This window comes from Cereibacter changlensis JA139 (assembly GCF_003034985.1).
In the GTDB taxonomy this organism is placed as follows: Bacteria; Pseudomonadota; Alphaproteobacteria; order Rhodobacterales; family Rhodobacteraceae; genus Cereibacter; species Cereibacter changlensis.
The window spans coordinates 1-54,679 of record NZ_PZKG01000005.1 but is presented as its reverse complement, the minus strand read 5'-3'; the positions used below and the strand labels follow the sequence as shown (position 1 = coordinate 54,679).

At 68.8% G+C, this 54,679-nt stretch carries 56 protein-coding genes, 1 pseudogene and 2 riboswitches (1 of these 59 cut by a window edge); of the genes and pseudogenes, 21 read left to right on the top strand and 36 right to left on the bottom strand.

What is annotated here, in order from left to right:
• The 4 genes in view from phnC to phnE (C5F48_RS02220) are tightly spaced (at most 58 nt apart) and all read left to right on the top strand, a layout consistent with a single transcriptional unit that may run on beyond the window.
• A protein-coding gene (gene phnC / locus C5F48_RS02235; protein ID WP_373454321.1) for a phosphonate ABC transporter ATP-binding protein crosses the window boundary here: on the top strand, positions 1-106 show its final stretch. It extends 707 nt beyond the left edge of the window; 106 of the gene's 813 nt are visible here — the last part of the coding sequence; the start codon falls outside the window, past its left edge; its stop codon occupies positions 104-106.
• A 26-nt stretch (positions 107-132) separates the two neighbouring features.
• Positions 133-1,029: a phosphonate ABC transporter substrate-binding protein gene (phnD, locus tag C5F48_RS02230; RefSeq protein ID WP_107662277.1), complete on the top strand. Its 897-nt coding sequence runs from the start codon at positions 133-135 to the stop codon at positions 1,027-1,029.
• A gap of 58 nt (positions 1,030-1,087) precedes the next feature.
• Positions 1,088-1,969: a phosphonate ABC transporter, permease protein PhnE gene (phnE, locus tag C5F48_RS02225; RefSeq protein WP_107662276.1), complete on the top strand. Its 882-nt coding sequence runs from the start codon at positions 1,088-1,090 to the stop codon at positions 1,967-1,969.
• Positions 1,966-3,300: a phosphonate ABC transporter, permease protein PhnE gene (gene phnE, locus C5F48_RS02220; RefSeq protein WP_107662275.1), complete on the top strand. Its 1,335-nt coding sequence runs from the start codon at positions 1,966-1,968 to the stop codon at positions 3,298-3,300. Before phnE (C5F48_RS02225) ends, phnE (C5F48_RS02220) begins: the two co-directional genes overlap by 4 nt.
• Here phnE (C5F48_RS02220) and C5F48_RS02215 read toward each other — a convergent pair.
• The 9 genes from C5F48_RS02215 to C5F48_RS02175 all read right to left on the bottom strand — a co-directional run bounded on the left by C5F48_RS02215 (position 3,297) and on the right by C5F48_RS02175 (position 11,174).
• Positions 3,297-3,848, bottom strand: a complete 552-nt coding sequence (locus C5F48_RS02215) for a hypothetical protein (RefSeq protein WP_107662274.1) — start codon at positions 3,846-3,848, stop codon at positions 3,297-3,299. The two genes, phnE (C5F48_RS02220) and C5F48_RS02215, sit on opposite strands and share 4 nt — an antisense overlap.
• 85 nt (positions 3,849-3,933) lie before the next feature.
• Complete coding sequence (locus tag C5F48_RS02210) at positions 3,934-4,113, bottom strand: hypothetical protein (protein ID WP_107662273.1); 180 nt, start codon at positions 4,111-4,113, stop codon at positions 3,934-3,936.
• Positions 4,114-4,123: 10 nt separating this feature from the next.
• A complete protein-coding gene (locus C5F48_RS02205) occupies positions 4,124-4,339 on the bottom strand; it encodes a hypothetical protein (protein ID WP_107662272.1) in 216 nt (71 codons plus the stop codon).
• 144 nt (positions 4,340-4,483) lie between these two features.
• On the bottom strand, positions 4,484-6,106 hold the full coding sequence (locus tag C5F48_RS02200; protein WP_107662271.1) for an ABC transporter ATP-binding protein: 1,623 nt from the start codon (positions 6,104-6,106) through the stop codon (positions 4,484-4,486).
• Position 6,107: 1 nt separating this feature from the next.
• On the bottom strand, positions 6,108-7,229 hold the full coding sequence (locus C5F48_RS02195; RefSeq protein ID WP_107662270.1) for an ABC transporter permease subunit: 1,122 nt from the start codon (positions 7,227-7,229) through the stop codon (positions 6,108-6,110).
• Between the two features lie 9 nt (positions 7,230-7,238).
• Positions 7,239-8,162, bottom strand: a complete 924-nt coding sequence (oppB, locus tag C5F48_RS02190) for an oligopeptide ABC transporter permease OppB (RefSeq protein ID WP_107662269.1) — start codon at positions 8,160-8,162, stop codon at positions 7,239-7,241.
• A gap of 48 nt (positions 8,163-8,210) precedes the next feature.
• On the bottom strand, positions 8,211-9,800 hold the full coding sequence (locus C5F48_RS02185; RefSeq protein WP_107662268.1) for a peptide ABC transporter substrate-binding protein: 1,590 nt from the start codon (positions 9,798-9,800) through the stop codon (positions 8,211-8,213).
• Positions 9,801-9,945: 145 nt separating this feature from the next.
• On the bottom strand, positions 9,946-10,926 hold the full coding sequence (locus tag C5F48_RS02180) for a GGDEF domain-containing protein (RefSeq protein WP_107662267.1): 981 nt from the start codon (positions 10,924-10,926) through the stop codon (positions 9,946-9,948).
• On the bottom strand, positions 10,923-11,174 hold the full coding sequence (locus tag C5F48_RS02175; RefSeq protein ID WP_111467505.1) for a hypothetical protein: 252 nt from the start codon (positions 11,172-11,174) through the stop codon (positions 10,923-10,925). Before C5F48_RS02175 ends, C5F48_RS02180 begins: the two co-directional genes overlap by 4 nt.
• A gap of 124 nt (positions 11,175-11,298) precedes the next feature.
• On the opposite strand from C5F48_RS02175, the gene C5F48_RS02170 reads away from it, so the two are divergent.
• Positions 11,299-11,496 carry a hypothetical protein gene (locus C5F48_RS02170; RefSeq protein ID WP_107662265.1) on the top strand — a complete coding sequence of 66 codons (198 nt, stop codon included), beginning with the start codon at positions 11,299-11,301 and terminating at the stop codon, positions 11,494-11,496.
• Positions 11,497-11,506: 10 nt separating this feature from the next.
• On the opposite strand, the gene C5F48_RS02165 is transcribed toward C5F48_RS02170, so the two are convergent.
• Genes C5F48_RS02165 through C5F48_RS02135 form a run of 7 tightly spaced genes read right to left on the bottom strand, consistent with a single transcriptional unit; the run spans position 11,507 to position 19,602 of the window.
• A complete protein-coding gene (locus tag C5F48_RS02165) occupies positions 11,507-12,265 on the bottom strand; it encodes an SDR family NAD(P)-dependent oxidoreductase (protein ID WP_107662264.1) in 759 nt (252 codons plus the stop codon).
• Positions 12,262-13,080, bottom strand: a complete 819-nt coding sequence (locus C5F48_RS02160) for a PCC domain-containing protein (RefSeq protein ID WP_107662263.1) — start codon at positions 13,078-13,080, stop codon at positions 12,262-12,264. The genes C5F48_RS02165 and C5F48_RS02160 overlap by 4 nt, the downstream gene beginning before the upstream one ends.
• On the bottom strand, positions 13,077-14,684 hold the full coding sequence (locus tag C5F48_RS02155) for an acyl-CoA synthetase (RefSeq protein WP_107662262.1): 1,608 nt from the start codon (positions 14,682-14,684) through the stop codon (positions 13,077-13,079). The genes C5F48_RS02160 and C5F48_RS02155 overlap by 4 nt, the downstream gene beginning before the upstream one ends.
• Entirely contained in the window at positions 14,681-15,850 is a 1,170-nt protein-coding gene (locus C5F48_RS02150) for an acetyl-CoA acetyltransferase (protein ID WP_107662261.1), read from the bottom strand. Before C5F48_RS02150 ends, C5F48_RS02155 begins: the two co-directional genes overlap by 4 nt.
• A 12-nt stretch (positions 15,851-15,862) precedes the next feature.
• Positions 15,863-16,675, bottom strand: a complete 813-nt coding sequence (locus tag C5F48_RS02145) for an IclR family transcriptional regulator (protein WP_308812739.1) — start codon at positions 16,673-16,675, stop codon at positions 15,863-15,865.
• A gap of 10 nt (positions 16,676-16,685) precedes the next feature.
• Positions 16,686-17,702, bottom strand: coding sequence for a TRAP transporter substrate-binding protein (locus tag C5F48_RS02140; RefSeq protein WP_107662260.1), 1,017 nt, complete (start codon positions 17,700-17,702; stop codon positions 16,686-16,688).
• 22 nt (positions 17,703-17,724) lie between these two features.
• The gene (locus tag C5F48_RS02135; RefSeq protein ID WP_107662259.1) at positions 17,725-19,602 is read right to left on the bottom strand and encodes a TRAP transporter large permease; all 1,878 of its coding nucleotides are present in this window, start codon (positions 19,600-19,602) and stop codon (positions 17,725-17,727) included.
• Positions 19,603-19,865: 263 nt separating this feature from the next.
• Positions 19,866-20,068, top strand: a riboswitch (cobalamin riboswitch).
• Between the two features lie 85 nt (positions 20,069-20,153).
• Between C5F48_RS02135 and C5F48_RS02130 the strand changes: the two genes are divergently transcribed.
• From C5F48_RS02130 to C5F48_RS02105, 6 genes and pseudogenes are all read left to right on the top strand, one after another.
• Positions 20,154-20,534, top strand: coding sequence for a hypothetical protein (locus C5F48_RS02130; RefSeq protein WP_107662258.1), 381 nt, complete (start codon positions 20,154-20,156; stop codon positions 20,532-20,534).
• Between the two features lie 37 nt (positions 20,535-20,571).
• Positions 20,572-20,765: riboswitch (cobalamin riboswitch) on the top strand.
• A 148-nt stretch (positions 20,766-20,913) separates the two neighbouring features.
• Positions 20,914-21,927, top strand: coding sequence for an ABC transporter substrate-binding protein (locus tag C5F48_RS02125; protein WP_107662257.1), 1,014 nt, complete (start codon positions 20,914-20,916; stop codon positions 21,925-21,927).
• The gene (locus tag C5F48_RS02120; RefSeq protein WP_107662256.1) at positions 21,924-22,976 is read left to right on the top strand and encodes a FecCD family ABC transporter permease; all 1,053 of its coding nucleotides are present in this window, start codon (positions 21,924-21,926) and stop codon (positions 22,974-22,976) included. Before C5F48_RS02125 ends, C5F48_RS02120 begins: the two co-directional genes overlap by 4 nt.
• Positions 22,977-23,035: 59 nt before the next feature.
• Positions 23,036-23,737 (top strand): annotated as a pseudogene (locus C5F48_RS02115) (ABC transporter ATP-binding protein); the annotation flags it as partial.
• 10 nt (positions 23,738-23,747) lie between these two features.
• Entirely contained in the window at positions 23,748-24,527 is a 780-nt protein-coding gene (locus C5F48_RS02110) for a class I SAM-dependent methyltransferase (protein ID WP_107662254.1), read from the top strand.
• Positions 24,528-24,629: 102 nt separating this feature from the next.
• The gene (locus tag C5F48_RS02105) at positions 24,630-24,821 is read left to right on the top strand and encodes a hypothetical protein (RefSeq protein ID WP_107662253.1); all 192 of its coding nucleotides are present in this window, start codon (positions 24,630-24,632) and stop codon (positions 24,819-24,821) included.
• On the opposite strand, the gene C5F48_RS02100 is transcribed toward C5F48_RS02105, so the two are convergent.
• From C5F48_RS02100 to C5F48_RS02090, 3 genes are read right to left on the bottom strand one after another with little or no spacing between them, the layout of a single operon-like run.
• Positions 24,818-25,120, bottom strand: a complete 303-nt coding sequence (locus tag C5F48_RS02100) for a hypothetical protein (protein ID WP_107662252.1) — start codon at positions 25,118-25,120, stop codon at positions 24,818-24,820. The genes C5F48_RS02105 and C5F48_RS02100 overlap by 4 nt on opposite strands.
• Entirely contained in the window at positions 25,117-27,597 is a 2,481-nt protein-coding gene (gene ctaD, locus C5F48_RS02095; protein WP_107662251.1) for a cytochrome c oxidase subunit I, read from the bottom strand. The genes C5F48_RS02100 and ctaD overlap by 4 nt, the downstream gene beginning before the upstream one ends.
• Complete coding sequence (locus tag C5F48_RS02090; protein WP_107662250.1) at positions 27,594-28,340, bottom strand: cytochrome c oxidase subunit II; 747 nt, start codon at positions 28,338-28,340, stop codon at positions 27,594-27,596. Before C5F48_RS02090 ends, ctaD begins: the two co-directional genes overlap by 4 nt.
• Here C5F48_RS02090 and C5F48_RS02085 point away from each other — a divergent pair.
• Positions 28,275-28,790, top strand: a complete 516-nt coding sequence (locus tag C5F48_RS02085) for a DUF2231 domain-containing protein (protein WP_107662249.1) — start codon at positions 28,275-28,277, stop codon at positions 28,788-28,790. The two genes, C5F48_RS02090 and C5F48_RS02085, sit on opposite strands and share 66 nt — an antisense overlap.
• Here the strand turns inward: C5F48_RS02085 and C5F48_RS02080 are convergent.
• Positions 28,760-29,266 (bottom strand): CopD family protein, encoded by a 507-nt coding sequence (locus C5F48_RS02080; RefSeq protein ID WP_107662248.1) that lies wholly within the window; start codon positions 29,264-29,266, stop codon positions 28,760-28,762. The genes C5F48_RS02085 and C5F48_RS02080 overlap by 31 nt on opposite strands.
• The gene (locus C5F48_RS02075; protein ID WP_107662247.1) at positions 29,256-29,963 is read right to left on the bottom strand and encodes a cytochrome c oxidase assembly protein; all 708 of its coding nucleotides are present in this window, start codon (positions 29,961-29,963) and stop codon (positions 29,256-29,258) included. Before C5F48_RS02075 ends, C5F48_RS02080 begins: the two co-directional genes overlap by 11 nt.
• Before the next feature lie 215 nt (positions 29,964-30,178).
• On the opposite strand from C5F48_RS02075, the gene C5F48_RS02070 reads away from it, so the two are divergent.
• From C5F48_RS02070 to C5F48_RS02045, 6 genes are all read left to right on the top strand, one after another.
• A complete protein-coding gene (locus C5F48_RS02070; protein ID WP_107662246.1) occupies positions 30,179-31,069 on the top strand; it encodes a ChuX/HutX family heme-like substrate-binding protein in 891 nt (296 codons plus the stop codon).
• A 57-nt stretch (positions 31,070-31,126) separates the two neighbouring features.
• Complete coding sequence (ytfQ, locus tag C5F48_RS02065; protein WP_107662245.1) at positions 31,127-32,080, top strand: galactofuranose ABC transporter, galactofuranose-binding protein YtfQ; 954 nt, start codon at positions 31,127-31,129, stop codon at positions 32,078-32,080.
• Between the two features lie 104 nt (positions 32,081-32,184).
• On the top strand, positions 32,185-33,690 hold the full coding sequence (locus C5F48_RS02060) for a sugar ABC transporter ATP-binding protein (RefSeq protein ID WP_245941478.1): 1,506 nt from the start codon (positions 32,185-32,187) through the stop codon (positions 33,688-33,690).
• A complete protein-coding gene (locus C5F48_RS02055) occupies positions 33,687-34,682 on the top strand; it encodes an ABC transporter permease (RefSeq protein ID WP_107662243.1) in 996 nt (331 codons plus the stop codon). The genes C5F48_RS02060 and C5F48_RS02055 overlap by 4 nt, the downstream gene beginning before the upstream one ends.
• The gene (yjfF, locus tag C5F48_RS02050) at positions 34,679-35,632 is read left to right on the top strand and encodes a galactofuranose ABC transporter, permease protein YjfF (RefSeq protein ID WP_107662242.1); all 954 of its coding nucleotides are present in this window, start codon (positions 34,679-34,681) and stop codon (positions 35,630-35,632) included. The genes C5F48_RS02055 and yjfF overlap by 4 nt, the downstream gene beginning before the upstream one ends.
• Positions 35,629-36,366, top strand: coding sequence for a FadR/GntR family transcriptional regulator (locus C5F48_RS02045; protein ID WP_107662241.1), 738 nt, complete (start codon positions 35,629-35,631; stop codon positions 36,364-36,366). Before yjfF ends, C5F48_RS02045 begins: the two co-directional genes overlap by 4 nt.
• Here the strand turns inward: C5F48_RS02045 and C5F48_RS02040 are convergent, their stop codons facing one another.
• The 3 genes from C5F48_RS02040 to C5F48_RS02030 form a co-directional block, all read right to left on the bottom strand.
• The gene (locus C5F48_RS02040) at positions 36,367-37,425 is read right to left on the bottom strand and encodes a hypothetical protein (protein WP_107662240.1); all 1,059 of its coding nucleotides are present in this window, start codon (positions 37,423-37,425) and stop codon (positions 36,367-36,369) included.
• Positions 37,425-38,303: a hypothetical protein gene (locus tag C5F48_RS02035; protein WP_107662239.1), complete on the bottom strand. Its 879-nt coding sequence runs from the start codon at positions 38,301-38,303 to the stop codon at positions 37,425-37,427. The genes C5F48_RS02040 and C5F48_RS02035 overlap by 1 nt, the downstream gene beginning before the upstream one ends.
• Before the next feature lie 136 nt (positions 38,304-38,439).
• On the bottom strand, positions 38,440-38,934 hold the full coding sequence (locus C5F48_RS02030; RefSeq protein ID WP_107662238.1) for a DUF4405 domain-containing protein: 495 nt from the start codon (positions 38,932-38,934) through the stop codon (positions 38,440-38,442).
• Positions 38,935-39,385: 451 nt separating this feature from the next.
• Here C5F48_RS02030 and ilvD point away from each other — a divergent pair, with 451 nt between their 5' ends.
• Both ilvD and C5F48_RS02020 read left to right on the top strand, forming a co-directional pair.
• The gene (ilvD, locus tag C5F48_RS02025; RefSeq protein WP_107662237.1) at positions 39,386-41,245 is read left to right on the top strand and encodes a dihydroxy-acid dehydratase; all 1,860 of its coding nucleotides are present in this window, start codon (positions 39,386-39,388) and stop codon (positions 41,243-41,245) included.
• Positions 41,246-41,294: 49 nt separating this feature from the next.
• Positions 41,295-41,933 carry an exopolysaccharide biosynthesis protein gene (locus tag C5F48_RS02020; protein ID WP_245941479.1) on the top strand — a complete coding sequence of 213 codons (639 nt, stop codon included), beginning with the start codon at positions 41,295-41,297 and terminating at the stop codon, positions 41,931-41,933.
• A 4-nt stretch (positions 41,934-41,937) separates the two neighbouring features.
• Here C5F48_RS02020 and C5F48_RS02015 read toward each other — a convergent pair whose 3' ends face one another.
• The 10 genes from C5F48_RS02015 to C5F48_RS01970 all read right to left on the bottom strand — a co-directional run bounded on the left by C5F48_RS02015 (position 41,938) and on the right by C5F48_RS01970 (position 51,841).
• Entirely contained in the window at positions 41,938-43,563 is a 1,626-nt protein-coding gene (locus C5F48_RS02015) for an ABC transporter ATP-binding protein (RefSeq protein WP_107662236.1), read from the bottom strand.
• Positions 43,564-43,573: 10 nt separating this feature from the next.
• On the bottom strand, positions 43,574-43,921 hold the full coding sequence (locus tag C5F48_RS02010; RefSeq protein WP_107662235.1) for a cupin domain-containing protein: 348 nt from the start codon (positions 43,919-43,921) through the stop codon (positions 43,574-43,576).
• 10 nt (positions 43,922-43,931) lie between these two features.
• Positions 43,932-45,254: an NAD(P)/FAD-dependent oxidoreductase gene (locus C5F48_RS02005; protein ID WP_107662234.1), complete on the bottom strand. Its 1,323-nt coding sequence runs from the start codon at positions 45,252-45,254 to the stop codon at positions 43,932-43,934.
• A gap of 4 nt (positions 45,255-45,258) precedes the next feature.
• Positions 45,259-46,137, bottom strand: a complete 879-nt coding sequence (locus C5F48_RS02000; protein ID WP_107662233.1) for an ABC transporter permease — start codon at positions 46,135-46,137, stop codon at positions 45,259-45,261.
• Positions 46,138-46,150: 13 nt separating this feature from the next.
• Positions 46,151-47,101, bottom strand: coding sequence for an ABC transporter permease (locus tag C5F48_RS01995; protein WP_107662232.1), 951 nt, complete (start codon positions 47,099-47,101; stop codon positions 46,151-46,153).
• A 97-nt stretch (positions 47,102-47,198) separates the two neighbouring features.
• Positions 47,199-48,851: a peptide ABC transporter substrate-binding protein gene (locus tag C5F48_RS01990; protein WP_107662231.1), complete on the bottom strand. Its 1,653-nt coding sequence runs from the start codon at positions 48,849-48,851 to the stop codon at positions 47,199-47,201.
• Between the two features lie 94 nt (positions 48,852-48,945).
• Positions 48,946-50,277 carry an NAD(P)/FAD-dependent oxidoreductase gene (locus C5F48_RS01985; RefSeq protein WP_107662230.1) on the bottom strand — a complete coding sequence of 444 codons (1,332 nt, stop codon included), beginning with the start codon at positions 50,275-50,277 and terminating at the stop codon, positions 48,946-48,948.
• Positions 50,277-50,969, bottom strand: a complete 693-nt coding sequence (locus C5F48_RS01980; RefSeq protein ID WP_107662229.1) for an SDR family NAD(P)-dependent oxidoreductase — start codon at positions 50,967-50,969, stop codon at positions 50,277-50,279. The genes C5F48_RS01985 and C5F48_RS01980 overlap by 1 nt, the downstream gene beginning before the upstream one ends.
• Entirely contained in the window at positions 50,966-51,460 is a 495-nt protein-coding gene (locus tag C5F48_RS01975; RefSeq protein WP_107662228.1) for a MarR family winged helix-turn-helix transcriptional regulator, read from the bottom strand. Before C5F48_RS01975 ends, C5F48_RS01980 begins: the two co-directional genes overlap by 4 nt.
• A gap of 192 nt (positions 51,461-51,652) precedes the next feature.
• On the bottom strand, positions 51,653-51,841 hold the full coding sequence (locus tag C5F48_RS01970) for a hypothetical protein (protein ID WP_107662227.1): 189 nt from the start codon (positions 51,839-51,841) through the stop codon (positions 51,653-51,655).
• A gap of 125 nt (positions 51,842-51,966) precedes the next feature.
• On the opposite strand from C5F48_RS01970, the gene C5F48_RS01965 reads away from it, so the two are divergent.
• Entirely contained in the window at positions 51,967-52,824 is an 858-nt protein-coding gene (locus C5F48_RS01965) for an SDR family oxidoreductase (protein ID WP_107662226.1), read from the top strand.
• A gap of 59 nt (positions 52,825-52,883) precedes the next feature.
• On the opposite strand, the gene C5F48_RS01960 is transcribed toward C5F48_RS01965, so the two are convergent.
• Together C5F48_RS01960 and C5F48_RS01955 are read right to left on the bottom strand one after the other, a co-directional pair.
• Positions 52,884-53,453, bottom strand: coding sequence for a type 1 glutamine amidotransferase domain-containing protein (locus C5F48_RS01960; RefSeq protein WP_107662225.1), 570 nt, complete (start codon positions 53,451-53,453; stop codon positions 52,884-52,886).
• A gap of 23 nt (positions 53,454-53,476) precedes the next feature.
• Positions 53,477-54,559 carry a catalase family protein gene (locus C5F48_RS01955; RefSeq protein WP_245941480.1) on the bottom strand — a complete coding sequence of 361 codons (1,083 nt, stop codon included), beginning with the start codon at positions 54,557-54,559 and terminating at the stop codon, positions 53,477-53,479.
• Positions 54,560-54,679 lie beyond the last annotated feature (120 nt).

Genomic DNA, 54,679 nt, shown 5'->3' with positions numbered 1-54,679 from the left:
CGTGGCCCGCGACATCTACGGCGCGGACGCCTCCTTCTCCGAGGCCGCCACCTCCACCTCGATCGACAGGCTCGACGATGCCTATGCCGAGCAGATGCTGACATGAAAAACCCATCCAAACCGGAGACGACCATGAAATCCCTGATTGCCGCCCTCGCCGCCTCGACCGCCCTTTCCGGCGCCGTCTCGGCCCAGGAGCTGACCGCCTTCAACATCGGCATCCTCGGCGGCGAGAACGCCCAGGATCGCATGACCTCGAACGAGTGCTACCGCGCCGCCATCGAGGCCGAGCTCGGCGTGCCGGTCAAGGTCTTCACTCCCGCCGACTACGACGGCGTGATCCAGGGCCTGCTCGGCGGCACGCTCGACATGGCCTGGCTCGGTGCCTCGGCCTATGCCAAGATCTACCTGACCGATCCGGAAGCCGTCGAAGTGCGTCTGACCAAGCAGAACGGCGACGGCTCGACCGGCTACTACTCCATCGGCTTCGCCCGCACCGACAGCGGCATCACCACGCTCGAGGAAGCCAAGGGCAAGACCTTCGCCTTCGCCGAGCCGAACTCCACCTCGGGCTACCTGATCCCGGCGGTCGAGATGATGGAACAGGTCGGCATGCCGCTGGAAGAGTTCTTCAGCGAAGTGAAATTCTCGGGCGGCCATGAGCAGAGCATCGTCGCCGTCGCCAACGGCGACACCGGGGCCGGCGTGGCCTGGTCGGACGGTCTGGGCAACTGGGAAGACGGCTACAACTCCGGCGCCTTCCGCAAGGCCGCCGACGCGGGCCTCGTCGACATGAACGACATCGTCGAGATCTGGCGCTCGTCGCTGATCCCGGAAGGCCCGATGGTGGTGCGCAAGGCGCTCCCCGCCGACATCAAGGACAAGGTGACCCAGCTCACCGCCGACCTGCACGAGACCGACAAGGAATGCGCCTACGGCGTCGCCGCGGGCGAGGCCAAGGACTTCGTGCCGGTGACCCACGAGGCCTTCAACACCATCGTCGAAGCCCGCAAGCTCTCCGGTCAGTAATCCAACCCACCCCCCGCGCCGGGCTCCTTAGGGAGCCCGGCGTTCTTCTGGAGGCCGCATGGTCGACATCGCCTACGGACCGGACCCGGGCCCCCGCCTCGATCCCTCGCGCCGAGACACCGCCTATCTGCAGATGGTCCGCCGCAAGCGGATGTATGGCGGCATCCTTCTGGTGCTCTTCGTCGCCCTCATGGCCTCCGGCTTCGGCGTCGCCGAAAGCCGCAACGCCGGCGGTTTTCTCGACGGCCTGCGCCAGCTCGACGACTTCCCCGCCGAGGTGATCTCCGAGGCCTGGCGCAACCGCGCCGCGCTCCCGGGGCTCGCGCTGCAATTCCTGCCCTCACTTATCGAGACGGTGAACATCGCCGCCGTCTCCACCCTGATCGGCGCGCTCCTTGCCAGCGCGCTCGCGCTTCTCTCCACCCGCGATCTCGCCCGCTGGCCGCGCCTCACCCCGCTGTTCCGCCGGATGATGGACGGGATGCGCGCCATCCCCGAGATCGTCATCGCCCTCGTGCTGATCTACATCCTCGGCGGCGGCCCGGTTCCGGCGATGATCGCCATCGCCTTCCACACCTCCGGCGCACTGGGCAAGCTCTTCTCCGAAGTGGCCGAGAACGCCGATCTCAAGCCGGTCGAGGGCCTGTCCTCCGTGGGCGCCAGCTGGTTCCAGCGCATGTGGCTCGGCATCCTGCCGCAGGTCGCGCCGAACTGGACGAGCTACGCGCTGATGCGCTTCGAGATCAACATCCGCGCCTCGGCCATCCTCGGCTTCGTCGGCTCGGGCGGCATCGGCTATGACCTCAAGCTCGCGATGCAATGGGGACAGGGGCGTTACGATCAGGTCGTGGCGATCTTCCTCCTGCTCTTCGCCACCATCGTCCTGGTCGATCAGCTCTCCGACCGTTTCCGCAACCGTCTGGTGAAGGGCGCAAGATGACCGCCATCGACATGACCCTGCGCCACGACGTGAGCGCGCTCATCGCCCGTAAGCGTCGCATGGCTTTCCTCGTTCCGCTGCTGCTGGTGGTCTATCTGGCCTATATCTTCGTGGCCTTCGACCTGCCGGGCCTCGCCTCGCGCGCCCGGATCGACAATGTCGGCATCCTCCTGTCCGATTTCTGGTCGCACAAGACCCATGTCACCCGTGACAACCGCTCTGGCGACCTCACCGTCGCCGTCGAGGGCGAAAGCAAGGGTGAATATCCGCCCGGTCTCTCGCCCGACTGGGTCAGCCAGCAGGGCGATGCCACGCTGATCGACCTCGGCGCGGGCCACCTCGTGACCTACACGCCCGATGCCGCCGCCTACGAGATCCCGGGCTACGGCACCATCGCCGTGCGCCCCGAGGGCAACGCCCTCGCCGTCGACCTGCCGCCCGGCCCGGTGCCCGACTGGATCAACCAGAGTGCTACGCGCATCTCGGTCACCACCGATCAGGGCCGCTTCGCCTATACCCGCTCCAAGGTCGAGGTCTTCCGCTACGAGGCGGGGTGGGAGCTGTTCTTCTTCACCCTCGACAGCCCCTTCTACGGCAAGGGCCCGCTGGAGCTGGCCGGCATGGCGCTCTGGGGCGAGCGGGTGGACCCCGAACGCAGCAATCTCGGCTACATGCTGTCCGAGTTCTGGACCAACAAGATGTGGCACCACGGCGATGTCGCCTGGGCGCTGTTCGAGACCGTGCTGATGGCCTTCCTCGGCACGATGGGCGCGGGCATCGTGGCGCTGCCTCTGGCCTTCCTCGCCGCCTCCAACTTCACGCCGCTGCGCAGCATCCGCTTCGCCTTCCGCCGGGTCTTCGACTTCGTGCGCGGCGTCGACGCGCTGATCTGGACCATCATACTCAGTCGTGCCTTCGGCCCCGGCCCGATGACCGGCGCGCTGGCGATCCTGATCACCGACACCGGCTCCTTCGGCAAGATGTTCTCGGAAGCCTTGGAAAACATCGACGAGAAGCAGGTCGAGGGCATCCGCTCCACCGGCGCCAATTCCCTGCAGCGCGCCCGTTTCGGGGTGATCCCGCAGGTGACGCCGGTGCTGCTCAGCCAGCTGCTCTACTACCTCGAAAGCAACACGCGCAGCGCCACCGTGATCGGCGCCATCGTCGGCGGCGGGATCGGCCTTCTGCTGACGCAGGCGATCATCACCCAGAAGGACTGGGAGGAAGTCGCCTATTACATGGTGCTGATCGTGCTCATGGTCATGGCGATGGACACGCTCTCGGGCTGGCTGCGCCGCAAGCTGATCAAGGGCGAGCCGGTCCGGAGCTAGTCCAGCCGGCGCAGCTCCGACAGGCGCACCGGGCCGTTCTGGCTGGAGAAGGCCAGCGACGACCCGCCGCCCTGCTGCTGCGCCGCCCCGCCGATCCGGTGGTCGCCGGTGTCGTAGATCTCGATCCGCCCGTCGGTGTCGATGGCGAGCCGGCGGGTCTCCGGGAAGACGGCATAGCGCATGCCGTTCTGCGACCCGGTCGAGGACGGGCGCCCCAGGTCCTCGGGCCACGGCTTTTCCTTGGCGGAGGCGCCCTGCCCCGCAGCTTGCTCCGGCTCGTCCGGCAGATCGCCGTCGGACATCCGCTTGGCAAGGTCGGTGCAGAGCGCGTCGACCTTCTCCTTCATTGAGGCGTCGAACATGTCGCCCACCATCACCATGCCGCCCGCCGACCATTGCCCCATGCCGCCAAGCTCGGGATGGCTGAACTGGGCCTGCCGCCCGTTCCCGGCGCGGAGCGCCGCGAGCAGGGTCCGGACGGCGTCTTCCGACACCTCGTGCCGCTGCGCGAGATCTGAGACGGTCTTGTCAGTGGTCGGTGCGGTCATGGCGATGCTCCTCGCAATCGAAAGGGCGGCGCGGCGGCCGCCCGTTTGAGCGACCCGCCGCGGCGGGCCGCCCTGCCTCGCGGACCTACTGGTCCTGCTGATGGCCTTGGTTGGTGGTGTTGATCTTGGTGTTGGCCTGCTGGCCCTGCTTTTCGGGGTCGGTCACGCTGGGGGCCTTCGCCGCCGCCGGATCGGCCTTGGCGCTGCCGCCGGGCCCCTTGGAGCTGCGGTTGGCCTTCGGCACGGGGGGCATCCTGCTGGTCATGGCGATCTCCTCACTCTTCGCTGCGGCGGTTGGTTTGGTGATCCTGATACTGCTCGGTCTGGATCGACTTCCCGTCGCGGCCGCGCTCGGACGAGCCCTGCTTGTCGCGGTTCGACAGGACGGCGTTGGCGGGAATATCGGCGGTGTCGGCCACCGACATCGCGCCGGTCCCGTCGCTCTTGCCCTTGATCCCGGCGCCGAAGTGCTTCTTGTCCGCATTTGCCATGGTCTTCCTCCTGTGTTCAGGCGGCGCGGCGCGGGGCCACGCTGCCTGTCAGATCAACACCGAGGGGCAGGCGATGTTCCGGCCGCGCACGGCGGCGTGTCCGCCCTGGCTGGAAGGCATGACGCTCACCCGGATCAACCGGCCTCAGGGCAGTACCGGCGCGGGGTCTTCCTGCCGGAAGCGGGTGGTCTCCAGCGCGGCGGCCATCAGTGTGCGGGTGTAGTCCTGCGCCGGATGGTCGAAGATCGCCTCGGTCTGGCCCTGCTCCACCACCCGGCCCTGCTTCATCACGAGGATGTAGTCGGCCAGCGCCCGCACCACGGCGAGGTCGTGGCTGATGAAGAGATAGGACAGCCCGTGCTTCTGCTGCAGGTCGCGCAGCAGATCGACGATCTGCTTCTGCACCGAGCGGTCGAGCGCCGAGGTCGGTTCGTCGAGCACGATGACCTTGGGCTTGAGGATCATCGTGCGGGCGATGGCGATGCGCTGGCGCTGACCGCCGGAAAACTCGTGCGGGTAGCGGTTGCGCATGCCGGGCTCCAGCCCGACCTCGGCCAGCGCCTCGCCCGCGCGGACGTCGCGTTCCCTGGCCGAGAGCGCCGGCTCGTGGATCATCAGCCCCTCGGTGATGATCCGCCCCACGGTCATGCGCGGCGAGAGGCTGCCGAAGGGGTCCTGGAACACCAGCTGCAACTCGCGCCGCATCGGGCGCATCGCCGCCGGGTCGTTGGTCAGCTCGCGCCCCTTGTAGGAGATCACCCCCGCCGAAGGCAGCAGCCGCAAGAGCGCCCGGCCCAGGGTGGATTTGCCCGAGCCGGATTCGCCGACGATGCCGATGGTCTGGCCCTGATGCAGCGCGACCGAGATGCCGTCCACCGCGCGGAGCTCGTCCGCGGGCTGGAAGAGGCCGCCGCTGGAGCGGAACACCACCTCGACATTCTGGCCGTCCAGGAGCACCGGCGCGTTCTCGGGCGGCGGCAGCTTGCGGCCCGCCGGCTCGGCGTCGAGCAGCATCCTGGTGTAGGGATGCGCGGGGGCGGCGAAGAGATCGGCTGTGGCCCCGGTCTCCACCACCTCGCCGCGGCGCATGACATAGACCCGGTCGGCGAAGCGCTGGACGATGCCGAGGTCATGGGTGATGAACAGGATCGCCATGCCGAGCCGCTGCTGCAGCTCGGCCAGCAGCGTCAGGATCTGCGCCTGGATCGTCACGTCGAGCGCGGTGGTCGGCTCGTCGGCGATCAGGATGTCTGGGTCGCAGGCCAAAGCCATGGCGATCATCACCCGCTGGCGCTGCCCGCCCGAAAGCTCGTGCGGATAGCTGTCGATCCGCCGCTCCGGCTCGGGGATGCCGACGAGCTTCAGCAGTTCCACGATGCGCGGACGCGCCTTGGCGCGCGAGAGGCCGCGGTGGAAGCGCAGGGGTTCGGCCAGCTGCTCGCCGATGCGGTAGAGCGGGTCGAGCGAGGTCATCGGCTCCTGAAAGATCATGGTGATCTTGTCGCCGCGCACCTTGTTCAGGTTGCGCTCGCTCATGCCGATCAGCTCCTGCCCGCGGTAGAGCGCGGAGCCGGTTGCCTTGCCGTTGCGGGCCAGCAGCCCCATCAGCGCCATGGTGGCCTGGCTCTTGCCCGAGCCGCTCTCGCCGACGATGGCCACGGTCTCGCCCGGCTTCACGCTGAGGTCGATGCCGCGGACCGCCTCCACCGGGCCGTCATTGGTCTGGAAGGTGACCCGCAGGCCCTTGATGTCGAGGATCGGCTCCATCTCAGCGGTCCTTGGGGTCGAGGCTGTCGCGCAACCCGTCGCCGAGGAAGTTCAGCGCAAAGAGGATCGCGGTCAGCGTGAGGGCGGGGAAGAACAAGAGCCACGGCGCACCGCGCATGTTGTTCGCCCCTTCGGAGATCAGGAGCCCGAGCGAGGTCAGCGGCTCCTGCACGCCGAGGCCGAGGAAGGACAGCAGGCTTTCGAGCAGGATCGCCTTCGGCACCAGCAGCGTCACGAAGACCACCACCGGCCCCAGCGTGTTGGGGATGATGTGGCGGCGCAGGATGCCCGCCTTGGTGGCGCCCAGAGCCTCGGCGGCCTGCACGAACTCCTGCCGCTTCAGGCTCAGCGTCTGGCCGCGGACGATCCGCGCCATGTCGAGCCACTCGGTCGCGCCGATGGCGATGAAGATGATGACGAGGTTCCGCCCGAAGAACACCACCAGCAGGATCACGAAGAAGATGAAGGGCAGCGAGTAGAGGATGTCGACCACCCGCATCATCACGTTGTCCACCCGTCCGCCGAGATAGCCCGAGATCGCGCCATAGGAGACGCCGATCACCAGCGCCATGAAGGAGGCGAGCAGCCCGATCGCCAGCGAGATCCGCACCCCGATGAACACCCGGCTCATCAGGTCGCGGCCAAGCGCGTCGGTGCCGAAGTAGAAGTGCAACTGGCCGACTTCGGCGGTCAGCGTGCCGCTGAGCCCGTCGGGGGCGAGATCGAGCCGCGGGTTGATGAACAGGTCCGAGCGCTGGAAATAGCGCAGGATGCGCTCGTCGATCGGCTCGTCCTGCTGCAGCGCGAGCGTGACGCTGCCATCCTCCAGCACGGGCTCGCCCTCGATCCGGGCGCGCGACATCTCGCGCTCGAAGCTCGGCAGCACCACGTCGGCGCGGGGATAGGCCTCGAGACTGGCGGGAACGCGGACGAATTGCGGATAGACCCGCGCATGGTCATGCGGGCTGAGCATCGGGCCGAAGAGGCCGACGAGGCCCAGCAGGATCAGCACCACGGCGGAGGCCACCGCGGCGCGGTTGCGCCGCAGCCGGATCCAGGCGTCCTGCCAGAGCGAGCGGCCGGAGACCGCGACGACCTCGGCCGGATCGGGAGTGACGGTCATGTGAGCCCCCTAGTCATAGCGCACCCGCGGGTCGAGGAAGGTGTAGAGCAGGTCGACGATCAGGTTGAAGACGATGACGAAGAGCGCGATCACCACCACGGTGCCCATCACCAGCGTGTAATCCCGCCCCAGCGCGCCCTGCACGAAATAGCGCCCGATGCCCGGCAGGCCGAAGATGGTCTCGACCACGACCGAGCCGGTCAGCAGTCCCGCGGCCGTCGGCCCGAGATAGGAGACGGCAGGCAGCATCGCCGCGCGCAGGGCGTGTTTGATGACGACGGTGCGCGCCGGCAGGCCATAGGCGCGGGCGGTGCGGACATGGTTGGAGCGCAGCGCCTCCACCGTCGCCCCCCGCACGAGGCGCGCGATCACCGCGACCTGCGGCAGCGCCAGCGTCAGCACCGGCAGCACCCAGTAGATCGGATCGGTTTGCGACCAGCCGCCCGCCGGCAGCCAGCCGAGCAGAACGCCGAAGAACAGGCTCAGCAGCGGGGCCACGACGAAGTTCGGCGTGGTGATGCCGAAGGTGGCGAGACCGACGATGGCATAATCGAGCGAGCTGTTCTGCCGCAGCGCCGCGATGGCCCCGAGGATGACGCCGATCACCGTGGCCAGCAGCAGCGCCAAGGAGCCGAGCAGGATCGAGACCGGCAGGCCGGTGGCGAAGAGGTCGTTCACCGAGAAATCGCGGCGGGTGAAGCTGGGGCCCAGATCGCCCTGCAGCAGGTTGCCGAGATAGGTGAGGTATTGCGACCAGAGCGAGCCGTCCAGATTGTAGGCCCGGTTCAGGTTGGCCATGATCAGCGGGTCCAGCGGCCGTTCCAGATCGAACGGGCCGCCGGGGGCGAGGCGGATCATGAAGAAGGTCAGCGTCACGATGATGAACACCGTGGGCACGGCGCTTGCCAGTCGGCGCAGGGTGTATCTCAGCATGGGATGTCCCTCGAAGGCGGGACGGGCCGGAGCCCGTCCCGGAACCCGTCACTCGCTCAGCGACAGCCAGCGGGTGTAGTGGACGTCGGGCAGGTTGTCCTCCCAGCCCTGCACCCGGTCCGAGACGAGGGCGCGCGAGGAATAGGTGAGGATCGGGATCGAGGGCACCTCGGCGAGGAAGATGCGCTCGGCATCGGCGAGGATCTCGGCCCGCGCCGCGAGGTCGAGCGTGGTCGAGGCCTCCTGCATCAGCCGGTCATATTCCTCGTTCGTCCACTTGGAGTAGTTGAACGAGACGCCCGACTGGTTGAGGTAGAGGAAGTTCTGCGGATCGCTGTAGTCGCCGATCCAGCCGGCGCGGACCATGTCGAAGGGGCCGTCCTCGCGCAGATAGTTGAAGTAGCCGGCGCCTTCCATCTCGTTCAGCGTGGCGTTGATGCCGATGTTCTTCAGCATGTCGGCCACGGCCGTCATGGTGTTCTTGTTGTTCTCGGAGGTGTTGTAGCGCAGGTCCAGCGTCAGGCTGCCCTCGGCGACCCCGGCCTCCTCCAGCAGCGCCTTGGCCTGATCCTCGCGGTCCAGGAGGTCAGTCTCGGCGTAGTCGAGCATCGGCGGCTCGGCGACGTAGTTGGCGATGCCCGGCGGCACCAGCGAATAGGCCGGCAGCATGGTCTCCTGCCAGACTTCCTCGGCGATGAAGTCGCGGTCGATCACCATCGAGATCGCCTGACGCACCCGCGGGTCGGACAGCGGGCCCTCGTTGGTGGTCTTCACCGGCAGGTAATAGGTGCCGAGATAGGGCGCGATGCGCAGGTTGGTCGGCAGGTTCTCCCGCATGTAGCTCATCTGCTCGGCGGGGACGTCGGAGCAAATATGCACCTCGCCCGCCTCAAAGCGGCGCAGGCAGGTGGCGCGGTCCTCGAAGGGGGTCCATTCGATGCGGTCGATCTGCACCGTGTCGGCATCGCGGAAATTGGGGTTCTTCACCATGACGATCCGGTCGTTCGGGGTGAAGCTTTCCAGCATGTAGGCGCCGTTGGTAACCATGACGCCGGCGCGGGTGAAGTTGGAGCCCTCCGCCTCGACGGTCGTCTGGTGCAGCGGCAGCGCGGTCTGGTGGGTCAGCAGCTCGAGGAAATAGGGGGTCGGCGCGTTGAGGGTGATCTTCAGCGTATGGTCATCCACGGCTTCCACGCCCAGCTCATCGGGCTGCTTCTGGCCGGCGGTGATCGCCTCGGCGTTCAGCACCGGGAAGAGGATGCTGGCGTAGCCCGCCGCGGTCGCCGGCGTCATGATCCGGCGGAAGGCAAAGAGGTAGTCGCCCGCGGTCACCGGGTCGCCGTTCGACCATTTGGCGTCCTGCCGCAGCTTGAAGGTGTAGGTCAGCCCGTCTTCCGAGATCTCCCAGCTCTCCGCATCGCCCGGCTCCACCTCGCCCTTGGCGTTCTGGATCACCAGACCTTCGTAGAGGTCGTGCAGGATCCGGGACTCGGCGACGCTCGACGTCAGGTGATGGTCGAGCGTGGCGGGATCGGTGTCGTTGCCGCGCACCAGCGTGACCTGCGCCGAAGCGAGCGTGGTGGTTCCGGCAAGCAGCGCCAGGGCGCAGAGCCCGGTGCGGAAGGGATGAGCTGTCATGGGTGGTCCTCCGTGCGGTTGATGCTTCTTTCGGCAAACTGATTCTGCTTAAGGCAGAATGGCGCCGATCGCCTAGAGCACTTTCCGCGACGGAATGACCCCTCAGGCCAAATGCCGCCTGTCCGACCGCTGTCCCTGCCGGGCCTCAGCCCCTGACCACCCGGTTGCGGCCGCCCTGCTTGGCCAGATAAAGCGCCCTGTCCGCCGCTTCGAGCCACATGTCGGGCTGTGAATCGTCCGGGGTGCAGGCGGCGACGCCGATGCTGGCGGTGACCCGCAGCTCCGGCAGCTCCGGGAAGCGCAACGCCTCCACCGCGCTGCGCACCCGCTCCGCGACCTGCAGCGCCGCCTCGACCGTGGTTCCGCGCATCAGCACGCCGAATTCCTCGCCGCCGATCCGGCCGACGACATCGGTGCGGCGCAGCACCAGCCCCGCCGCCTCGACCATCGCCCGCAGCACGGAATCGCCGATGCCATGGCCGTAGGTGTCGTTCACCGCCTTGAAATGGTCGAGATCGAGGATGGCGACGCTGGCCGGAGTCTCGGTCTTCTGGAAGTCGATGAAGCTTTCCGTCACCGCGTCCTCGAAGCCGCGGCGGCTGAGCGCGTCGGTCAGCGAGTCGCGCTTGGCGATCAGGCGCAGCTCCATCTGCGACACCACCAGCCGGGCGAAGCTCTGCAGCACGTCGCGATCTGCGCTGCTGAAATGGCGCGGCTCCCGCCCGGCGATGCAGACCGAGCCGACGTTGTAGCCGTCGGGCGTGGTCAGCGGCGCGCCGAGATAGCAGCGCAGCCCGTCGGCCGGGGTCACCCATTCGTGGTTGCGGAACCGCGGGTCGCGCATCGCATCCTCGACCGAGAAGACCTCGGCCGAGCGGATCGTGTAATCGCAGAAGGCGACCGAACGCGGCGTCCCCGGGGTCAGCATGCCCTGCGACGACTTGAACCACTGCCGGTCGGTGTCGATCAGCGAGATCGCCGCGATCTCGACCTTGAAGATGTTCATGATCAGCTGGATGATCGTGTCGAACTCTGCCTCGGGCGCGGAATCGAGCAGTTCGTAACGACGCAGCGCCGAGATCCGGCCCTCCTCGTCATCGAGGTGAATTGCTGTGATCGCCGTCATTTGCTCTCCATGCCGTCCAGTGCCGCCAGAATGTCGTTCTCATGGGCGGCCATCAGATCACGCACCGACTCGCGAACGACATCTGGAGGGTGACCCGCCCTGTTCAAGGTCTCGACCAGAAGCCGCAGATTGTCCTGATGCCTCTCGATCAGCGGCAGCAGGGCGGTGGGGATCTCTCCCAGCGTGCTGCGCAGACGGTCGCGGATCTCTTCGTTGTCTTGCATTACCATCGTCGAGGTATACGGCATCCGCGCCGCTGTTCAAGTTCTGGTTGCGTTCATTTGACGTCATTCCGCCATAGCGGGATGAGCCGGTTTGACGACGCCGCGGGAAAAGCCCATCCAGCGGCGCGAACCAAGCGGAGCCTGACCGATGCCGACCGATCTCCTCGTCCCCGCCGCGCTGTTCCTCTTGCTGGTCGCCTCGCTGGTGGGCAGCCTCTGGGCGGTTCTGCGCTTCGCCCTGACGCTGGCCGCCCTGGCCCGCCCGCTGGCCCTGCTGCTCGCCGGCGGCGGCCTCTGGGCCGGGCTGAGCCACGGCGGCGCGATCCTGCGCTACTTCGGGATGTGACCACGACGGCCTACTCGTTGGCGCGCCGTAGCGCCGGCAGGCCTACCCCCGCCGCGTCGAAGCCGCCATCCACCGCCAGCGTCTGCCCGGTGACGAAGCTCGCCTTGTCGGAGCAGAGGAAGACGATGGCCTCGGCCAGCTCGCGCGCCTCGCCGTAGCGGTTCAGCGGGATGGCGTCGTAATAGGCCGAGATGATCTCGGGCGCATGCACCGCCATGGCGAGCTTGGTCTTCACCGGCCCCGGCGCCACGCAGTTCACCCGGATGCCGCGCTCGCCCAGTTCGACCGCATATTGCTTGGTCATGTGGATCACCGCCGCCTTCGAGGTGCCATAGGCCACCCGCAGCGTCGAGGCGCGCAGGCCCGAGATCGAGGCGATGTTGACGATGGCGCCGCGGGTCTCGGCCAGAGCCTCGGTCGCGGCCTGGGTGCAGAGGAAGACGCCGTCGAGATTGGTCGCCATCACCTCGCGCCAGCCCTCGAAGCTCGTCTGGCCGACGCGCGAGAACAGCGCCACGCCGGCGTTGTTCACCAGCGCATCGATCCGGCCGAAGCCCGCCAGCGCCTCTGCCACCATGCGGTCGACATCCCCGGGGATCGAGACGTCGGCCTCGACTGCCAGCACGTTCTCCAGCTTTCCGGCGGCGCTGTGCAGCTCCTCGGTGTCGCGGTCCACCATGACGACGCGCCAGCCCTGCTCGAGGAACAGTTCGGTGGCGGCGAGGCCGATGCCGCGGCAGGCTCCGGTGACGAGGGCGACTTTGGTCATGTGATGTCCTTGGGTTCGATGACGAGTTCAAGCGTGACGCCGACGCGGTTCTCGCCGCGCGTCAGGGCGCCTCTGGCGATGGCGCCGTGGATATCCACCACCTCGATGCCAAGCGTGGCGATGCCGTTGCGCAGCACGGCGCCGTCGAAGCGCAGCTCGGTGGCGAGGCAGTCCATCCGATGGCCCTCAATGAAGCGGATATTGTCGATGCTGCCGACACCGTGGATCGCGGCTTCGGTGATGCCATGGGCGGCGCAGAGCGCCTCGATCGCGGTCACGCAATCCTCGCCGGGCAGGATGCGGGCGAGGAGCGCCGGGCCGGCGCCGCCGCCCTCGGGGGTGAAGAGGGTGAAGGCTGTCTCGGGATCGGGCAGGCTTTCGAACCAGCAATCGGGGCTGCCGAGGCCGGTGACCTCGGCGTCTTCGGCCAGCATCGAGTCGAAGGGCAAGAGGTGGCCCATCTGCGTCACGCCTCCGGGGGTCCAGAGCCCGTGGCAATGCAGGAAGGGCGCGCCGTCGCGCCAGCCGACGATGGCCGTGGCGCGGGAAACGGCGACACGGCCCTCCGGGGCGTGGGTGTCGGAATACCAGGCCGCATGCAGCCCGTCGGTGGAGAGCGCGGGCAGCACGAAGCGCAGTGGGTCGCAGGTGACGCCGTCGAGAGCAAGAAATCCGCCTTTGCAACCGCTTGCGGCGAAAAGCTCACCCACTGCCTTCATCACGCTCTGCCCTTTGGGCAGCATGCCGCGCAGCGGGCGCAGCACCGTGCGCCGCGCCACCGCCCGTTCGGGCGCGCGGGGTCCGGGGTGGATCATGCGGGCTCTCCGGCGAGGCCGCGGGCGGTGAGCTCGTCGCGGATCATCTTCTTGGTGATCTTGCCATAGGCCGATTTCGGCAGCGCCTCCCAGAGAACCACGCGCTTGGGCATCTTGTAGCGGGCAAGCTTGCCCTCGAGATGCGCCGTCAGCTCCGCCTCGGTCACGGCCGCTCCCGGCGCCGGAACGCAGACCGCCCAGCCGACCTCGCCCCAGAGCGGGTCGGGCATGCCCAGCACGGCGACCTCGCTGATCGCCGGGTGAGTCAGGATCTTCTCCTCGATCTCGCGCGGATAGACGTTGGAGCCGCCCGAGATGAACATGTCGGACTGCCGCCCGGTGATGTAGAGGAAGCCCGCCTCGTCCATATGACCAAGGTCGCCGGTGCGGAACCAGCCGTCGCGGAAGGCCTTCGCATTGGCCTCGGGGTTGTCGTAATAGCCGGCAAAGACCGCCGGGCCGATGACGCAGATCTCGCCCGTCTGGCCCGGCGCCACCTCCTGCCCGGCATCGTCCTGGATCTGGATCTCAATCCCGGTGCGGGCGTGGCCGCAGGTACCGATGCGGGCCAGCGGACCATCATCCATCACATGAAGATCGTTCGGCAAAACCGTGATATTGCCGGTGCATTCGCCCAAGCCGAAATATTGCACGAGGACTGGCCCCAGCACCTGAAGCGCCTTCTGCTGATCCACGCGATACATCGGCGCGCCGGCATAGATCACATAGCGCAACGAGGAGGTATCGGCCCCGGCGGTCGAGGGATGCTCGACCAGCAGCTTCAGGATCGTCGGCACGGTGAACATGGTGGAGACCCGCCACTCCTTCACCAACGCCCAGGCGGTCGGAACGTCGAAGCGGTCGGTGGGCAGCAGCACCGTCTTCACTCCGCGCGCGATCTGGGTCAGCTGATGCACCCCCGCGCCATGCGACAACGGCGCCACCACCAGCGAGGCGTCGGCGGAGGTGAGGCCGGGCATCAGATCGGCCAGATGGTTCGTCACCACGAAAGCCATCTGGCCATGGGTCAGCACCGAGGCCTTGGGCCGCCCGGTGGTGCCTGAGGTGAAGAAGAACCAGCAGGGATCGTCGCGGTTGACAGCCGCAACCTGCGGCTTCTGCCCGGCATGGGTGGCGGTCAGATCCTCGACCGAGGGGCCGAAGTCGGCGGCGCCGAAGGACAGGAGCTGCAGCCCGTCGCAATGCTCGGCGCTGGCCGCGGCATGGTCGGGGAAGGCCGCGTTGCAGAGCATCAGCGAGGCGCCGGAGGACCGGGTGAGGTAAACCACCTCCTCCGGCGTCTGGCGGAAGTTGGCGGGCACCCAGACCGCGCCGACGCGCCAGACGGCGAACATCGCCTGCAGCATCTCGAGGCAGTTCTGCGACTGGCACATCACCCGGTCGCCCTTCTGCACCCCGTAGCGCTGCTGCAACGCGGCGGCCAGCGCGTCGGTGCGCGCCTCGAAGTCGGCCCAGGTCCAGCGCGCCTCGCCCATCACCAGCGCGATGCCTTCCGGATCGCGCCGCGCGCTCTGGGTCAGGAGCGTGGCGAGGTTCATCACCCGGGTCGAGACCGGCGCGACGCCGCCCTTGGGATCGCTCATCTGACCCGCTCCAGGATCGAGCAGTAATTGGCCACTGCAGCACCACCCATGTTGAAGACGCCCCCCAGTTCAGCGCCGGGCTTCTGCATCTCGCCCGCCTCGCCCATCAGCTGCATCGCCACCATCACATGCTGGGAAACCCCGGTCGCGCCAATGGGATGGCCGCGTGACTTCAACCCGCCTGACAAGTTCACCGGCAAGGCGCCATCGCGCCGGGTGGTGCCGTCGCGCGCCACTTTCCAGCCTTCGCCGGGGGCGGCGAGGCCCATCGCTTCGTATTCGATCATCTCGGCCACGGTGAAGCAGTCATGTGTCTCCACCAGATCGAGATCGGTGATCGCCACCCCCGCCTGCGCCAATGCCTGAGCCCAAGCCCGCCGCGCGCCGTCGAAGGCGATGAGGTCGCGGCGCGACAGCGCGAGGATGTCGCCCGCCTGCGCCCGCGCCCGGAAGCGCAGCGCCCGCGCCAGCCCCGCCGCCGTCTCGGCATCGGCCAGCACGATGGCCGCCGCGCCGTCGGAAACCAGCGAGCAGTCGGTGCGCCGCAGCGGACCCGCGACCAGCGGGTTCTTCTCGGAGGGACGGTTGCAGAAGTCGAAGCCGAAATCCTTCTGCATATGGGCCAGAGGGTTGCGCATACCATTGGCGTGGTTCTTCGCCGCGATCATCGCCATCTCTTCCGAGCGGTCGCCATGGCGCTGGAAATAGCTGTTGGCGATCTGGCCGAAGACCCCGGCAAAGCCGCCGTCGATGGCGGCCTCTTCCGGCACATGGCTGGCGGAGAGCAGGATGTTGCCCACCTCCTCCATCGGCGTCGCGGTCATCTTCTCGGCGCCGACCACCAGCGCGACGCGCCCCCGGCCAGAGGCGATGAAATCCGCCGCGGCATAGAGTGCCGCCGAGCCGGTGGCGCAGGCGTTCTCGGTGCGCAGGAAGGGGATGCCCGCCAGTTCCGGCGTGCCCATGGCGACGAGCGCACCCTGGAAATCCTGCCGCGAGAAGCCGTTGTTGTAGACGCCGACGAAGATGCCATCGACCGCCTCGGGCGGGATGCCGGCATGGTCCAGCGCGGGGCGGGCCACCTCGGCCATCAGGGCGGTGGTGTCGGGCGCTTCGGCCTTGCCGAACTTGGTGTGGGCCCAGCCAACGATCAGTGCTTCGGACATGAGGGTCTCCTGTCAGTCAGAGGGGGCGAAATGTCGGGCGAGCCGCGCCTCGACGCGGGCGGCCTCGCGGTGCAGGAGCGCCACCAGCGCAGGCTGGCGGTCGGGGCCCATGCGGTCCTCGATGGCGGCGACGGAAAGCGCGGCGGCGAGATGGCCATCGGGCCAGCGCAGCGCGACGCCGATGCCCCAGGAGCCCTGCACCACCCGCCCGGGGTTCACCGCATGGCCCAGAGAGCGGGCGCGGGCGACATCGGCGCGCAGATCCTGCAGCGCGGGTTTCAACGGCAGGGCGGCGATGCGCTGCAGCAGCGCCTCGGCCTCGGCTTCGGGCATCGCCGCGAGAAGCGCGAGCCCCCCGGCGCCGAGCCCGATCGGGTTTCGGTCGCCCGCCTTCAGCGCATGGGTGCGGATCGGGAAGCTGCCCTCCTCATGCGCGAGGCAGAGCACATGATCGTCCTGCTGCACCGAGAGGAAGGCCGTGTCGCCGGTCTCGGCGGCGAGGCGCTTCAGGCTGTCGGCGGCATGCGACAGGATGCCGTGGCGGGGGGCGGCGAAGCTCGCCAGCAGATAGGCCTCGGGGCCGAGGTGATAGCGCCGCGTCACCGCGTCCTGCTCGACCAGCCGCGCCGTTCCCAGCGCGACCAGAAGCCGCCGCACGGTGGGGCGCGTCAGCCCCGCCGCGGCGGTCAGTTGCGCCAGACCCAGACCGGCGCTGCCGCCCCTGCCGACCAGCGACAGGAGCGACAGCGCGCGCTGCACCGACTGCGATCCCGCCGCCCCCGAAGGGGCGTCGAGAGGCAGAGGGCTCGGCATCGGCAGGGTCACGGCGCGCGCCTCAGGCCAGGGTGCGCCCGATGGCGCTTTCGAGGATCGCCCAGGCGTCGTCGCCATAGGTCTTCTTCCACTCGGCGTAGAAGCCGGCCTCGCGCAGCTTGGCTTCGAAGGGCGCCGGATCGACGTCGTTGAAGACGAAGCCCTCGGCCTCCAGCTCGCCGCGCAGCGAGGTGTTCAGGGCCATGACATCGGCGCGCTGCTTGTCGGCGGAGGCGTTGAAGTGCTTCGAGACGATCTCCTGCAGATCCTCCGGCAGCGCCGCCCAGGCGCGACGGTTGCCCAAGAGCCAGAAGCCATCCCACATGTGGTTGGTCATCGAGCAGTATTTCTGCACTTCCCAGAGCTTGGCGACCTTCATGATCGACAGCGGGTTCTCCTGCCCGTCGACGACGCCGGTCTGCAGCGCGGAATAGACCTCGGCGAAGTTGATCGAGGTGGGGGCCGAGCCGAAGGCGGTGAACATCGAGGTCCAGAGCGGCGAGACCGGGACGCGGATCTTGAAGCCTTCGAGATCGGCGGGCGTCACGATGGGCTTGGTGGAGGTGGTCGTCTGGCGGAAACCGTTGTCCCAGATCTTGTCCATCACCACGAGGCCGGCATCCTCGATCTGGCCGCGGGCATAGGCGCCCAGCTCGCCGTCCATCGCCTTCCAGACCGCGTCGTAGTCCGGGAAGGCGAAGCCGATGCCGTTGATCGAAGCATTGGGCACCAGCGTCGACAGGATCACCGGCGAGAGCAGGAAGAACTCCACCCCGCCGGCGCGCAGCTGGCCCAGCACGTCGGTATCGGCGCCGAGCTGGTTGGAGGGGAAGATCTGGATATCGACGCGGCCCCCGGATTCCTCGAGGATCGCGGCCACGGCCTCGGCGCCGCGGATGTTGCTCGGGTGGGTCAGCGGCTGGTTGTTGGCCAGCTTGTAGGTGAATTCGGCGGATTGCGCGCCAGCGGGCCGGATGAACGGCGCGGCAAGGACGCCTGCGGTTGCGCCCAGCAAGATCGAGCGGCGGGTGATGCTCATGAGTTCCTCCTCCTCAGGGTTTTCAAAGCAATGCGGTCGAGAACCACGGCACGGCGGCGATGACGCCGAGACCGATCAGCAGGGCCAGCAGATAGGGCCAGATCCTGGCCATCACCGCGTCGGCGGGCACCTTGGCGATCTTGCAGGCGATGTAGAAGCCGATGCCGATGGGCGGGGCCATCAGCCCGATGTTCATCGCGGTGACGATGACCATGGCATAGTGGATGTCGTTGATCCCGAGCCCCCGCGCGATGGGGAACATGATCGGCGCCAGCAGCACGATGGCGGGCAGGCCTTCGAGCACGCAGCCGAGCACGAGGAAGATCGCGATGGAGGCGAGCATGAACACGCCCCAGCCGCCGGGCAGCGCGGTGACGAAGGCCATGAGATCGCGCGCGAAGCCCGATTGCGTCAGCGCCCAGGCCATCGAGGAGGCGGCGCCGAGGATCAGGAGGATCGCGCCGGACATGGCGGCGGTCTCGACCAGCATCGGCAGGAGCTTCTTCTTCGGGATGCCGCCGTAGAGCACGATGCCGATGACGAAGGCATAGACCACGGCGATGGTGGAGACCTCGGTTGCGGTGGCGACGCCGCCGCCGACGAGGCTGCGGATCATGAACGGGAGGACCAGCGCCGGGGCGGCGATGACCAGCGCCTTGACGACGTCGCGGAAGCTGGCGCGGCGCACGCCGGCCATGATCTCGTGCCGGGCCTTCCAGCGGGCGAGGAGCGCGAGCACCACGAGAAGCACCATGGCGATGGCGAAGCCCGAGGTGAAGAGCCCGGCGATGGAGACGCCGGCGACGGAGCCCAGCACGATCAGCACGATGGAGGGCGGCACGGTGTCGGCCATGGCCGCGCCTGTCGCCAGAAGCGCGGTCATCTCGGGCGGGGAATGGCCGCGCCGCTTCATCTCGGGGAACAGCGCCGGGGCCACGGTCGCCATGTCGGACACCTTGGAGCCGGAGATGCCGGAGACGAGGAACATCGAGCCAAGGAGCACATAGCTCATCCCCGCCTTCACATGCTGCAGCATCGAGGCGAGGAACATGACGATGGCCCGGCCCATGCCGGTGGCGTCGAGGATGCAGCCCAGAAGCACGAAGACCGGCACCGACAGCAGGATGATCGAGGACATGCCTTCGTCTATCCGACCGATCATCACGAAGACCGGGGCGTTGGTGGCGAAGGTCATGTAGGCCAGCGTGCCGAGGGCGAAGCAGAAGGCGATGGGCACACCGATGGCGAGCAGGAGCGCGACGAAGAGGCCGAGGTAGAGCGGCAGGTTCCAGTTGCCCAGGGCAAGCATGGAGGGCCGGGCGAACCACAGCAGCGCCACGACGGCAGCGGTGATCAGCAGCGTGGCGGCGATGACGCCCCAGGCGCGGGTGCGGACGACCGAAAGCACCATCAGCACCGCCATCAGCCCCATGCCGACCGGCAGCGCCGAGGCGCGCCATGTCATCGGCAGGCCGAGGGCGGGCGAGGTGACGTAGGATTCCTCATAGGCATATTCGATGGCCACCGGCAGCAGGCGCAGGAGAAGCAGGCAAACCAGCACCTGCCCGGCGATCTCGGCGGCGCGGGCGACGGCGGGGGGCATCAGCGGCAGGAAGATGGTGAGCTTCATGTGCTCGTGCCGGTCCACCGCCAGCGCCGCGCCGAGCATCGCCATCCAGATGAAGCTGAGCGAGGCGACCTCGTCGCCCCAGATCAGCGGCTGGGCGAGGACGTAGCGGAAGAAGACATTGGCCAGCACCATGACGATCATCAGGAGCAGGAGGGCGGCAGCCACGAGCTCCACCGGGCGCATCCAGCGCTCGGCGCGCTTGGGTTCGGCGAATGCCTCGATGCCGCCAAGCCCCAGCTCGGCCTCCGCCTGCGCGTCGGTCAGTTGCATGTCTTCCTCCCTCTGGCAGCCGGGGCCTCCCAACCCCGTCCGGTCGGTCCATCATGTGGACCTTCCGGCTACTGCGACGCTCAGGATAGGAGGCTTGAAGCCGAGCTTGCAAGCCGGAATGCGTCGGAACACCGCTCGGACGCGAAAAAACCCGGGCGCGGCGGCGGCGCCCCTTCCACATGCTGGACTCCCGCAACGCTCGCCCCGCGCGACGTGACGCAGCCGGGCGCCGCGACAGGCCCTTGCGCGACGGGCGCGGCGGGGCGATGCTGGGCGGGACGGTTCCCGGAGGCCGCTCCGGGCGAAGAGGGAATGCGGTGCGGGCTCCGGCCCCAGGCCGCGACTGCCCCCGCAACTGTAGGCGGCGAGCGAGCCCCGACATGCCCACTGGCCAAGGACGGGCCGGGAAGGGCGGGGCAAGCGGCGACCCGCGAGTCAGGAGACCTGCCGTCGTGGACTGTTGGAACCGGGCGGGGTGTCCCGGGCGCAGGCTGGTCGCGGCCCGCCGCCGACCGCCCTCGCCCGCCCGCTCCCCAGGCGCGGAGGGCGCGATGACGACGAGCGAAAGAACCTACCTCTCCACCATATGCCGCCACACCGGCGAGCCCTGCCACATCGGGCTGGCCGTGGTGCGGCAGCTGGCCGCCTCGGTCGAGAAGGCCGCGCCGCTGCTGGCCCCGGAATTCGAGATGCAGGGCCATGTCCGGCTCGAGGGCTGCAGCCGGCCCTGCTGCGCGCTGTTCCGCATGACGCCGGGCGACCTGCAAGTGTTCTGCGATCTCGACCCCTCCGACTGGTCGCCGGGCCTGCTGCGGCTGGCCGACCTGCTGACCGGCGGACTGCCGGCCGCCGCGGACCGGGCGGCCGGCCCGCCCCCCGCCGCGGTGGTGCTGGCGACCCGGCGCGAGCCGCCGCGCATGACGGCGCATTGAGGCGCGGGCGCAACGCTTGACCCGACGTCCGGCTGCGGCTAGGCAGGCTGTGTCGGTTTCCACATGGAACTAACAGGGAATCCGCCACGGCCTCGGCCGTGAACCGGAACTGCCCCCGCAACTGTAGGCGGTTAGCTGCGCCCGATTTTCGCCACTGGGGTTTATCCCCGGGAAGGCCGGGCAAGGCGTCGATCCGCCAGTCAGGAGACCTGCCGACAGCAGAAACGTAACGCCGGGCGGGGTGTCCGGGGAAGGATGCGTATGACCTATGCCCTCGGCGGCCCCGTGCCGCGACATGTGCCGGCGCACATGAGCCAGGTTGCCTCCTGTCTTGCAGGACGCCCGATCTTCGGCTCTTTCCTGATCGGAGCTTTCCAGCATGACGCCTTCCCGCTTCGCCCTCGCGGCGCTGGCCATCGGCCTGTCCACCCCGCTCTGGGCCGCGCCCACCAGCTATCCGCTGACGCTTGAGAACTGTGGCGAGACGCTGACCTTCGCCCGCGCCCCCGAGCGCAGCGTGACCGTCGGCCAGGCCGCGACCGAGGTGCTCTATGCGCTCGGCCTCGCCGAAACCGTGCAGGGCACCTCCGTCTGGTTCACCGACGTACCGGAGAAATTCCGCGAGATGGACGCGGGCGTCGAGCGGATGGCCGACAACGACCCCAGCTTCGAGAGCATCGTGGCCAAGCGGCCCGATCTGGTTGCCGTGCAGTTCATCTGGCACATCGGCCCAGAGGGCATCGTCGCCACTCGCGACCAGTTCCACGAGCTGGACATCCCGACCTATGTGATGCCCGCCGATTGCGTGGAGAAGGATAACACCGTCGGCGTGGACGGCACGCGGCTGCAGCCCTTCTCCACCGCGACCCTGCACCAGGGCGTGTCGGAACTGGCCGAGATCTTCGACGTGCAGGACCGCGGCGCCGCGCTGGTGGCCGAGCTGCAGGCGCGCGAGGCCGCGGCCATCGCGCGGGCGCAGGCGCTCGACGTGAAGGACGCCTCGGCGGTGTTCTGGTTCTCCAGCGCCGAGATGGACATCGACCCCTATGTCGCCGGCCGCAAGGGCGCGCCGGGCTACATGATGGAGCAGCTCGGAATCCGCAACGTGGTGGACTCCGACGAGGAATGGCCGGTCGTCGGCTGGGAGACCATCGCCCGCGCCAACCCGAGCCTGATCGTCATCGCCGAGATGAACCGCCGCCGCTTCCCGGCGGATTCCGCCGCGGCCAAGCTGGAGTTCCTGCGCAGCGACCCGGTGGCGAGCCAGATGGAGGCGGTGAAGCAGGGCCGCATCGTGGTGATGGACGCCCATGCGATGGACGCCACCCTGCGCAGCATCGACGGGCTGGAGATCCTCGCCGAGGGGCTGGAAAAGATCGGCATGGCGCAATGACCGAGGCCGCCGCCCGCGCCTCGCGGCTGCCGCGCCCCTCGCGGGCGCTGCTGACCTGCGCCGTGCTGGCGGCGGCCCTTGTCGCCGGGATCAGCATCGGCGAGACCCGCATCCCGCCGCTGACCGTGCTGCAGGCGCTGGCCAACCGGCTGTTCGGCGCCGGCCTGCCGCTCGACCCGATGGACGAGGGCATCATCTGGAACTACCGGCTGACCCGCGCCCTCGTCGCCGCCTGCTGCGGCGCGGGGCTGGCGGTCTCGGGCGTGGTGCTGCAGGCGCTGCTGCGCAACCCGCTGGCCGATCCCTATATCATGGGCATCTCGGCCGGGGCCTCCACCGGGGCGGTTGCGGTGACCATCGCCGGCTTCGGCGCCGGGGCGCTGTCGCTGTCGATGGGGGCCTTCGGCGGCGCGGTGCTGGCCTTCGCGCTGGTCGCGCTGCTGGCGCGGGCGGCGGGCGGCAGTGTCGGCGGGCGCGGCGCGGTGCAGATCGTGCTGGCCGGCATCGCCGGCTCGCAGCTGTTCAACGCGCTCACCTCCTTCATCATCACCAAATCGGCCAATGCCGATCAGGCCCGCGGCATCATGTTCTGGCTGCTGGGCAACCTGAGCGGGGTGCGCTGGCATGACGTGGCGTTGGCGGTGCCGGTGGCTTTGGCCGGGGTGGCGCTCTGCGCCGCACATGCAAGGGCGCTGGACGCCTTCACCTTCGGCAGCGACTCCGCCGCGGCGCTCGGCGTGCCGGTGCGGCGGGTGCAGGCGGTGCTGATCGGCGCCTCGGCCTTGCTGACGGCGGTGATGGTCAGCATGGTCGGCTCCATCGGTTTCGTCGGGCTGGTGATCCCGCATGCGGCGCGGCTGCTGGTGGGCGTGCGCCACGCCCGGCTGATCCCGGCGGCGGCGCTGAGCGGCGCGGTCTTCCTCGTCACCGCCGACATCCTGTCGCGCGTCATCGTCCCGGGCCAGGTGCTGCCGATCGGCGTGATCACCGCGCTGGTCGGGGCCCCGGCCTTCGCGCTGATCCTGATCCGCGGGCAGGACCGCAGATGAGCCTCGAAACACACGCTCTCGGCTGGACCACGGGCCGCACCGTGGTGCTGCAGGACATCAGCCTGACGGTGCGCCCGGGCGAGACGCTGGGGCTGATCGGCCCGAACGGCTCCGGCAAGTCGACGCTGCTGCGGCTGATGGCCGGGCTGCTGCGCCCCAGTACGGGGCATGTCGAGCTGGAGGGCCGGCCGCTCGCCGCCCTGCCCCGGCGCGAGATCGCGCAGCGCATCGCCTGGGTGGCGCAGCAGGCCGACACCAGCGACCGCATCACCGCGCGCGACGCGGTGGAGCTGGGCCGCACCCCCTGGCTCTCGGCCAACGATCCCTGGAGCCCGGCCGACGACGCCATCGTCAAGGGCGCGCTCGGCGACGTGGGCATGGGCGATCTGGCGGCGCGGCAATGGTGCACCCTGTCGGGCGGCGAGCGGCAGCGGGTGCATATCGCCCGGGCGCTGGCGCAGCGCGCCTCGGTGCTCCTGCTCGACGAGCCGACCAACCATCTCGACGTGCACCACCAGCTGTCGATCCTGTCCTTGGTGCGCCGGCTGCCGCTGACCTCGGTGGTGGCGCTGCACGACCTGAACCACGCCCTTGGCTGCGACCGGGTGGCGGTGCTGAAGGCAGGAAGGCTGCTGGCGCTCGGCCCCCCGCGCGAGATCCTGACGCCCGAGTTGATGCGCGGCGTCTTCGATGTCTGCGCCCATATCCTAACCGATCCCGCCGACGGCGCGCCGGTGCTGCGCATCCATCCCATCCACTGAGAGGGCCGCCATGACCGCCGTTCCGCCGAACCGCGACCTGCGCGAGGATATCCGCGACTACTGGTCGGACCGGTCGGCGACCTTCGACCTGGCCTTCGGCCACCGCATCCCCGAGGGGCCGGAGGCGCGGGCCTGGCAGCAGCCGATGCGCGACCACCTCGGCCCCGCGCCGCTGCGGGTGCTGGAGCTGGCCTGCGGCACCGGCGAGGTGACGCGGCTGGTGCATGACGTCGGCCACGATGTCACCGCGCTGGATTTCTCCGAAGCCATGCTGGCGGTGGCGCGGGCCAAGCATGCCGGAAAGCCGCGGCTGCGCTTCCTTTTGGCCGACGCCGGACGGACGATGGAGCCGGACGCCGCCTACGACGCGATCCTCTGCCGCCATCTGGTCTGGACCCTCACCGATCCGGCGGGTGCCTTCGAGGACTGGCTGCGCATCCTGCGGCCCGGCGGGCGGCTCCTGGTCTATGACGGCGATTGGGCGCGGCCCAAGGGCGTGCTGGCCGCCTGGGCCGTGCGGCAGATCGACCGGCTGATCGGCCCCGACGCCGCCTATGACGGGGCGATGGGTGAGCGCCATGCCGGGATCATGCGCCGCCTGCCCTTCGGCGCCGGGCTGACCCCGGCGCGGCTGGTCCCGATGCTGGCGGCGGCGGGGTTCCGCGACATCGGCATCCACTCGCATGCGCCGATCGCCGCGGCGCAACGGCAAGGGGCGGGCCTGCGCAACCGGCTGCGGACCCGGGTCTATGCCCGGTTCATCCTGACCGCGGTGAAACCCGGAGCCTGACTTTGCGGCATGTTGTCCGGCGGGCCGATGCGGATTAACATTCGTGAATGCAGCCGGGCCCCGAGCGGAGGGTCCCGGGACGGGATCCGCCTTCCGCAGTGAATGGGTGATGTCATCGCGAATCCCGAGAAACGTCCCGTCGAGACCCGCGTCACCTATGGCGCCGGCCAGCGCCGCCCGGCCACGCGGCTGCTGACCAGCGAGGAGATGGCCGAGATCATGGGCAGGCCCCTCGCCCCGCCACGCCCCGGCCTGATGGCCCGGCTTTTCGCCTGGATCACCGGGCGTCCCTAGCAGAGCGGCAGGATCAACGCCGGGAACAGGCTCCAGACCGTGGCGAAGAGCGCGGTCGCGGCCAAGGCCACGCTGGCCTGGCGGATCGTCGGCGACAGCGCGCCGAAGCGCGGGCTGCGCAGCGCCAGCAGCATGCCGAGCTGCAGCGCCACCCCGATCCCCCAGACCGCGGCGAGCATGGCGCGGGCCAGCGCGCCCTCGGCCCCGGTGGCGCAGAGCGTGGCGTGCAGCCCGTAGATCAGGCTGAACAGCGCCAGCCAGAGGGTCAGGGGCACGGACAGGCGCAAGAGATCTCTCATGACAGGACTCCGGGCAGCACCGCGGCGGCGAGGCTCAGCAGCGCGGTCAGCGTGGCATAGTCGACCCAGAGCTGCACGATGCGCAGCTCGCCCCGGCGGGCCGGTGACAGGAAGCCGGCTACCCGGCGCGCCGCCATCTGGCCGGTCATCAGCAGGCCGACGCCGCAATGCACGAGGCTGTAGCCCATCAGCACCCAGACCGTCGCGTCATAGGCATGGGTCTGCGGAGCTGGCAGATGCAGCAGCACCAGCCCCGCGGCCAGCAGCGCCGCGATGAGCCCCAGGGCGGCGAGCCCGAGCCCGGCTCCGAGCCCCCGGCCCCGCGCCAGCGCGCCCTGCGCCAGCCGAAGACCCAGCGGCCCCAGCACGGCGGCGGCGGCGATCGCCAGCAGCGCCGGGTCCGGCTGCATCCAAGCGGGCGGCGGCCAGTTCGGCGCGACGGTCCAGAGGAAGGCATAGCCGAACAGCAGCGACCCGAACAGCGTGGCGTCGGCCAGCAGCAGGAACAGCATGCCCCACCAGCCCGGCGGATCGGCCACCTCGGAGACAGGCGGCAGCGACAGGCCCCGGCCGACCTCCTGCGGTCCCTGGTCCTGCCGCGACCCCAATCCCCAGACCCAACGCAGCGCCAGGGCGATGACGCCGACCGCGGCGAGCGGCACCAACCAGTAGACCTTGATCAGCAGCCCGAGGAAGAAGAAGCCGGTGACGAAGGCCATCGAGATCGGCAGCATGGTGTTGCCCGGCAGGATCACCAGATACTCCGGTCGGCCGGTGGAGATCGCCACCGCCAGCGTCTCGCGCAGCCCGTTCCGCGCCTCGCCCAGATAGCCCTCGCCCCGCGCCATGCGCAGCGGCAGCGAGGAATCGGCATGCAGCGGCTCGCGGCTGTCGACCGGCATCAGGCTGGCGAAGTTGTAGGCCGGCGCCGGGGTCGGCATCGCCCATTCCATCGTGCCGGCCCGCCAGGGGTTGCGCCGACCGCGGATCGCCACGGCGGCATTCACCACCACGTCGACGATCACCAGCGCGAAGCCGATCGCCATGACGAACCCGCCGATCGAGGAGATCAGGTTGATCGCCTCCCAGCCCTGCCCCGGGTCGTAGGTCTCGGTGCGCCGCCGCTGGCCCAGGAGCCCGACCCAGTGCATCGCCAGGAAGGTGACGTGGAAGCCCAGCGTCACCAGCCAGAAGGCGGTCTCGCCCAGCCGGAAGAACTGCTTGCGCCCGGTGATATGCGGCAGCCAGTAGTAGAGCGCCGCCAGCATCGGGAATACGAAGCCGCCGACCAGCACGTAATGCAGGTGGGCGACGATGAAATGCGTGTCATGCGCCTGCCAGTCGAAGGGCACCACCGCCACCATCACCCCGGTCAGCCCGCCGATCACGAAGGTGGCGAAGAAGGCGAGGATCCAGCGCAGCGGCATGTGCAGCTCGGGCCGGCCCTTGGTCAGCGTGCCGATCCAGGCGAAGATCTGCACCGCCGTCGGCACCGCGACCAGCGTCGAGGCCGCCGAGAAGAAGGCGAGGCTCAGATGCGGGATGCCGGTGGTGAACATGTGATGCACCCAGAGCCCGAAGCTCAGCACCCCGAGCGAGGCGGCGGCGGCGACGATCCAGCCGTAGCCAAGGAGCGTGGTGCGGGCCATCACCGGCAGGATGGTGGAGATGACGCCCGCCGCCGGCAGGAAGATGATGTAGACCTCCGGATGGCCGAAGAGCCAGAACAGGTGCTGCCACAGCAGGCTGTCGCCGCCCTCCGCGACCTGGAAGAACGGCAGGCCGAAGGCGCGCTCCAGCTCCAAGAGGATCGAGCCGAGGATCAGCGGCGGAAAGCCCGTCAGGATCATCATCGCGGTGATCAGCGCGTACCAAGCATAGATCGGCATCTTCGCCAGCGTCATCCCCGGCGCGCGGTAGCGCAGCACGGTGACCACGATCTCGACCGCTGCCGAAATCGCCGAGATCTCGACGAAGGTGATGCCGATCAGCCAGAAATCCGGGTTGATCCCGGGCGAGCCCAAGGTCGAGGACAGCGGCGGATACATGAACCAGCCGCTGTCGGGCGCGATGCCCGCGATAAGCGCGAAGATCAGCATCGAGCCGCCGAAGACATAGCACCAGAACCCATAGGCGGTGAGCCGCGGGAAGGCGAGGTCGCGGCTGCCGAGCAGCTTGGGCAAAAGGTAGATCGTCAGCCCCTCGAACATCGGGATGGCGAACAGGAACATCATGAGCGTGCCATGCATCGTGAAGACCTGGTTGTAGACATCCGCCCCCATGAAGGCCGAGCGCGGCGAGGCCAGCTGCGCCCGGATCAGCATGGCCAGCACCCCGGCGACCAGGAAATGGAACACCGAGACGCACATGAACATCAGCCCGAGGTCGCTGTGGTTCACCGTGCTGAACCAGCGGCGCCAGCCGGATTCGGAGGCCCAGATCTTGGTCAGGGCGCGGTGGCGGCGCAGTGCGGTCATTCGGTGCCTTCCAGAAAAGCGGTCCAGCCCGCGGCGTCATGCGCGCGGACGGTGAAACGGTGTTCGCGGTAGCCGGCGCCGCTGAACTCGCCGCTGACCCCGGCATAGTCACCCGGCTCCCAGGCCTCGATCCGCAGGATGTTCACATGGCCCGGGATCGCATCCAGCTTGCCGGCGAGCCGCGGCACCCAGAAGCCGTGGATCACGTCGACGCTGGTGATCTCCACATCGACCGGCTGGCCGGCGGGGATGTGCAGCAGGCCGGTCGTTGCGTGTCCGGGGCGGTCGGCATAGCCGAAGCGCCACTCCCACTGCCGCGCCTCGGCGCTGACCGTCACCCGGTCGGGATGGTCGCGCGGCATCAGCCGCTCGCCGATCACCAGCCCGTAGACCAGAAGCGCGCCCAGCACGGTGAGCGGGAAGGCCAGCCCCAGCCCGGCCAGCCAGAGCCCCTCGCGCCCCTGCTCCGCCCGCTCTTCGTCGCGGCGCTTGCGGAAGGCCAGCGCCAGCAGCAGCATGGTGAAGACGAAGATCGCCACCGCCCCGGCCAGCATCACCCACCACAGCGTGGCGATGTGCTGCGCCGCCGGACCGGCCGGATGCACGGTCGACAGAGTTTTTTCGCAACCAGCCAGCAGGAACGGCGTTGGCACCAGAACCCCAAGCCGGAGGAACCGATGCCCGAAGAGATCGAGACCAAGGACGACGAGGGGCTGGTCGACCCGATCAGCGCCGACCCGCATTTCGACGAGACCGAGTCGAGGATCGGCATCTGGGGCCACCCGGCCCATGCCATGACCGTGGCCTTCCCGGTGGCGCTGACCTTCTGCACCCTCGGGGCCGACGCGCTCTACTGGCTGACCGGCGACGCCTTCTGGGCCCGCGCTGCGGTCTGGGCGGCGGGCACGGCCTTCCTCTTCGGCCTCGCCGCCGGGCTGACCGGCACGGCGGAGCTGCTGATGGTGCCGGGCATCCGCGCCCGCGCCGCGGCCTGGACGCATTTCGTCATCGCGGTGCTGTTGCTCGCCATTCTCGGCAGCAACTGGGGCTATCGTCTGAACGGCTACGAAACAGCGGTGCTGCCCTACGGCATCCTGCTGTCGGGCTTCGCGGTTCTGGTGGTCTCGGTCACGGGCTGGCATGGCGGGAAACTCGTCTTCGACTATCGGCTGGGCACGTCGAAGGGCAATTGAATGCCCCGCGGCGTCGTCAGCCACTCCGGCATGACGATCTCGCCAAGCTCCGGCTTGGCGAGGACCAGCGTCAGGATTGCGGTAATGGGCAGCATGAGCAGCAGCGTCGGCACCAGCGGCGAGGGCGGCGTATGCGTGCCCTCTGTCTCGGCGACCCGCACCAGCGTCGCGCCGACCCAGGCGTGGAAGGTCACCAGCCCGGCGACCCCGACCAGCTTGGCGAAGAGCCAGAGGTCGAAGAGCTCGCGCGCGAAGATCAGCGCCGCGCCCGAGGCGATGGAGAGGACCGCCGCCGGGGTGACGACGTAGGTGTAGCTGTGATGCGTGGCCCGGCGGATGCGGCTGTAGTCGCTCTGCCCCAGCGCGGGGTCGTGCCGCCCCAGCATCAGCGGCAGCGCGAAGAGCCCGGCGCACCAGATCAGCAGCATGCCGATGTGCAGCGCCTTCAGATGCGGGACGACCGCCTCATACCACATGGGCAGAGCCGATCTGCCGCCAGGCGCGCCGCGCCAGCCAGCCGCCCCAGAGCGCATAGGGCAGCCCGGCCGGCACCCACATGATCAGCCCGCCGAGCTGCTGGTCGGCCAGAGCGGTCATCCCCCAGGCCATCGGCGCCGTGGCGTGGATCGCGTAGAGCCCCTCGGGCGCGAAGGTCAGCAGAGCGCCCAGAAGCGCCATCTGCACATAGGCGGCCAGCAGCGCCAGCAGCGCGGCCCCCTCCTGCCCGGCGGCGAAGACCGCGCGCCAGAACAGCAGCGCCGAACCGAGCAACGTCGCCTGCATCAGCCAGTAAACCGCATAATTCGCCATCGCCGCGTCATAGGCCTGCGGCAGGTGCCAGAGCCAGAGCACGGCGGTGGAAAGCGCGAAGGGCAGCCCCAGCCCGCCCCGCCGCCCCGGCAGCGCCAGGGCCAGCAGTGGCGCAGCGACCGCCAGCAGCAGCACGTGATGCACCACCCGCGCCGAGAACAGCGCGGCGGAGAGAGCGCAGAGCGGCGAGACGAAGGCGACGGCCAGCACGGCTACACCCGCCAGCCCGGCGGGCGAGCGGCGCAAGGCCAGCGCCATCAGCGCCAGCGCCGCGAGCAACGGCGGGTCGAGGTTCCACTGTTGCCAGAGCCCGGCAGGCACGGCTGCGGGGCCGCAATAGAGCCCGGCCAGTTGCGGGATCATGCGCTGGTCCCTGCGCAGGGTGGCGGTGTCAGCGGGACGCTGCGGGTCACGATGCTCCTCCTCAGGGATGGCGATATCCCTTGGCAACCCGCGAGGCGGCGGTCTGGTTCCGACCGGATCCGAAGCCCCGTGGTCTGCGGCAGCGGCAGTATGCGGCATGCCCTCCGGCGCCGATCCGTGGCACTCAGGCGCCGAGGCCGAAGAGGAGTGCAGCCATGACCCCCGACGACATCCGCCAGGCCCGCGCCCGGGCGCCCCGCACCCGCCCGCGCGACTTCGCCGAGGGGCTGGGCATCGCCGAAGCCGCGCTGGTCGCCGCCTTCGCCGGGCCGCAGGTGGTTCGGATCGCCGCCGCCCCCGACCGGCTGCTGCCCCTGGCCGCGGGTTTGGGCGAGGCGCTGGCGCTGACCCGCAACGGCTCGGCGGTCGAGGAGCGGCACGGCCGGTTCGAGGGCTACGACCCAAAGGCCGCCCGGCTCTACGGGCCGGAGATCGAGCTGCACCTCGCCCCCGCCCATTGGGTGCATGGCTTCGCCGTCACCGAGCCGACGGCCAAGGCGACGAAGCGCTCGCTGCAGATCTTCGACGCGGCGGGCGACGCGGTGCACAAGATCCACCTGACCGAGGAGAGCGACGTTGCGGCCTTCGGGCGGCTGGTCGAGAGCCTGCGTCTGGCCGACCAGTCCGACCACCTGCCCCTCGCGCCCCGCGCGCCGGAGCCTGCGGTGGTCCCCCGCCTGAAGCTGCGGCGGCTGTCCCCCGAGGCGGTGACGCATCTGCTGGAACAGTCGGCGGCGCGCGGCATCGGGCTCAGGATCGCCGTCGGCAATCCGGGCTGCACCCAGATCTACAGCGGGCCGGTGCTGAGCATCCTGCCGGCGGGCTACTGGATCAACGTGATGGACCCGCGCTTCAACCTGCATCTGCGCACCGACCATCTGGCGCAGGTCTGGCTCACCGGGCAGAGCGCCGCGCCCACGCTGCAGGCGCTGGATGGGTCGGGGCGGCTGATCCTGCAGATCGACGCCCGACCGGCCAGCCTCGCCCTCTGGCAGGAGATGGTCGGGACGCTGGATTGCGCCCAAGGAATGCCTTCCCAAAAGTAATATTATATGATTTTCTTTCCAGGCTGCTGTGGAGGGCAGCGTCAGGGAGGAACATCAATGCTTACCAAGACACTGATCGCGGGCAGCACCGCGCTCACGCTGACCGCGGGTCTCGCGGCGGCGCAGACCGTCGGATTTTCGCAGATCGGATCGGAATCGGGCTGGCGCGCCGCCGAGACTACCGTGACCCGCCAACAGGCCGAAGAACGCGGCATCGACCTGAAGTTCTCGGATGCCCAGCAGAAGCAGGAGAACCAGATCGCGGCGCTGCGCTCGTTCATCGCGCAGGGCGTCGACGCCATCCTGGTGGCGCCGGTGGTGGCGACCGGCTGGGATGCGGTGCTGGAAGAGGCCAAGGAGGCCGAGATCCCGGTGGTGCTGCTCGACCGGATGGTGGACAGCGACAAGGAGCTCTACCTGACCGCCGTCGGCTCTGACCTCGTGGAGGAGGGCCGCGTTGCCGGCAGATGGCTGGTGGACGAGGTGGCCGGCGCCGAGTGCCGCGTCGTCGAACTGCAGGGCACCACCGGCTCCTCCCCCGCCATCGACCGCAAGAAGGGTTTCGAGGAGGGCATCGCCGGGGCCGACAACATCGAGATCGTCCGCAGCCAGACCGGCGATTTCACCCGCGCCCGCGGCAAGGAGGTGATGGAGAGCTTCCTGCAGGCCGAGAACGGCGGCAAGGACATCTGCGCGCTCTACGCCCATAACGACGACATGGCGGTGGGCGCGATCCAGGCGATCAAGGAGGCCGGGCTGAAGCCGGGGACCGACATCAAGGTGGTCTCGATCGACGCCGTGCCCGACATCTTCCTCGCCATGGCGGCGGGCGAGGCCAACGCCACGGTGGAACTGACGCCTAACATGGCTGGCCCCGCCTTCGACGCACTGGCGGCCTACTGGAAGGACGGCACCATGCCCGAGAAGTTCATCCAGACCGAGTCCAAGCTCTACACCCAGGCCGACGATCCGCAGGCGGTCTACGAGCAGCGCAAGGATCTGGGCTACTGATCGCCGGGGGGCGGGCAACCCGCCCCCTCTGTCCCCCGCCCTCAGCACAACGCCGGGCCGGTGCGCCGGTCCGGCGGCTCTCTTCCCCATCGAAAGCGCTGCCTGTGGATGCTTCTCCGATCCTGTCGGCCCGGGGCCTGAACAAGGGCTTTCCGGGCACCAAGGCCCTGACCGACATCGACTTCGACCTGCGCCCCGGCGAGGTCCATGCCCTTCTGGGCGAGAATGGCGCCGGCAAGTCGACGCTGGTGAAATGCCTGACCGGCGCCATGCGGCGCGACTCCGGCACGATCCTGCTTCACGGCCAGCCGATCTCGCCCGCCAGTACGCTGGAGGCGCAGGCGCTGGGGATCGGCACCGTCTATCAGGAGGTGAACCTTCTGGCGAACCTGACGGTGGCCGAGAACCTGACGCTCGGCCGCCAGCCGCGCCGCTTCGGCCTGGTCGACCGCCGCGCCATGAAGGCCGAGGCCGAGGCGATGCTGGCGGGCTACGGCCTTGCGATCAACGTGAACCGCGATCTGGGCAGCTATTCGGTGGCGGTGCAGCAGATCGTCGCCATCGCCCGCGCGGTGGCGCTGTCGGGCAAGGTGCTGATCCTCGACGAGCCGACAGCCAGCCTCGACGCGCGCGAGGTGGAGCTTCTGTTCGGCGTGGTCGAACGGCTGCGCGCCAAGGGGCTGGGGATCATCTTCATCTCGCATTTCCTCGACCAGGTCTTCCGCATCTCCGACCGGCTGACGGTGCTGCGCAACGGGAGGCTCATCGCCACGACCGAAGCGGCCGAGGTCGACCGGCACCGGCTGATCGCGATGATGCTGGGCCGAGATCTGGCGGCGCAGGAGGCGGCCCATGCCCCCGCGCAGCTGAACGACGCGCCCGGCATGCTGAGCTTTCGCGGCTGCGGTCGGCGTGGCGCGGTGGAGCCCTTCGATCTGGAGGTGCGGCAGGGCGAGGTGATCGGCATGGCCGGGCTGCTCGGCTCGGGCCGCACCGAGAGCGCCGAGCTGCTCTTCGGCCTTTCGCCCCGCGATACCGGCGAGGCGCGGGACGGCGACCGGCCGCTGAGCCTCGCCAGCCCGCGCGAGGCCATCGCGGCGGGCTTCGGCTTTGCCCCCGAGGATCGCAAGACCGACGGCATCATCGCCGATCTCAGCGTGCGCGAGAACATCGTGCTGGCGCTGCAGGCCCGCCGCGGCTGGGCGAAACCGATCCCCCGCGCCGAACAGACCCGGCTGGCGACCGACTACATCCGCCAGCTCGACATCCGCACCCCCGGCCCGGAAAAGCCGGTGGGCCTTCTGTCGGGCGGCAACCAGCAGAAGGTGATCCTCGCCCGCTGGCTGGCGATGAACCCGCGCTTCCTGATCCTCGACGAGCCGACGCGCGGCATCGATGTCGGCGCCCATGCCGAGATCCTGCGGCTGATCCGTCGGCTGGTGGCCGAGGGCATGTCGCTTCTGGTGATCTCCTCGGAGCTGGAGGAGCTTGTCGCGGTCTCGGACCGGATGATCGTGCTGCGCGACCGGCGGCATGTGGCGGAGCTGGCGGGCGGCGGGCTGACGGCGGACCGCATCGTCGACGCCATCGCCGCGGGGGATGCGGCATGAAGCGCCTCGCCCCGCAACTCCTGACGCTGGCCGCGGTGATCGTGCTGATCTCGCTGGTCTTCCCCGGCTTCCTGTCGGTCGAGTTCAGCAACGGCAGGCTGGTCGGCGCGCCCATCGACATCCTGAAGCGCGGTGCGCCGGTCGCCCTCCTCGCCATCGGCATGACGCTGGTGATCGCCACGCGCGGCATCGACCTCTCGGTCGGCGCGGTCATGGCGATCTGCGGCGCGGTCGCGGCCTGGGCCATCGTCGGCGGTCACGGCCTTGGCGCGGCGCTGGGGCTGGCGCTCGGCGCGGGCATGCTCTGCGGCATCTGGAACGGGCTTCTGGTGGCGGCTTTCGGCATCCAGCCCATCGTCGCCACGCTGATCCTGATGGTCGCCGGGCGCGGCGTGGCGCAGCTGGTCACACAGGGCACGATCCTGACCTTCTCGCACGAGGGTCTCGCCTTCCTCGGCTCGGGCAGTCTGCTGGGCGTGCCGGTGCCCGCGCTGATCTGGATCGCCGCCGGCGCCGTCACCGGGCTGATCGTGCGCCAGACCGCGCTCGGCCTGCTGATCGAGGCGGTCGGGGTGAACCCGCGCGCGAGCACCCTCGCCGGGCTGAACACCCGCGTCCTGCTGGTGGCGGTCTACCTGATCGCCGGGCTCTTCGCCGCCATCGCCGGGCTCATCGTCACCGCCGACATCCGCGGCGCCGACGCCAACAACACCGGGCTCTGGCTGGAGCTCGACGCGATCCTCGCCGTGGTGATCGGCGGCAACTCCCTGCTCGGGGGGCGCTTCTCGATCCTCGGCTCGCTCCTTGGCGCCATGATCATCCAGTCGATAAATACCGGCATTCTTCTCGCGGGTTACCCGTCGGAGTTCAACCTCGTCATCAAGGCGGGGCTGGTCGTCGTCATCCTCATGCTGCAGTCGCCGCGGCTGGCGCAGGTCTTCGCCCTGCCGCGCCGTGCGCCGCTGGCAAGACCGAAGGAGGCCGGCGAATGAACCCGCGCCTGCTGCCGCTTCTCGCCACCACGATGATCTTCCTTCTGGCCTATGCGATCTGCATCCTGCAGTTCCCTTCGATGCTTTCGACAAGAGTCGTCGGCAACCTGCTGACGGACAACGCCTATCTCGGAATCGCGGCCATCGGCATGACGGTGGTGATCCTCTCGGGCGGGATCGACCTGTCGGTCGGCTCGGTGATCGCCTTCGCCGGGGTGTTCATCGCGGTGATGCTGCGCGACACCGCGCTGCCGCCGCTTCTGGTGCTGGCGCTGCTTCTGGCTCTGACCACAGGCTTCGGCGCGGCGATGGGCGGGCTGATCCACCTCCTCGCCATGCCACCCTTCATCGTCACGCTTGCGGGCATGTTCCTTGCCCGCGGCCTCGCCTATGTGCTGAGCATCGACTCCGTGCCGATCGACGATCCGTTCTTCAAGTCGCTGCAGGGCGCCTATTGGCTGATGCCCGGCAAGGGCCGCCTGCACCTGATCGCCGGCATCATGCTGGCCTCGGTCCTCGTCGGCGCCCTCGTCGCGCATCGCACCCGATTCGGCGCCAATGTCATGGCGCTCGGCGGCGGCGAGGCGACGGCGCGGCTGATGGGCGTGCCCATCGCCCGGACCACCGTGCTGATCTATGCCTTCTCCGGCTTCATGGCCGGGCTCGCCGGGATCGTCTTCGCCATCTACACCTCGGCGGGCTATCCCCTCGCCACCGTGGGGGTGGAGCTGAACGCCATCGCCGCCGTGGTGATCGGCGGCACGCTCTTGAGCGGCGGCAGCGGCTACGTGGTGGGCACGCTGATCGGCGTCTTGACCATGGGGTTGATCCAGACCTACATCGTCTTCGACGGCTCGCTCTCGAGCTGGTGGACCAAGATCGTGATCGGTGGCCTGTTGTTCCTGTTCATCCTGCTGCAGAAAGCCCTGCTGAGACTGGGTCCGCGATGACCCGCCTGCTGGAAAAGGGCTTCGGTGGCCGCAGGGCGGGCAACAACCATGCGCAGGTGGTGCAGGCCTTGGGCCGCGCCATCGTCGAGGGCCGCTTCCTGCCCGGCACGCTCCTGCCCGGCGACGACGAGTTGGAGCTGACCTATGGCGTGTCGCGCACCGTCCTGCGCGAGGCGATGAAGACGCTGGCGGCCAAGGGGCTGCTGGTCGCCCGCGCCCGGATCGGCACCAAGGTCACGCCCCGGCGCAACTGGAACCTCTTCGACGCCGATGTTCTGACCTGGCATATGGACAGCGGCATAGGCAGCGGATTCCTCAACCAATTGTTCGAAATGCGCCTATCGATCGAGCCCCATGCCGCCCGGCTCGCCTCGCTGCACGCCGGGCCGGAGGATCTGGCGCGGCTGCAGGGCCATGTCGAGGCGATGCGCGAGGCCCCCGACGACCGGGCCTTCGCGCTGGCGGATCTCGACTTTCACACAGCGATCCTCGAGGCTTCCGGCAATGTCTTCATGTATTCCGTCGGCGCGGTGATCGAGGCGGCGCTGCTCTCCTCCTTCCGGCTCAGTTCGCCCGCCGCCGATCCCGGAGTGCAGGCCGAGGTGGCCGATGCGCATGGCCGGATCGTGGCGGCGCTCGCCGCCCGCGACGCCGATGCGGCGGCGGCGGCGATGGGCGCGGTGATCGACTTCGGCCGCGACCGGCTCTCGCAGGTGATCGAGGCGCAGGAGTAGCTACCACCTGAGGGCGGAGAAGCTGGCCCCCAGCGTCACCTGATCGTAGTCGAAGAATTCCACCGTCGAGCTGTTGCGCACCAGCCCCGCCTCCAGCCGCAGCCCGGGCCGCAGGTCGGTCGCCAGCGTCACCCCGGTCGCCCGGTCCTCGCGCGGCTGGCCGAGGAAGCTGCCGCCATCGGCTCGCTGCTGCCACAGCCCGAGGCTCCAGCGCCGGTCCAGCGCCAGCCAGTGCAGCTCGCCCGACAGCCGCAGCCGCTGCGCCGTCTCCTCCGGAATCGGGCTGGAGAAGGAAAGCGCCGCCGTGGTGGCGAAACGATCCCAGACCGTGTCGAGGCTCAGGCTCAGCACCTCCTGATTGCCGGTCCCGGTCTCGACCCGGGCAAGCCCCAGCGCCAGCTCGTGATAGCCCCCACGGCTCTCGACCAGCGTCGAGAGCGTCGCCTCGGTCTGGCGCTGATGGCTGCGGCCGAGGTCGCGCTCCAGCACCGCGCCGCTCTGGCACAGGTCGAGGAAGCTCCAGCCCGCGAGATGGTTGCGGGCGCAGAGCCGGAGCTGGGCGCTGCTGCGACCGATCTCGTGCTCCGGCGACCAGACGGTCTCTGCCGCCGCCGCCGCCTCGACGAAGCGGCCCTCGGCCCAGGCCAGCCGCGCCAGCCCGCCGCCCGAGACGCCGACCACGACGCCCGCCTTGGCGGTGATCGACGGGTCGGCGGTGAAGGTGAAGCCGCCCGCGCTGAAGCTGTCCTTCGGGGTGCCGCCGTTGATGTTGCCGTCATGGCTCAGCACCGGCTCGGCCCAGAGCTGCGAGGCGATCAGCCGCTCGCCGCCGGGGGCGTAGTAGAAGCCCTGCCGCACCATGTCCTGCTTCAGCGCCGCCACCGTCCCCGGCAGCGCCCGCCCGCTCTCCAAAAGCTTGCCGAAGGCGAACAGCCTGAGCCGCTCCGACGGCGCGATCTGGCTGACCCGCGCCCGGTCGAAGGCATCCGCCGCCGCCGGCGCGGGCGGTCCCAGCAGGAGGACGGCCAGCGCCAGCGCGGAGGCGCTAGGGAAGCGCATCAGTCGGGATTACCCGAAGTGCCGAGCAGATGTTCATGCACGCCGAAGAACACCCCATCCGCCTCGACCGTGCGGCCCGTCGCTTTGTCCCTGCCGGAAACGGTGTAGAGACCTGATGCGACCAATCCGTGCGCATAATTAACATACGCCGGATTGCCGCCGACATTGCCGAGCAGCTCGCCCGCGGCTTCCAGATTGGTGTCCACCTTGGGATCTCTGACCTGAAGGATGACATCCCCTCTGAAAGCGCCACTGTTCACATCGAAAGGAATACCGCTGGCTGTGAGCTTGGTCTCGACCTCCGAGACAGGAGAAAGCTCGGTCTCAAGTCGAATGTCCATCGTCTTCGTGTCGAAGTCGATCCTCATGAAGGCGAGCCCGTCAGCCTCCTTGGAGCCGGAAAGCACTTCCCCGCCATCAAGTGACACCCATACGTAGTTCTCGCCGCGGAAGAAGTACTCTCCCTTAGCCTGTGCAATATCCTGGAACGGCTCTGTGTCGGCGGTGATCCGCAGAATGCGCGTGACCCGCTCCGGACCGTTCGCGGTGTCGACCTCGCCGATCACCTCGACGAACAGCCGCTTCGTCAGATTCTGGGCGGTCAGGATCTTTTCCTGGCCCGCGATCAACTCCTTGTAGCCTGCCGGCGATGCAGGGTTGCCGTCGTCGAACTGCGCCAGAATGCGGTCATCCGCCCGGTTGGCCGCCTTGTTCAGCCGAACCCGGTTAAGCTTGTCATGATCATTGGTGTAGCTCTCCAGCGTCGGCTCCCGCACGGGTTCGGAGCCGCCGCCTCCCCCACAGGCCGCGAGGGCCAGCAGCAGCGGCAGGGTCAGCGCTGCGGGCCGCAGGCGCGAGGAAGGGGGCAGCGGCGTCATTCGGGGGGAGTCCTCTCGGTGGGCGCGGTGGCATGGTCCCCCGCGCTTAGCAGCGGTGGGGCGGATGGCAAAGCCGCCAGCCGCCCTGCGCCGCATGAGCTCTCCGCCCTGTGTGATACGCGCCGCAGTCGCGCGCTCAGCGCCCCAGCATCGCCGCCAGCACCTGCCGCTCCGGCAGGCCGCTCGTCCGGATGGCCTCGGCCACCGGGGTGGCCGGGTTGGCCAGCGTCACCCCCTCGGCGGCGAGCCGGGCGGTCAGCGCCTCGGGCGTCAGATCGAGCAGCGGCGCCAGATCAGCCACCGGGTTGTCGAGCAGGCGATGGGCGAAGACCAGCTGCGGCGGCCCGCCGGCGCTCTCTTGCCCGGTCGGGATCAGGAAGACGGCGCCGGCGAGGGTCGAGGCGGCCAGCGCGACCAGCATCGGCCGGTGCTTGAGATAGCCGAGCAGCGGCCGCCAGTTCTTCCACAGGTGCAGGACGAAGGGCAGGATCAGCAGCAGGCTGAGCCACTCGTGCATGCCGTGGAAGCCGCTCGGCCCGATGTGGAAGAACAGCGCGAGGCCGGAGACGGTGGAGACGAGGAACAGCCCGGTGATGAAGGGCGTGGCGTAGCGGTTGAGGATCGGTGGCATGACAGGCTCCCAAGGGCCCCGGATCGGGGCGGCTGCCGCCCGGCCCGGTCGGGCGCTGTGGGCGGTTCATCCCTGCAACGCGGCGGGCGAGGGCTTCCGTCGGTGGGTGGAAGCGGGTGGATGGCGGTTCATGCGATGCATTAGAAGATGCATAAATAAACTATAAAGCAATATATTGGCCCATTAAGCTAATGCAGCGATGGAGCTCCGAAGGCTTCGCCTTGATGACGGACTTTATAGTATATAATCCATAGGTTTATCCGTGAAAATTGAGACGGTATATTAAGTATTACCGCGCCCATTCCGGCAGCCGTGGCAGGATGCCGCAGCGTCAACCCTTCGCGTGAAACGCCCCTCCACCCCCTGCCTCACAAGGGTTTTTCCCCTGCGCGCCTTGCAAAACCGGGCCCGGCGCAGCACAAGACCAAGGTCATCAATCCGGGAGAAGACCATGCCAGCCTATCGTTCGCGCACCACCACCCACGGCCGCAACATGGCCGGCGCCCGCGGGCTCTGGCGCGCGACCGGGATGAAGGACAGCGATTTCGGCAAGCCGATCATCGCCGTGGTGAACTCCTTCACCCAGTTCGTCCCGGGCCACGTGCACCTGAAGGACATGGGTCAGCTCGTCGCCCGCGAGATCGAGCAGGCCGGCGGCGTCGCCAAGGAGTTCAACACCATCGCCGTCGATGACGGCATCGCCATGGGCCATGACGGCATGCTCTACTCGCTGCCCTCGCGCGAGATCATCGCCGACAGCGTCGAATACATGGTGAACGCGCATTGCGCCGACGCGATGGTCTGCATCTCCAACTGCGACAAGATCACCCCCGGCATGCTGATGGCGGCGATGCGGCTGAACATCCCCTGCGTCTTCGTCTCGGGCGGGCCGATGGAGGCGGGCAAGGTCGTGCTGAAGGGCAAGGAGGTCGCGCTCGATCTGGTCGACGCCATGGTCGCCGCCGCCGACGACTCGATCAGCGACGAGGATGTGAAGACCATCGAACGCTCCGCCTGCCCGACCTGCGGCTCCTGCTCGGGCATGTTCACCGCCAATTCGATGAACTGCCTGACCGAGGCTCTGGGCCTGTCGCTGCCCGGCAACGGCTCGACGCTGGCGACGCACGCCGACCGCAAGCGGCTCTTCGTCGAGGCGGGGCATCTGATCGTCGATCTCTGCCGCCGCCACTACGAACAGGACGACGCCAGCGTGCTGCCGCGCGCCATCGCCAATTTCGCCGCTTTCGAGAATGCCATGTCGCTCGACATCGCCATGGGCGGCTCCACCAACACCGTGCTGCACCTCCTGGCCGCTGCCGAGGAAGGCGGCGTGCCCTTCACCATGGAGGACATCGACCGCCTGTCGCGCCGCGTACCCTGCCTCTGCAAGGTCGCGCCCTCCAAAGCCGACGTTCACATGGAAGACGTGCACCGCGCCGGCGGCATCATGGGCATCCTGGGCGAGCTCGACCGTGCCGGCCTTCTGACCACCGATCTGCCGATGGTGCATTCCGCCTCGCTGGCCGAGGCGCTGGCCCGCTGGGACGTGAAGCGCACCGACAGTCCGATGGTGCATGATTTCTTCCGCGCCGCGCCCGGCGGCGTGCCGACGCAGGTCGCCTTCAGCCAGTCGCGCCGCTATGACAGCGTCGACACCGACCGCAGCGGCGGCGTGATCCGCGACGCCGAACACGCCTTCTCCAAGGATGGCGGTCTGGCGGTGCTGTCGGGCAACGTCGCGCTGGAAGGCGCCATCGTGAAGACGGCGGGCGTCGATCCGTCGATCCTCGTCTTCGCCGGTCCGGCGCGGGTGTTCGAGAGCCAGGATGCGGCGGTGGCGGCGATCCTCGGCAACGGCATCAAGGCGGGCGACGTGGTGGTGATCCGCTACGAGGGGCCGCGCGGAGGGCCGGGGATGCAGGAGATGCTCTACCCGACCAGCTACCTGAAGTCGAAAGGGCTGGGCAAGGCCTGCGCGCTCCTGACCGACGGGCGCTTCTCGGGCGGCACGGCGGGGCTGTCCATCGGCCATGTCTCGCCCGAGGCCGCCGAGGGCGGGCTGATCGCGCTGATCGAGGAAGGTGACCGGATCGAGATCGACATCCCGACGCGCAAGCTGCATCTCGCGGTGGCCGACGACGTGCTCGAGGCGCGCCGGGCGGCGATGCTGGCCAAGGGCGACAAGGCCTGGAAGCCCGCGACGCGCAAGCGCAAGGTCTCCACGGCGCTGCGCGCCTATGCGGCGATGACCACCAACGCCGCGCGCGGCGCCGTCCGCGACCTGTCGCGGATCGAGCGGCTGATCGACTGAGGCGGAACAGTCTCGGCTTTCCGGTCGTTCACTGACCGGAAAGCGAGGCATGATGACGGATCGGAGCACCGGAACGGACCCGGCGACGGCGGCGGACGGGGCGGATCAGAAGACCGGCGCGCTCAGCGAGGTGCTCGACCAGATCGAGCACACGTTGGGCGGCGACAGCGTGTCGGTGGACGACATCGTCCAGGCATTGGGGCAGCATTCCTTCGCCTCGGTCATGCTGGTCTTCTCGCTGATCTGCACCTCTCCGGCCAGCGCCATCCCCGGGCTCACCGCCAGCGTCGGGCTGATCGTCGCCATCGTCGTGGTGCAGATGATGGTCGGGCGCAAGTCGCTCTGGCTGCCCGGCTTCATCCTGCGGCGCGAGATCCCCTCCGACCGGCTGGGCACGGCGATCGGCTGGATGCGCCGGCCGGTGCGCTTCGTCGAGCGCTTCGCCAGGCCCCGTTTCCACATCCTGCTGCACCGGCCCTGGCTCTGGCTGCCGATGGTGCTGATCCTCGGGGTGGCGCTGCTCATGCCGGTGATGGAGGTGGTGCCGACCTCCGGCAGCATCGCCTCGGCGGTGATCGCGATCTTCGCCACCGGCCTGCTGACCCGCGACGGCCGGCTGGTGCTGGCCGCGCTGGTGCTGCTGTCGGCCCTCCCCCTGGCGATCTGGCGCTTCGGCCCGCTGGGCTGAGCCCTCAGGCGGCGCTTTCCCAATGGCTGCCGGGGATCGCCTCGACCAGCTGGCGGGTATAGGCCTGCTGCGGGTCGCGGAAGATCCGCGCCGGCGGCCCCGCTTCCACCACCGCGCCGCGATGCATCACCAGCACCTCGTCGCAGATCTGGCTCGCCACCCTCAGGTCGTGGGTGATGAAGACCAGCGCCAGATGCCGCTCCGCCTGCACCCGCGCCAGCAGTTCGAGGATCTGCGCCTGGATCGAGACATCCAGCGCCGAGACGGCTTCATCGGCCACGATGATCTCGGGATCGAACATCAGCGCCCGGGCGATGCCGACGCGCTGGCGCTGGCCGCCGGAGAACTCGTGCGGGAAGCGGTCATAGGCTGCCGGGTCCAGCCCGACCTGCGCCAGGATCGCCTGCGCCTTCCGCCGCGCCTCGGCCCGCGCCATGCCCTGCGCCACCGGCCCAACGGTGAGCGAGGTCCCGACCGTCTGGCGCGGATTCAACGAGGCATAGGGGTCCTGGAACACCATCTGGATCCGCGGGCGGAAGGGCCGCATCTGCGCCTCGGTCAGGGGCAGGATGTCGGTGCCGTCGAGCAGGATGCGGCCCTCGTCCGCCGGGGTCAGCTTCATCAGGATGCGCCCCATCGACGACTTGCCCGACCCGCTCTCGCCCACCACCCCCAGCGTCTGACCGCGCCGCAGGGTGAAGCTCACGTCCTTCACCGCCTGCACCTCGCGCGGCTTGCCGAAGAAGCTGCCGGCGCTGCGGTAGGTCTTGTGCAGCCCCTCGACCTGCAGCACCACCGGGGCCTCGGTCTCGGCGGCGCGGTCGGTGTCGCGCAGACGCGGCACGGCGGCGATCAGCCGCCGGGTGTAGGGATGCGTCGGCGCCGTCAGCACCTGCGCCGCAGGCCCCTGTTCCACCAGATGGCCCTTCTCCATGACGATCACCCGGTCGGCGATATCGGCGACCACGCCGAAGTCATGGGTGATGAACATGACGCTCATCCCCTTGCGGCGCTGGATGGCGCGGATCAGTTCGAGTATCTGCGCTTGCGTCGTCACGTCGAGCGCGGTGGTCGGCTCGTCGGCGATCAGCACCTCGGGGTCGAGCGCCAGGGCGATGGCGATCATCACCCGCTGCCGCTGGCCGCCCGACAGGCGGAACGGATATTGCAGCCGCATCAGCGGCGGGTCGGGCAGTCCCACCTCGCCCAGAAGCTCCAGCACCTTCGCGTCCCGCTTGGCCCGGTCGGTCCAGCCATGCGCCACCAGCACCTCGTCGATCTGCGCCCCCACCGTCATCAGCGGGTTCAGCGCCGACAGCGGGTCCTGAAAGATCATCGACAACGACTTGCCGCGCAACGCCCGCCGCTGCCGCTCCGGCATGGTCAGAAGATCCGTCCCGTTGAACAGGATGCTGCCGCCCGAGGGCCGCATCACCGGCGGCAGCAGTCCCATCACCGTGCTGGCCGTGACCGATTTCCCCGACCCCGACTCGCCGATGATGCAGAGGATCTCGCCGCGCCGCAGGTCGAAGCTGATGCCCTCGACCGCATGCAGCCGCTCCATCTCCTTGGGCAGGCTGACGGTCAGGTCACGCACGGAGAGGACGGCATCGAAGGGGGCATCGGTCATCGCGGTCTCCTCAGGGCTTCGGCACGACGGTGGCCAGCTTGCGGAACGGGGTGAGCACCTTGAGCCAGGGGGCCACGCCCTTCGGCACGCGGACGATGGAGCCGGGGCCGATCTTCTCGGGCTCCGACCCGCCGAGGCTGCACAGCGCCTCGCCCTCCAGCACGACGAATGTCTCCTCCAGATCGCGCGGCGGATAGGGATAGACGCCCGGCTCGGCGATCCAGACGGCGACCTTGGTCGCGGTCTCCGCCGCGCCGTTGTCTTCCCAGATCAGGCGGCGGAAGGACTTGGCGCCTTCCTCGGAGTCGAGGCCGGGGGCTAGGGTCTCATTGGCGGAGACATGGGTGATGAGGCTCATGATCGGTCCTTCAGGCATGGGGAGGCAGGGGCGCGCCGGAGCGGCGCGCGGCGAGGTTGTCGGAAAGCCGCATCTGCCGCAGCTTCAGCGCAGGGACGACGCTCATCCACAGCGGCGCGCGGTGCAAAGGCTCGACCCGCAGGTCGAGATCGGCTTCGGGCATGCCGAGCGCCCAGTCGGACAGGATGCCGCCCAGCATGGTCCCGGTCGGCACGCCGCGCCCCGAAAGCCCGGTCAGCGCCACCACGCCCGGCGCAAGCCCATAGAGCCGCGGCACGGTGCGCTGCTGCATGTCCAGCTCGCCGAACCACAGGTAGTCCCAGCGGATCTGCTCGCCGATCTGCGGATGCAGCCAACGCAGCCGGTCGGCCATCACCTGCCTCGTATAGGCCAGATCGCCGCCGCGCCGCCCCATCGGGAACATCGAGGCGACGATCCGGCCCTCGGCATCATATTTGTAGACGAAGATGTCGCCCCGCCCGTCGTGGATCGTGGTGTTGCGCGGCAGCACCGCCGCCCGGGTCTCGGGGTCGAGCGGCTGCGTCGCGGCAACGAAGACCCGCTGGATGCGGAAGCTCTCCTCCAGCCGGGGCCAGCCGCCGACCGTATAGGCCCCCGTGGTGAAGATCACCCGCTCGGCCCGCACCCTGCCCTCGGCCGTCGTCACCTCCCAGCCCGCGCCGCGCCGGGCGCAGCCGGTGACGGCGGAGCGGGTATGGATCACCCCGCCCTCCTGCATCACCGCACGGGCAAGACCGCGGGCATAGCCGAGCGGGTTGAGGTGGCCCGCCTCCTCATGCAGCCAGCCGCCATAGAAGCGCGGGCTGCCGGTCACCTCGGCCACCTCGTCGCGGTCGAGCACGCGGGTCCGCGCGCCGACGGCGTTGTAGCTCTGCGCCTTCTCGGTCAACGCGGCGATCTGGTTCGGGCGCAGCGCCCCCATGACGTAACCGTTCTGCACCCATTCGCAGCTGATCTGGTAGTCGCGGATCATCTGCCCCGCCCGGTCGTTCGCCCGGGTTTGCCTGCGGATCAGCCGCTCGGCCCAGGGCGCGCCCAGGATGCTGCGCAGCTCGCCCAAGCTGTAATGGGTGAAGGTCGGCGTGCAATGGCCGGCATTGCGCCCCGAGCCGCCGAAGCCGATCTCCTCGCGCTCCAGCAGCACCGCGCGCGTTCCGGCCTTCGCCAGCTCCAGCGCGGTGGTCAGCCCGGCATAACCGCCGCCGACGATGCAGACATCCGCCTCCACGGCGTCCCGCAGCGGCTCGGTCGGCGCGGGCGGCGCGGCGGTGGCATACCAGAGCGTCGCGTCGAAGTGGGAGAACCGCGTCATCGCCTCACCTCTGGTCCGAACGGGCATCCAGCGCGTCGCGCAGCCCGTCGCCGATGAAGTTGAACCCGGCCACCGCCATGGTGATCGCCACGCCTGGCACGATGGCGAGCCAGGGCGCCTTGTCGAGATATTGCTGCGCCCCGTTCAGCATGTTGCCCCAGCTCGGCAGCGGCGGCTGGATGCCGTAGCCGAGGAAGGAGATATAGGCCTCCAGCAGGATCGCCCGCGCCACGGTCAGGGTGGCGGCGACGATGATCGGGCCGATCACGTTCGGCAGCAGCTCGCGGAACATGATCTGGGTCTTCGACAGGCCCAGCATCCGCGCCGCCATGACGAAGTCGCGGTCGCGCAGCGAGCGGACCTCGGCCTCGACGATGCGGGCGACCTCCATCCAGCTGGTGACGGCGATGATGATGGTGATCATGATTGGGCTGGGATTGACGAAGGCCGCCAGCGCCAGCAGCAGGAAGATCGAGGGGAAGGACAGGAAGGCGTCGACCACGCGCATCAGCGCCGCACCGAGCCAGCCGCCGGTATAACCCGCAACCACGCCCACGACGGTGCCAACCACCGTTGACATCAGCATGGCGAAGAACCCCACCAAGAGCGAGATCTGCCCGGCTTGGAACAGCCGCGCGGCGATGTCGCGGCCCAAAGGATCGGTGCCGAAGATATGCGCCCCGGTGCCCGGCGGCGCGAACCGGGCGCGCAGGTCGATGAAGAGTTCGTCGAAGGGCAAGAGGTAGGGCCCGACGAAGCAGGCCAGCGTCAGCCCGAGGATCAGGATGACACCCACCATCGCCAGCTTGTTGCGGGTGAAGCGCCGGACGGTGCGCGAGCGCCACCAGCGCGGGCGGGGGGCGGAGAGGGCAGCGGCGGTCATGGCGGGCCTCCTTTCAGTCCAGGCGGATGCGGGGATCGACGAGCGCGACCAGCAGGTCGGCGGCGAGGTTGCCGACCAGCACGAGGATGGCCGAGAACATCAGCAGGCCCATCACCACCGGGTAGTCGTTATAGCCAAGGCCATCGAGGAACAGCCGCCCCATTCCCGGCCAGGTGAAGACCGTCTCGGTCACCAACGCCCCGCCCAGCAGCGTCGGCAGCTGCAGCCCGGCCAGCGTGATCATCGGCACCAGCGCATTGCCGACGATGTGCTTCATCAGCACCCGGCGCGGGGCCAGACCCTTGGCCTTCGCGGTGCGCACGAAGTCCTGGCTCATCACGTCGAGCGTGGCCGAGCGCATGTAGCGGCTCCAGACCGCCACGTTGACCAAGGCCAGCACCATGCTCGGCATGATGAGGTGGATGGCGTAATCGCCGAGCGAGCCGTTGCCGACGGTGTACATGTTGCCCGCCGGCAGCCAGCCGAGCCAGAGCGAGAAGGTGTAGATCGCGATCAGCCCGAACCAGAAGGTCGGGATCGACAGCGCGACCATGGCCGCGACCGTCGTGGCATAGTCGAAGACCGTGCCGGCGCGCAGCGCGCTGCGGATGCCGATCCAGGTGCCGATCACCACCGAGATCAGGGTGGAGCTGCCCATCAGCAGGAGCGTGGCGAAGAGATGGCGGTTGATCACCTCCAGCACCGGGCGGCCATCGCGGTAGGAGTTGCCCCAGTCGCCCTGCACCATGTTCCAGAGCCAGTCGAGATACTGGATCGGCAGCGGCCGGTTCAGCCCCATCTGCTCGGCGATGCGGTCCAGCGCCTCCTTGGTCATGCCGGGGGTCAGCGTGTATTGCGACAAGGGTCCGCCCGGCGCGAGGTTCAGCACCATGAAGCCGATGAGCGAGACGATGAACAGAAGCACGATGCTCTGCCAGAAGCGCAGCAGAAGATAGCGGATCACGGGGGCACCTCGCAGTCAGGGGGCGCAGCCTCCGCGGGAGCGGCAGAGGCTGCGCAGGGTCGCGCCGGGGGTCAGCCGGCGCGCGGGACGGTCCGCGTCAGGCCCAACGCCAGCTGCGGACGTTCCAAGTGTCGATGCGGTTGTTGATGTTGGCCTCGTAGCCGGTAACGCCCTCTTTCCAGCCGCGGATCGTCGCGTATTGGAAGATCGGCAGGAACGGCAGGTCGGCGCGCATGATCTCCTGGATCTTCAGGTAGATCGGGCGGCGTTCCTCGGGCGACACCAGCTCGCCGCCCTGCTTCAGCAGCGCATCGACCTCGGGGTTCTGGTAGACCCAGGTGTTCTGCCCGGCCCCGCCCTTGGCGGCGGAGGAGGTGGACATGAAATAATCCGAGGTGTCCGGGTCCGGCCCGGTCAGCGTGTTCAGCCCCACGACGACCGAGTCGAACTGCGACAGCATCCAGTAGTCGCCCCACATGACGGCGGGCGGCAGGTTGGAGATGGTCATCTCCACCCCGATGTCCTTGAACGACTGCTGGAAGAACTGCTGCGCCTGCTCGCGCAGGTGGTTGCCCGAGGTGGTGGAGTTGGTGAAGGCCAGCCGCACCCCGTCCTTTTCGCGGATGCCGTCGGCGCCCGGCGCCCAGCCCGCCTCGTCCAGCAGCGCCTTGGCCTTTTCCGGGTCATACTCGTGCTTCGGCAGGTCGGCGTTGTAGTAGAACGACTCCTTCGGCATGTAGGTCTCGGTCGGCTGCGGCACGCCGTAGTAGAGCGCGTCGATGATCGCCTGCTTGTCCAGCGCGTGATACAGCGCCTGACGCACCTTCAGGTCCTGGAACTGGGGCCGCTCCATGTTGAAGGTCAGCGACTCGAAGGTGGCGGTGCCGACGACCTGCACCTCCTTGCCCTCGAGGGTCTGCGCCTCTTCGTAATTGTCCGGGGTGATCCACTGCAGCCCGGCCACGTCGATGTCGCCGGTCTTGAACTGGGTGTAGAGCACGGTCAGGTCGGGGATGTATTTCAGCACCAGCCGTTCCAGATAGGGACCGTCGCCGAAATACTCCGTGTTGGCCTCCAGCTCGATATGGTCGCCCGCGACCCGCTCCTTCCACTTGAATGCCCCCGTGCCGATCGGGGCCGAGTTGAACGGAGCCTCGTTCTTGTCGGCCACGCCGTCGAAGGCGTGCTTCGGAACGATGAAGGTCGAGGCCAGGATCGAGGCATAAGGGGCGAAGGGCTTGGCCATCTTCCAGGTGATCTCGGTCGGCGAGACCACGGTCAGCTCCTGCACATGCTCGTGCCCGGTGCGGCGCCAGCTGCGGAAATCGGGATCGACCATCAGCTCCAGGGTGAATTTCACGTCCTCGGCGGTGAAGGGCGTGCCGTCATGCCATGTCACGTCGTCGCGCAGCGTGACCTTCCAGCTCAGCCCGTCCGCCGAGATGCCGCCGTTCTCGACCGTCGGAACCTCGGTCGCCAGCAGCGGATAGAAGTTGCCCTCCGGGTCCACGTCGAACAGCGGATCGAAGACGGCGTAATGCACGCCCTCGTCGACCTCGATATGCAGCAGGTGCGGGTTGAACACCGTCGGCTCCTGCGAGAAGCCGACGACGATCTGTCCGCTCGGGGTCTCCTGCGCGCGCGCGGCGCCGAGGCCGGACAGCGAGGGGACCAGCGTGGTGACGCCGGCCGCGCCCATCAGGAGCAAGGCCTGCCGGCGCGTCGGGGTGAAACGGGTGGCTTCGGTCATCTTGGTTTTCCCTGTCTTGCGGTGGATTGGATGCGGCTTCTGTTGGCCGCTGTCCGGGTGAGCCGGTCCGGGCGTTGCCGGACCGGGGTGCGGGTCAGAACCCGCTGATCAGCTCGATCTTCGAGCCGTCGGTGAAACGGTTGAAGCGGAAGGCCGTCGGATCGACCAGCGGCGTGCGGTTGGTGACGAGGTCGGCCATCAGCCGCCCCGCCGCCGGGCCGATGCCAAAGCCGTGGCCGGAGAAGCCCGAGGCCATGAAGAACCCCGGCACCCGGTCGATGGCCGAGATCACCGGCACGGCGTCCGGCGTCACGTCGATGTAGCCGGCCCAGCGTTGCGCGATCTCGGCCTTGGCGAAGGCCGGGAAAGCGCGGCAGGCGGCGGCCAGCGCCTTGTTCGACAAGGCCTTGCTCGGCACTGGGTCGAGCACGCGGTTGTATTCGAAGGGGCTCGGCTCGTCCATCTGCCAGCGGTCGGCGATGCGCGCCTCGTCGACGAAGCGCAGCCCGAGGCGGAAGTTCAGCGAGCGCCACTCCTTGCGCAGCGCGGGCAGGAAGGCCTTGGCGTAGCGGAAGGATTTCGGCACGATGTTGACGATGTTCTCGTGCCCGGAAGCCACGGTATAGCCGCCGTCCTGCCGCTTGCGGATGGCGAAGTCGCTGTGCCAGATCGCCTGCTCCGGCCCGCCCTCCAGCGGTTTCGTCCTGAGGACCGAGTTCATCACCTTCAGCTGCGGGAAGTCGATGCCGAGGTTCCCGGCAAAGAGGCTCGACCACGCGCCCCCCGCCAGCACGACGGAGCTGCAGGCGATCGGGCCGCGCTCGGTCACCACGCCGCTGATCCGGCCGCCCGAGGTCTCGATCCCGCGTACCGCGCATTCGGTCAGCACATGCGCGCCCTTGTCCCGCGCCGCCTCGGCGATGGCCGGGGCCGCCTTCTGCGGCTCGGCCCGCCCATCGGCGGCGGTGTAGAGCGCGCCCTTCAGCTGCAGGTTGCTGTCGGGAAACATCTCCTTGAACTCGCGCCCCGACAGCATCCGGCTGTCAAGCTGGTAGCCCTCCAGATGCCGGTTCCAGGTCTCGTGCTGCGCGAATTGCAGATCGTCGGCGCAGGTGAACATGATCCCCGCCCGGCGATATCCTGTGTCGCGCCCCAATCGCGCGTCGAGCCCCGACCAGATGCGCAACGCCTCCGCCATCAGCGGCACCTCGCGCGGGTCGCGGCGCGAGATCCGCACCCAGCCCCAGTTGCGGCTGGATTGCTCGCGGCCGATGCCGCCCTTCTCGCAAAGCGCGACCCGCAGCCCGCTCTCCACCAGTTCGAGCGCGGTGGAGCAGCCGATGATGCCGCCGCCGATCACCACGACATCGACCTCGCGCGGCAGGTCGGCATCGCCATGGACGGGAACGACATAGGGGCCGGGCATCAGAAACTCTCCTCAAGCTGACAGTTCACCGCGAATTCGGCGACGCTCGCCTCGTTCGGCAGGTCGAGGATCATCGCCACGATCCGGGCGAGATCCGCAGGGTCGGTCATCGCCTCCGCCGGGCGGTCGCTGAGCGATGTGCCCATGTCGGTGGCGACGAAGCCGGGGCAGATCGCCGTGGCGCGGATGCCGTGCTCGAAGCCTTCGTGCCGCAGCCCATGCGCCAAGGCGACGGCCGCAAATTTCGACATGGCATAGGCCCCGGCCCGGGCGGATTTCACCCGCTTGCCCGACAGCGAGGCGAGGATCGCCACCCTGCCCCGGCCACTGGCTTTCAGCGCCGGCCAGGCCGCCTGCGCCAGCCGCTGCGGCGCCAGCACGTTGACCTCCAGCATCGCCCGCATCTCGTCGCCGCTGGCCTTGATCACCGATTTCGGCAGCATGATGCCGGCATTGGCCACCACCGCGTCGATCCGGCCGAAGCGCTCCAGCGCCGCCGCGACCCAGTCGGCCTCTGCCTCCGCGCCGGTCGCCTCATAGGCCTGCAGATGCGCCTCCAGTCCCCAGACCGGCTGCTGCGGCCGGCGCATTCCCAGCGAGACCGCCCAGCCCTCCTGCACCAGCCGTTCGCCGATGGCGGCGCCGATGCCGCGGCTCGCGCCCGAGATCAGCGCCACGCGCCTGTCGATCATGTCCGGTTCTCCCGCAGCCGCCGGTAGGCCCGTTTCAGGATACCCATCATCACCTCCTGCTCGTCGCGCGGGATGATCTTGTCGAAAAAATCTTCCGACTGCTGCACGGCGATCTCGCGCACCTTCACCGCCAGCGCCGCCCCCTTCGGCGTGATGTAAAGCTCCTGCGCCCGGCTGTCCTCCTGCGAGGCCTTGCGGAAGATCAGCCCCTGCTGCTCCAGCGTGTCGAGGATGCGGCCCATCGCCGAGCGGTCGCGCATCGCCAGATCGGCCACTACCGAGGGCCGGATGCCGGGATGGCTGTCGATCAGGAACAGCGCGGTGATCTTGCCCTTGCCCTTGGCGACCTCGAGGTTCTTCAGCCGCTCGTCCAGATCGCGCGACACCGAAGTGTCCAGCACGCGGATGTAGAAGCTGAGCACATTCTCCAGCACGTCGAGATCGACATGGTCGATATGCGTCGCCGCCGTCGACGTGTCGTGGATGTTCATGCCGTCCCCTTCGCGCCGCGACATGGTGTCGCGAGTCCCCTGCCCGTGAGGCTGGAACAGACGCATTCGTTTTTCAACGAAATTTAGTGGACAAATACAATTATCTTTCCGGACCACCGCCTGCGCAGAAATGCAGCGCCTCCGGGCGTCCTCTGCCCGCCGGCGCAGCGGCGGTGGAACGCGCCGACCGGATCAGCCGCGCAGCCGCTCGCGCGTCCATTCGACGATGGGCACGATGCTGACCAGCAGGCAGAACCAGGCCAGCCCGCCGGCCCCGGCCAGAAGCAGCAGGTGCGGCACGGGCAGGATGTGCAGCAAGGTCATCGCCGCGGCATAGAGCGCGAGGCCGAACGAGACGAGGAAGGTGGGAAAGACCTGCAAGGCTGACCTCCGGATTGCCGCCTTCCCAACCCCCGGCGGGCCTTCGCGTTCCCGGCGCCGTCCCGCCGACGGCTGGAACATGCTCCGGCCCCGCTGGTTCTGACCCGCAACCAAGGAGAACCCCCATGACCGACCATCCCACCCCGCCCTTCGGCGAACAGCAGCAATCCATGCCCGGCGCCACCGACGCGATGCAGCCGCGCCCCGACCATGGCGAGCACAGCTACAAGGGCTCCGGCAGGCTTTCCGGACTGAAGGCGGTGATCACCGGCGCCGACAGCGGCATCGGCCGCGCCGTCGCCATCGCCTTCGCCCGCGAGGGGGCCGACGTGCTGATCTCCTACCTCTCCGAGGACAAGGATGCGGCGGAAACCGCGCGGCTCGTCGAGGAGGCCGGCCGCAAGGCCGTGCTGGTCAGCGGCGACATCCAGCACGCCAGCCATTGCCGCGCCATCATCGACCGCGCGGTGGAGGAACTGGGCGGCATCGACATCCTGGTGAACAACGCCGCGCATCAGGCGACCTTCGGCGACGTCGGCGACATTTCCGACGAGGAATGGGAGCTGACCTTCCGGGTCAACATCCATGCGATGTTCTACCTGACCAAGGCCGCCGTTCCGCATATGAAGCCCGGCAGCTCGATCATCAACACCACCTCGATCAATGCCGACAGCCCGAGCCCGAGCCTGCTGGCCTATGCCACGACCAAGGGCGCGATCCAGAACTTCACCGGCGGGCTGGCGCAGTTCCTGGCGGAAAAGGGCATCCGGGCCAATTGCGTGGCGCCGGGGCCGATCTGGACGCCGCTGATCCCCTCAACCATGCCGGGAGAGAAGGTGTCAAACTTCGGCATGCAGGTGCCGATGAAGCGGCCCGGGCAACCGGCCGAGCTGGCCTCGGCCTATGTGATGCTGGCCGATCCGGGGTCGAGCTACACCTCGGGCGCGACTGTCGCCGTGACCGGCGGCAAGCCGTTCATCTGATGTGAAAAGGGCGGCGGGTGTGACCTGCCGCCCTTCCGCTACCTGTTCAGGCGCCGCGATCAGGCGCTGCGGGCCTGGCCCCTGTGCTTGCCCTCGCCGAACTCCTCGATCAGCTTGGCGCAGAAGGCCGGCAGATCCTTCGGCGTGCGGCTGGTGACGAGGCCCTGATCGGTGACCACCTCCTGATCGACCCAGGTCCCGCCGGCGTTACGGATGTCGGTCTTCACCGAAGGGTAGGAGGTCAGCATCCGCCCCTTCAGCACATCGGCCTCGACCAGCGTCCAGGGCGCATGGCAGATCGCCCCCACCGGCTTGCCCTGGGCGAAGAAGGCGTGGATCAGCTGCACCGTCGCCGTGTCGGCGCGCAGCCTGTCGGCCCCGACCGACCCGCCGGGGATCACCAGCCCGTCGAACTCCTCGGCCGAAACCTCCGAGACGGTCTTGTCGACGCGGTACTTGCCGCCCGGATCGAGGTCGCCGTTCACCGTCTCCGCCTCACCCGCCTTCAGGCCGACGACGACCACGGTGGCCCCGGCCTCTTCCAGCGCCTTTTTCGGCGCGGTGAATTCGGGTTCCTCGGTGCCGCGCGGGGCGATGAGGATGGCGATGGTCTTCTTGCTGAGCTGCATGGTCTTCCTTTCAAATTGCCGGATCATCCGGCCAATTGGCTGGGCTCGTGCATCGGGCAGCGGTTGAAGCGGGACCGGAAATCCGCCGATGCCTCGTAGGTCGCCTTGCGCACCCGGTTCACCGAACCGAGCGGGCGGTGCGCCTCGAGCCCTGTCCAGGGCGAGAAACGCATGGCCTCGTCGATGCGTTCCGCGCGATCTTCGCTCCAGCCCGGCTGGGCCTCGGCGCGCAGGCGGGCCACGGTGACGAAGGGGCTTTCCGCCTCGTCCCAGAGCACGGTCGGGTCTTCGATCGGCATCGCTTCGGCGTCGCGGCAGAGCTGCACGCGCAGTTCCCATTCCGCGGGCCCCTCGCGCATCGCCCGGTCGACATCCTCGCGGATCGCGTCATGCCGCCCGTCCACCTCGATCCGCTCGCCGCCATGCCGGGTCAGACTGGCCGAGACCGGAACCAGCGACAGCTTGGCCACATGATCGCCGTAGCGATAGGCGGTCTGGGTGAAGTAGCGCTCGCCAAGGGGATGCACGTTAGGCGCACCGCCCATGGTCTTGAGCGTGGCGCTCTCGCCGCCCGCGGCCTCGATCACCCGCTCGGCGCCGCGCAACACGGCGGAAAGCGCCTTCTTGGCCCATTCGGCGCGGTCGGTGGTCTTGGCCAGCAGCTTGAGACTGCCGAGGAAGGTCTCGGCATCCGGCGCCACGAAGACGGGGCCGTTGACCATGACGAAATCCTGCGTGTCGCCCTCGGCGCCCGGCAGGCGTTCGCCCTCCGCCTTGAGCACCTTCAGCGCCAGCCCGCGCGGCACCGAGATGCTGTCGGCCAGAAGGTCGCCCGGATTGGTCGAAAGCCGGATCACCGCCGGATGCGTGCCGGCCGTGGCGAAGAGCCCCTGCGCATATTCGGGGGCGAGGCCGTCGAGCACCGTCAGTTCGGCTTCGATCAGCCCGTGGCTCTTGGCATGGACGGCGCGCACGGCATGGCCGTAATCTTCCGAGGTGGTCTCGAGGATCTGCTGCAGCGCCGCGATCAGGTCGGCCGTCACCTGCGGCTCGGACTCGTCGGGGCTTTCCAGCCCGTGGTGGAAGCGGATGGGCTCTTGGATCATCGGAGGCTCCGGGTTGGGGCCTTCTCAACGCAGGGTTCCGCGCTCTGTTCCTGCCTCCACTAGGAAGGGGCCGGATCGCTCCGGCCCCCTTGTTCGCAGGTCCCAGCGGAGGGCGGCAGG

Coding starts and splice junctions, on each gene's coding strand:
- phnD (WP_107662277.1), top strand. CDS start 133: ATGAAATCCCTGATTGCCGCCCTCGCCGCCTCGACCGCCCTTTCCGGC.
- phnE (WP_107662276.1), top strand. CDS start 1,088: ATGGTCGACATCGCCTACGGACCGGACCCGGGCCCCCGCCTCGATCCC.
- phnE (WP_107662275.1), top strand. CDS start 1,966: ATGACCGCCATCGACATGACCCTGCGCCACGACGTGAGCGCGCTCATC.
- C5F48_RS02215 (WP_107662274.1), bottom strand. CDS start 3,848: ATGACCGCACCGACCACTGACAAGACCGTCTCAGATCTCGCGCAGCGG.
- C5F48_RS02210 (WP_107662273.1), bottom strand. CDS start 4,113: ATGACCAGCAGGATGCCCCCCGTGCCGAAGGCCAACCGCAGCTCCAAG.
- C5F48_RS02205 (WP_107662272.1), bottom strand. CDS start 4,339: ATGGCAAATGCGGACAAGAAGCACTTCGGCGCCGGGATCAAGGGCAAG.
- C5F48_RS02200 (WP_107662271.1), bottom strand. CDS start 6,106: ATGGAGCCGATCCTCGACATCAAGGGCCTGCGGGTCACCTTCCAGACC.
- C5F48_RS02195 (WP_107662270.1), bottom strand. CDS start 7,229: ATGACCGTCACTCCCGATCCGGCCGAGGTCGTCGCGGTCTCCGGCCGC.
- oppB (WP_107662269.1), bottom strand. CDS start 8,162: ATGCTGAGATACACCCTGCGCCGACTGGCAAGCGCCGTGCCCACGGTG.
- C5F48_RS02185 (WP_107662268.1), bottom strand. CDS start 9,800: ATGACAGCTCATCCCTTCCGCACCGGGCTCTGCGCCCTGGCGCTGCTT.
- C5F48_RS02180 (WP_107662267.1), bottom strand. CDS start 10,926: ATGACGGCGATCACAGCAATTCACCTCGATGACGAGGAGGGCCGGATC.
- C5F48_RS02175 (WP_111467505.1), bottom strand. CDS start 11,174: ATGCCGTATACCTCGACGATGGTAATGCAAGACAACGAAGAGATCCGC.
- C5F48_RS02170 (WP_107662265.1), top strand. CDS start 11,299: ATGCCGACCGATCTCCTCGTCCCCGCCGCGCTGTTCCTCTTGCTGGTC.
- C5F48_RS02165 (WP_107662264.1), bottom strand. CDS start 12,265: ATGACCAAAGTCGCCCTCGTCACCGGAGCCTGCCGCGGCATCGGCCTC.
- C5F48_RS02160 (WP_107662263.1), bottom strand. CDS start 13,080: ATGATCCACCCCGGACCCCGCGCGCCCGAACGGGCGGTGGCGCGGCGC.
- C5F48_RS02155 (WP_107662262.1), bottom strand. CDS start 14,684: ATGAGCGATCCCAAGGGCGGCGTCGCGCCGGTCTCGACCCGGGTGATG.
- C5F48_RS02150 (WP_107662261.1), bottom strand. CDS start 15,850: ATGTCCGAAGCACTGATCGTTGGCTGGGCCCACACCAAGTTCGGCAAG.
- C5F48_RS02140 (WP_107662260.1), bottom strand. CDS start 17,702: ATGAGCATCACCCGCCGCTCGATCTTGCTGGGCGCAACCGCAGGCGTC.
- C5F48_RS02135 (WP_107662259.1), bottom strand. CDS start 19,602: ATGCAACTGACCGACGCGCAGGCGGAGGCCGAGCTGGGGCTTGGCGGC.
- C5F48_RS02130 (WP_107662258.1), top strand. CDS start 20,154: ATGACGACGAGCGAAAGAACCTACCTCTCCACCATATGCCGCCACACC.
- C5F48_RS02125 (WP_107662257.1), top strand. CDS start 20,914: ATGACGCCTTCCCGCTTCGCCCTCGCGGCGCTGGCCATCGGCCTGTCC.
- C5F48_RS02120 (WP_107662256.1), top strand. CDS start 21,924: ATGACCGAGGCCGCCGCCCGCGCCTCGCGGCTGCCGCGCCCCTCGCGG.
- C5F48_RS02110 (WP_107662254.1), top strand. CDS start 23,748: ATGACCGCCGTTCCGCCGAACCGCGACCTGCGCGAGGATATCCGCGAC.
- C5F48_RS02105 (WP_107662253.1), top strand. CDS start 24,630: ATGGGTGATGTCATCGCGAATCCCGAGAAACGTCCCGTCGAGACCCGC.
- C5F48_RS02100 (WP_107662252.1), bottom strand. CDS start 25,120: ATGAGAGATCTCTTGCGCCTGTCCGTGCCCCTGACCCTCTGGCTGGCG.
- ctaD (WP_107662251.1), bottom strand. CDS start 27,597: ATGACCGCACTGCGCCGCCACCGCGCCCTGACCAAGATCTGGGCCTCC.
- C5F48_RS02085 (WP_107662249.1), top strand. CDS start 28,275: ATGCCCGAAGAGATCGAGACCAAGGACGACGAGGGGCTGGTCGACCCG.
- C5F48_RS02090 (WP_107662250.1), bottom strand. CDS start 28,340: ATGCGGGTCGGCGCTGATCGGGTCGACCAGCCCCTCGTCGTCCTTGGT.
- C5F48_RS02080 (WP_107662248.1), bottom strand. CDS start 29,266: ATGTGGTATGAGGCGGTCGTCCCGCATCTGAAGGCGCTGCACATCGGC.
- C5F48_RS02075 (WP_107662247.1), bottom strand. CDS start 29,963: ATGATCCCGCAACTGGCCGGGCTCTATTGCGGCCCCGCAGCCGTGCCT.
- C5F48_RS02070 (WP_107662246.1), top strand. CDS start 30,179: ATGACCCCCGACGACATCCGCCAGGCCCGCGCCCGGGCGCCCCGCACC.
- ytfQ (WP_107662245.1), top strand. CDS start 31,127: ATGCTTACCAAGACACTGATCGCGGGCAGCACCGCGCTCACGCTGACC.
- C5F48_RS02055 (WP_107662243.1), top strand. CDS start 33,687: ATGAAGCGCCTCGCCCCGCAACTCCTGACGCTGGCCGCGGTGATCGTG.
- yjfF (WP_107662242.1), top strand. CDS start 34,679: ATGAACCCGCGCCTGCTGCCGCTTCTCGCCACCACGATGATCTTCCTT.
- C5F48_RS02045 (WP_107662241.1), top strand. CDS start 35,629: ATGACCCGCCTGCTGGAAAAGGGCTTCGGTGGCCGCAGGGCGGGCAAC.
- C5F48_RS02040 (WP_107662240.1), bottom strand. CDS start 37,425: ATGCGCTTCCCTAGCGCCTCCGCGCTGGCGCTGGCCGTCCTCCTGCTG.
- C5F48_RS02035 (WP_107662239.1), bottom strand. CDS start 38,303: ATGACGCCGCTGCCCCCTTCCTCGCGCCTGCGGCCCGCAGCGCTGACC.
- C5F48_RS02030 (WP_107662238.1), bottom strand. CDS start 38,934: ATGCCACCGATCCTCAACCGCTACGCCACGCCCTTCATCACCGGGCTG.
- ilvD (WP_107662237.1), top strand. CDS start 39,386: ATGCCAGCCTATCGTTCGCGCACCACCACCCACGGCCGCAACATGGCC.
- C5F48_RS02020 (WP_245941479.1), top strand. CDS start 41,295: ATGATGACGGATCGGAGCACCGGAACGGACCCGGCGACGGCGGCGGAC.
- C5F48_RS02015 (WP_107662236.1), bottom strand. CDS start 43,563: ATGACCGATGCCCCCTTCGATGCCGTCCTCTCCGTGCGTGACCTGACC.
- C5F48_RS02010 (WP_107662235.1), bottom strand. CDS start 43,921: ATGAGCCTCATCACCCATGTCTCCGCCAATGAGACCCTAGCCCCCGGC.
- C5F48_RS02005 (WP_107662234.1), bottom strand. CDS start 45,254: ATGACGCGGTTCTCCCACTTCGACGCGACGCTCTGGTATGCCACCGCC.
- C5F48_RS02000 (WP_107662233.1), bottom strand. CDS start 46,137: ATGACCGCCGCTGCCCTCTCCGCCCCCCGCCCGCGCTGGTGGCGCTCG.
- C5F48_RS01990 (WP_107662231.1), bottom strand. CDS start 48,851: ATGACCGAAGCCACCCGTTTCACCCCGACGCGCCGGCAGGCCTTGCTC.
- C5F48_RS01985 (WP_107662230.1), bottom strand. CDS start 50,277: ATGCCCGGCCCCTATGTCGTTCCCGTCCATGGCGATGCCGACCTGCCG.
- C5F48_RS01980 (WP_107662229.1), bottom strand. CDS start 50,969: ATGATCGACAGGCGCGTGGCGCTGATCTCGGGCGCGAGCCGCGGCATC.
- C5F48_RS01975 (WP_107662228.1), bottom strand. CDS start 51,460: ATGAACATCCACGACACGTCGACGGCGGCGACGCATATCGACCATGTC.
- C5F48_RS01965 (WP_107662226.1), top strand. CDS start 51,967: ATGACCGACCATCCCACCCCGCCCTTCGGCGAACAGCAGCAATCCATG.
- C5F48_RS01960 (WP_107662225.1), bottom strand. CDS start 53,453: ATGCAGCTCAGCAAGAAGACCATCGCCATCCTCATCGCCCCGCGCGGC.
- C5F48_RS01955 (WP_245941480.1), bottom strand. CDS start 54,559: ATGATCCAAGAGCCCATCCGCTTCCACCACGGGCTGGAAAGCCCCGAC.